This window comes from Dinoroseobacter sp. S375 (genome assembly GCF_049800775.1).
Taxonomy (GTDB): domain Bacteria; phylum Pseudomonadota; class Alphaproteobacteria; order Rhodobacterales; family Rhodobacteraceae; genus Dinoroseobacter.
Map to the genome: position 1 here is coordinate 221,489 of NZ_JBNAFR010000005.1, position 53,945 is coordinate 275,433.

General features: G+C 63.5%; 43 protein-coding genes and 1 tRNA gene (1 of these 44 cut by a window edge). 20 read left to right on the forward strand and 24 right to left on the reverse strand.

The genetic code is table 11. The features are described from left to right. On the reverse strand, nucleotides 1-1,259 hold the 5' portion of the coding sequence (locus tag ACP150_RS13515; protein ID WP_424967182.1) for an NAD(P)-dependent oxidoreductase. It extends 181 nt beyond the left edge of the window; only the first 1,259 of its 1,440 coding nucleotides appear in the window; its start codon is at nucleotides 1,257-1,259; its stop codon lies off the left edge, out of view. 219 nt (nucleotides 1,260-1,478) lie between these two features. On the opposite strand from ACP150_RS13515, the gene ACP150_RS13520 reads away from it, so the two are divergent. The 4 genes from ACP150_RS13520 (at nucleotide 1,479) to xrtE (ending at nucleotide 9,965) form a co-directional block, all read left to right on the forward strand. Further along, nucleotides 1,479-2,282: an undecaprenyl-diphosphate phosphatase gene (locus ACP150_RS13520; protein ID WP_424967183.1), complete on the forward strand. Its 804-nt coding sequence runs from the start codon at nucleotides 1,479-1,481 to the stop codon at nucleotides 2,280-2,282. Nucleotides 2,283-2,685: 403 nt separating this feature from the next. After that, nucleotides 2,686-7,896: an SdrD B-like domain-containing protein gene (locus ACP150_RS13525; RefSeq protein WP_424967184.1), complete on the forward strand. Its 5,211-nt coding sequence runs from the start codon at nucleotides 2,686-2,688 to the stop codon at nucleotides 7,894-7,896. 142 nt (nucleotides 7,897-8,038) lie between these two features. Beyond that, on the forward strand, nucleotides 8,039-8,233 hold the full coding sequence (locus tag ACP150_RS13530) for a hypothetical protein (RefSeq protein WP_424967185.1): 195 nt from the start codon (nucleotides 8,039-8,041) through the stop codon (nucleotides 8,231-8,233). A gap of 103 nt (nucleotides 8,234-8,336) precedes the next feature. Next, nucleotides 8,337-9,965 (forward strand): exosortase E/protease, VPEID-CTERM system, encoded by a 1,629-nt coding sequence (gene xrtE, locus ACP150_RS13535; protein WP_424967186.1) that lies wholly within the window; start codon nucleotides 8,337-8,339, stop codon nucleotides 9,963-9,965. Nucleotides 9,966-10,037: 72 nt separating this feature from the next. On the opposite strand, the gene ACP150_RS13540 is transcribed toward xrtE, so the two are convergent. After that, on the reverse strand, nucleotides 10,038-11,021 hold the full coding sequence (locus ACP150_RS13540; RefSeq protein WP_424967187.1) for a complex I NDUFA9 subunit family protein: 984 nt from the start codon (nucleotides 11,019-11,021) through the stop codon (nucleotides 10,038-10,040). Nucleotides 11,022-11,192: 171 nt separating this feature from the next. On the opposite strand from ACP150_RS13540, the gene ACP150_RS13545 reads away from it, so the two are divergent. The 9 genes from ACP150_RS13545 to ACP150_RS13585 all read left to right on the forward strand — a co-directional run bounded on the left by ACP150_RS13545 (nucleotide 11,193) and on the right by ACP150_RS13585 (nucleotide 17,311). Further along, nucleotides 11,193-11,279, forward strand: a tRNA-Leu gene (locus ACP150_RS13545). Nucleotides 11,280-11,352: 73 nt separating this feature from the next. Beyond that, entirely contained in the window at nucleotides 11,353-11,964 is a 612-nt protein-coding gene (locus ACP150_RS13550; RefSeq protein WP_424967188.1) for a ribonuclease D, read from the forward strand. Between the two features lie 11 nt (nucleotides 11,965-11,975). Further along, nucleotides 11,976-12,938 carry a KpsF/GutQ family sugar-phosphate isomerase gene (locus ACP150_RS13555; protein WP_424967189.1) on the forward strand — a complete coding sequence of 321 codons (963 nt, stop codon included), beginning with the start codon at nucleotides 11,976-11,978 and terminating at the stop codon, nucleotides 12,936-12,938. Between the two features lie 3 nt (nucleotides 12,939-12,941). After that, a complete protein-coding gene (locus tag ACP150_RS13560) occupies nucleotides 12,942-13,544 on the forward strand; it encodes a hypothetical protein (protein ID WP_424967190.1) in 603 nt (200 codons plus the stop codon). A gap of 52 nt (nucleotides 13,545-13,596) precedes the next feature. Next, nucleotides 13,597-14,067, forward strand: coding sequence for an LptA/OstA family protein (locus ACP150_RS13565; protein WP_424967191.1), 471 nt, complete (start codon nucleotides 13,597-13,599; stop codon nucleotides 14,065-14,067). Then, on the forward strand, nucleotides 14,064-14,822 hold the full coding sequence (lptB, locus tag ACP150_RS13570; RefSeq protein WP_424967192.1) for an LPS export ABC transporter ATP-binding protein: 759 nt from the start codon (nucleotides 14,064-14,066) through the stop codon (nucleotides 14,820-14,822). Before ACP150_RS13565 ends, lptB begins: the two co-directional genes overlap by 4 nt. Before the next feature lie 7 nt (nucleotides 14,823-14,829). Beyond that, the gene (locus tag ACP150_RS13575) at nucleotides 14,830-16,146 is read left to right on the forward strand and encodes an RNA polymerase factor sigma-54 (RefSeq protein ID WP_424967193.1); all 1,317 of its coding nucleotides are present in this window, start codon (nucleotides 14,830-14,832) and stop codon (nucleotides 16,144-16,146) included. A gap of 86 nt (nucleotides 16,147-16,232) precedes the next feature. Beyond that, on the forward strand, nucleotides 16,233-16,808 hold the full coding sequence (hpf, locus tag ACP150_RS13580; protein ID WP_424967194.1) for a ribosome hibernation-promoting factor, HPF/YfiA family: 576 nt from the start codon (nucleotides 16,233-16,235) through the stop codon (nucleotides 16,806-16,808). A gap of 38 nt (nucleotides 16,809-16,846) precedes the next feature. Further along, the gene (locus tag ACP150_RS13585) at nucleotides 16,847-17,311 is read left to right on the forward strand and encodes a PTS sugar transporter subunit IIA (protein ID WP_424967228.1); all 465 of its coding nucleotides are present in this window, start codon (nucleotides 16,847-16,849) and stop codon (nucleotides 17,309-17,311) included. A 9-nt stretch (nucleotides 17,312-17,320) separates the two neighbouring features. Here the strand turns inward: ACP150_RS13585 and ACP150_RS13590 are convergent, their stop codons facing one another. The 8 genes from ACP150_RS13590 to cysQ form a co-directional block, all read right to left on the reverse strand. Beyond that, nucleotides 17,321-18,748 carry a sulfotransferase domain-containing protein gene (locus ACP150_RS13590; RefSeq protein WP_424967195.1) on the reverse strand — a complete coding sequence of 476 codons (1,428 nt, stop codon included), beginning with the start codon at nucleotides 18,746-18,748 and terminating at the stop codon, nucleotides 17,321-17,323. 4 nt (nucleotides 18,749-18,752) lie between these two features. Further along, nucleotides 18,753-20,462 (reverse strand): beta-1,6-N-acetylglucosaminyltransferase, encoded by a 1,710-nt coding sequence (locus ACP150_RS13595; RefSeq protein WP_424967196.1) that lies wholly within the window; start codon nucleotides 20,460-20,462, stop codon nucleotides 18,753-18,755. After that, nucleotides 20,459-21,475, reverse strand: a complete 1,017-nt coding sequence (locus tag ACP150_RS13600; RefSeq protein ID WP_424967197.1) for a glycosyltransferase family 2 protein — start codon at nucleotides 21,473-21,475, stop codon at nucleotides 20,459-20,461. The genes ACP150_RS13595 and ACP150_RS13600 overlap by 4 nt, the downstream gene beginning before the upstream one ends. A gap of 79 nt (nucleotides 21,476-21,554) precedes the next feature. Continuing rightward, nucleotides 21,555-22,742, reverse strand: coding sequence for a glycosyltransferase family 4 protein (locus ACP150_RS13605; RefSeq protein WP_424967198.1), 1,188 nt, complete (start codon nucleotides 22,740-22,742; stop codon nucleotides 21,555-21,557). A gap of 69 nt (nucleotides 22,743-22,811) precedes the next feature. Continuing rightward, nucleotides 22,812-23,705, reverse strand: coding sequence for a UTP--glucose-1-phosphate uridylyltransferase GalU (gene galU, locus ACP150_RS13610; protein ID WP_424967199.1), 894 nt, complete (start codon nucleotides 23,703-23,705; stop codon nucleotides 22,812-22,814). 116 nt (nucleotides 23,706-23,821) lie between these two features. Next, nucleotides 23,822-25,102: a glycosyltransferase family 2 protein gene (locus ACP150_RS13615; RefSeq protein WP_424967200.1), complete on the reverse strand. Its 1,281-nt coding sequence runs from the start codon at nucleotides 25,100-25,102 to the stop codon at nucleotides 23,822-23,824. Next, a complete protein-coding gene (locus ACP150_RS13620; protein WP_424967201.1) occupies nucleotides 25,099-25,899 on the reverse strand; it encodes a 3-deoxy-manno-octulosonate cytidylyltransferase in 801 nt (266 codons plus the stop codon). The genes ACP150_RS13615 and ACP150_RS13620 overlap by 4 nt, the downstream gene beginning before the upstream one ends. Next, nucleotides 25,899-26,696 carry a 3'(2'),5'-bisphosphate nucleotidase CysQ gene (gene cysQ / locus ACP150_RS13625; RefSeq protein WP_424967202.1) on the reverse strand — a complete coding sequence of 266 codons (798 nt, stop codon included), beginning with the start codon at nucleotides 26,694-26,696 and terminating at the stop codon, nucleotides 25,899-25,901. Before cysQ ends, ACP150_RS13620 begins: the two co-directional genes overlap by 1 nt. Before the next feature lie 142 nt (nucleotides 26,697-26,838). Here cysQ and ACP150_RS13630 point away from each other — a divergent pair, with 142 nt between their 5' ends. Then, nucleotides 26,839-27,663, forward strand: a complete 825-nt coding sequence (locus ACP150_RS13630) for an ABC transporter permease (RefSeq protein WP_424967203.1) — start codon at nucleotides 26,839-26,841, stop codon at nucleotides 27,661-27,663. Nucleotides 27,664-27,673: 10 nt separating this feature from the next. Here the strand turns inward: ACP150_RS13630 and ACP150_RS13635 are convergent, their stop codons facing one another. Next, nucleotides 27,674-28,309, reverse strand: coding sequence for an alpha-ketoglutarate-dependent dioxygenase AlkB family protein (locus ACP150_RS13635; RefSeq protein WP_424967204.1), 636 nt, complete (start codon nucleotides 28,307-28,309; stop codon nucleotides 27,674-27,676). A 166-nt stretch (nucleotides 28,310-28,475) separates the two neighbouring features. On the opposite strand from ACP150_RS13635, the gene dnaK reads away from it, so the two are divergent. The 3 genes from dnaK (at nucleotide 28,476) to radC (ending at nucleotide 32,424) form a co-directional block, all read left to right on the forward strand. Further along, nucleotides 28,476-30,395 carry a molecular chaperone DnaK gene (gene dnaK, locus ACP150_RS13640; protein ID WP_424967205.1) on the forward strand — a complete coding sequence of 640 codons (1,920 nt, stop codon included), beginning with the start codon at nucleotides 28,476-28,478 and terminating at the stop codon, nucleotides 30,393-30,395. A 75-nt stretch (nucleotides 30,396-30,470) separates the two neighbouring features. Next, on the forward strand, nucleotides 30,471-31,628 hold the full coding sequence (gene dnaJ / locus ACP150_RS13645; RefSeq protein ID WP_424967206.1) for a molecular chaperone DnaJ: 1,158 nt from the start codon (nucleotides 30,471-30,473) through the stop codon (nucleotides 31,626-31,628). Nucleotides 31,629-31,662: 34 nt separating this feature from the next. Further along, complete coding sequence (gene radC, locus ACP150_RS13650) at nucleotides 31,663-32,424, forward strand: RadC family protein (protein ID WP_424967207.1); 762 nt, start codon at nucleotides 31,663-31,665, stop codon at nucleotides 32,422-32,424. Here the strand turns inward: radC and ACP150_RS13655 are convergent. Continuing rightward, a complete protein-coding gene (locus ACP150_RS13655) occupies nucleotides 32,396-33,928 on the reverse strand; it encodes a hypothetical protein (protein ID WP_424967208.1) in 1,533 nt (510 codons plus the stop codon). The two genes, radC and ACP150_RS13655, sit on opposite strands and share 29 nt — an antisense overlap. After that, nucleotides 33,907-36,624, reverse strand: a complete 2,718-nt coding sequence (gene secA, locus ACP150_RS13660) for a preprotein translocase subunit SecA (RefSeq protein ID WP_424967209.1) — start codon at nucleotides 36,622-36,624, stop codon at nucleotides 33,907-33,909. The genes ACP150_RS13655 and secA overlap by 22 nt, the downstream gene beginning before the upstream one ends. A gap of 227 nt (nucleotides 36,625-36,851) precedes the next feature. On the opposite strand from secA, the gene ACP150_RS13665 reads away from it, so the two are divergent. The 3 genes from ACP150_RS13665 (at nucleotide 36,852) to ACP150_RS13675 (ending at nucleotide 39,420) form a co-directional block, all read left to right on the forward strand. Beyond that, complete coding sequence (locus tag ACP150_RS13665) at nucleotides 36,852-37,694, forward strand: peptidylprolyl isomerase (RefSeq protein ID WP_424967210.1); 843 nt, start codon at nucleotides 36,852-36,854, stop codon at nucleotides 37,692-37,694. 122 nt (nucleotides 37,695-37,816) lie between these two features. Further along, nucleotides 37,817-39,025, forward strand: a complete 1,209-nt coding sequence (argJ, locus tag ACP150_RS13670) for a bifunctional glutamate N-acetyltransferase/amino-acid acetyltransferase ArgJ (RefSeq protein WP_424967229.1) — start codon at nucleotides 37,817-37,819, stop codon at nucleotides 39,023-39,025. After that, nucleotides 39,022-39,420, forward strand: a complete 399-nt coding sequence (locus ACP150_RS13675) for a (deoxy)nucleoside triphosphate pyrophosphohydrolase (RefSeq protein ID WP_424967211.1) — start codon at nucleotides 39,022-39,024, stop codon at nucleotides 39,418-39,420. Before argJ ends, ACP150_RS13675 begins: the two co-directional genes overlap by 4 nt. Before the next feature lie 367 nt (nucleotides 39,421-39,787). On the opposite strand, the gene infB is transcribed toward ACP150_RS13675, so the two are convergent. From infB to acs, 11 genes are all read right to left on the reverse strand, one after another. Next, entirely contained in the window at nucleotides 39,788-42,277 is a 2,490-nt protein-coding gene (gene infB, locus ACP150_RS13680; protein WP_424967212.1) for a translation initiation factor IF-2, read from the reverse strand. Continuing rightward, nucleotides 42,274-42,912 carry an RNA-binding protein gene (locus ACP150_RS13685; protein WP_424967213.1) on the reverse strand — a complete coding sequence of 213 codons (639 nt, stop codon included), beginning with the start codon at nucleotides 42,910-42,912 and terminating at the stop codon, nucleotides 42,274-42,276. The genes infB and ACP150_RS13685 overlap by 4 nt, the downstream gene beginning before the upstream one ends. Before the next feature lie 20 nt (nucleotides 42,913-42,932). Then, nucleotides 42,933-44,570: a transcription termination factor NusA gene (gene nusA, locus ACP150_RS13690; protein ID WP_424967214.1), complete on the reverse strand. Its 1,638-nt coding sequence runs from the start codon at nucleotides 44,568-44,570 to the stop codon at nucleotides 42,933-42,935. Nucleotides 44,571-44,584: 14 nt separating this feature from the next. Further along, nucleotides 44,585-45,175: a ribosome maturation factor RimP gene (gene rimP, locus ACP150_RS13695; RefSeq protein WP_424967215.1), complete on the reverse strand. Its 591-nt coding sequence runs from the start codon at nucleotides 45,173-45,175 to the stop codon at nucleotides 44,585-44,587. Nucleotides 45,176-45,338: 163 nt separating this feature from the next. Beyond that, on the reverse strand, nucleotides 45,339-46,766 hold the full coding sequence (locus ACP150_RS13700) for an exonuclease domain-containing protein (protein ID WP_424967216.1): 1,428 nt from the start codon (nucleotides 46,764-46,766) through the stop codon (nucleotides 45,339-45,341). A 50-nt stretch (nucleotides 46,767-46,816) separates the two neighbouring features. Then, complete coding sequence (locus tag ACP150_RS13705) at nucleotides 46,817-47,332, reverse strand: hypothetical protein (protein WP_424967217.1); 516 nt, start codon at nucleotides 47,330-47,332, stop codon at nucleotides 46,817-46,819. 12 nt (nucleotides 47,333-47,344) lie between these two features. Continuing rightward, entirely contained in the window at nucleotides 47,345-49,165 is a 1,821-nt protein-coding gene (locus ACP150_RS13710; RefSeq protein ID WP_424967218.1) for a putative nucleotidyltransferase substrate binding domain-containing protein, read from the reverse strand. 117 nt (nucleotides 49,166-49,282) lie between these two features. Then, entirely contained in the window at nucleotides 49,283-51,052 is a 1,770-nt protein-coding gene (locus tag ACP150_RS13715; protein WP_424967219.1) for a sodium:solute symporter family protein, read from the reverse strand. A gap of 18 nt (nucleotides 51,053-51,070) precedes the next feature. Then, the gene (locus ACP150_RS13720; protein ID WP_424967220.1) at nucleotides 51,071-51,328 is read right to left on the reverse strand and encodes a DUF4212 domain-containing protein; all 258 of its coding nucleotides are present in this window, start codon (nucleotides 51,326-51,328) and stop codon (nucleotides 51,071-51,073) included. 56 nt (nucleotides 51,329-51,384) lie between these two features. Beyond that, on the reverse strand, nucleotides 51,385-52,074 hold the full coding sequence (locus ACP150_RS13725; RefSeq protein WP_424967221.1) for an adenylate kinase: 690 nt from the start codon (nucleotides 52,072-52,074) through the stop codon (nucleotides 51,385-51,387). A 5-nt stretch (nucleotides 52,075-52,079) separates the two neighbouring features. Further along, the coding region (gene acs, locus ACP150_RS13730; RefSeq protein WP_424966580.1) for an acetate--CoA ligase at nucleotides 52,080-53,945 on the reverse strand (1,866 nt) is incomplete at its 5' end.

Consider the following 53,945-nt stretch of genomic DNA (forward strand, 5'->3'; position numbering starts at 1 on the left):
CGGGTCACTTCCAGCTCGGGCTCGCCCCAGAGCGTGGGCAGATCCTCAGGCTCGAAGCCCAGCGCCTTGATTACGATATCCGCGTCCTCGACGTAATCCGCACCCTCGATCAGCTCGGGGGCCTGACGGCCCGTCGCATCGGGGGCGCCCAGACGCATCTTCTGGACCATGACGCCCGAGACATCCGTGTCTCCGGTATAGCCCTTGGGGGCGGTCAGCCAGACGAACTCGACGCCTTCTTCCTCGGCATTCTGCACTTCGCGCTGGGATCCCGGCATGTTCGCCCGGTCCCGACGGTAAAGGCATTTGACGCTGGTCGCGCCCTGACGGGTCGCCGTGCGCACGCAATCCATGGCCGTATCGCCACCGCCGATCACGACGACGCGCTTGCCCTCGGCATTCAGCTCGCCACTGTCGAATTCCGGCACATCGTCGCCAAAGCTCTTGCGGTTCGAAGCGGTCAGATAGTCGATCGCCCGCACGATGCCGTTCGCACCTGCGCCCGGCCCGCCCAGATCGCGGGACTTGTAGACGCCCGTGGCGATGAGCACCGCGTCATGCTTCTCGCGGATCTTCGCAAAGGAGATGTCGGTGCCCACGTCGCAGTTCAGCTCAAAGGTGACGCCGCCCTGCTCGAGCTGGTCGTTGCGGCGCGTGACCACGTCTTTTTCCAGCTTGAAGCCCGGGATCCCGTAGACCAGCAGCCCGCCCGCGCGGTCATAGCGGTCATAGACGGTGACCTGAATGCCCTGACGGCGCAGCACGTCCGCCGCAGCGAGGCCACCGGGGCCCGCCCCGATGATACCGACGCTCTCCGGGCGTTCCTGTGCGGGGGAGATGGGCTTGACCCAGCCCTGCTCCCACGCGGTGTCGGTGATGTATTTCTCGACCGAACCGATGGTGACCGTGCCGTGGCCCGATTGCTCGATGACGCAATTGCCCTCGCAAAGCCGGTCCTGCGGGCAGATACGGCCGCAGATCTCGGGGAAGGTGTTGGTCGCCTGGCTGACCTCATAGGCCTCCTGCAGGCGGCCCTCGGCGGTCAGCTTGAGCCAGTCGGGGATGTTGTTGTGCAGCGGGCAGTGGCTCTGACAATAGGGCACACCGCATTGCGAGCAGCGGGACGCTTGCTCCGCGGCCTTCTCGGTCGCATACTCGCGATAGATCTCGTCAAAGTCCTGCTTGCGCAGATCGGGCGGCCGTTTCTCCGGCATGTCCTTTTCGATCTTGACGAATTTGAGCATCGGCTGATGGGCCATAAGGTCCTCCTGGCTAACGCGCGCTGTATAAACGCGGTGCGCGGGAAATAAAAGTCACCTTTGCTGACCTTAAATTAAAAAAATGCACTGCCCTTGCGGTCTGCGGCGATAAATCCGTCAAATTTAGGTCAGCATGTAATGCCTACCCTGCGTCAATGGGTGGTTTTTCTTTTACAGTTACGCTGGATAAATTGCCCTCGAATCAATGAAGCGTACGTAGTGCCCCTGTTCCATCTCCTCCTTGTCGCCATCATCCAGGGCCTGACCGAGTTTCTGCCGGTCTCCTCCTCGGGTCATCTCATCCTTCTCCCCGCGCTCAGCGGGATGGAGGATCAGGGCCAAACCATTGATGTGGCTGTTCATGTCGGCACGCTGTTCGCGGTGGTTCTGTATTTCTGGGCCGATGTGAAAGTCGCGGCAGGGGGGCTGACCCGACTGGCGCGGGGCAAGGTGGATACGCCCGGCGCATTCCTCGCCCTGTGTCTCGTGATCGCTACCGGCCCGGTGATCCTGGTCGGGCTGATCTTCAGCGTGACCGGTTTGAACGATATGATGAGGAGCATGGCGGTGATCGGCTGGACCATGCTCATTTTCGGGATCGTCCTCTATTGGGCCGACCAGAAGGGCCCGAGCACGCGGGAGGCCGGCGGCTGGACCCTGAAACATGCGCTGATCATGGGCCTCTGGCAGGCGGTGGCGCTGATCCCCGGCACCTCGCGCTCGGGGATCACGATCACCGGCGCGCGCTTTCTCGGATACAAGCGGGAGGACGCCGCGAAGCTGTCGATGCTCATGTCGATCCCCACCATCATCGCCTCGGGCAGCCTTCTCGGGCTCGAGGTCGCGGCGGATGCAAACTGGCAGCTTCTAGTCGACGGGGCCATCGCCGCGCTCTTTGCCTTTATCGCGGCCCTCGCTGCGCTGGTTCTGATGATGCGATTGCTCAAGTCGGTGAGCTTCACGCCCTATGTCATTTACCGCATCGTGCTCGGCGTGATTCTGCTCATGCTCGCGTATAGTTAATTTAAAATGCCTAAAATTTGCGCAGACACTACTGGCGATTTAGTCAACAAAAATTCACATAACACCCTATTGTTTCAATCTGTAACAATTAAAAACCGATATTTTCTTATGTTTTCAAAGCGGTTTCGTTAACGTTTTTTTAACACGCTTGAAACATCGGCAAATCTCCGCGTAACGTCTCATCACGTTTTTAGTAGTGAGGTAATGGTTCCGTCGATAGGTCGCGGGAAAATAGACCGAGACGGCTTGGTTCAAAAAGTCATTGATTTAGGAAACCTGCGACAGCGCTGGTGAGCGCGTGTGTGTGTCGTTGCGGGAAAGTTCTGTGCACTTTTTATGGCCCCATTCCCTTCGAACTTCATGTCGGCACGTTGTCGACAAGGTCTGATGAGGGAACAGCAGAATGACCACCAGGACATATGAGTTTACCGCCTTCAGCGAGGACGATCTGGTCCAGCAAGGCACGATCGGCGGTGGCTTGGGCAAAGGCGAGACATTCGTCATGCCCGCCGCGGCAACCACGGTCATCTCGACGAAGGATGACGACAACGTCCTGTCCGGCGACTATGGCAAGGACAAGGACGACAACGCGAAGGACAGCTCCGGTCAGATCGCGGTCATCAACGGCGTCGAGATCTCCGGCGAGCAGGTCTATATCGAGAAATACTTCGTGGTGAAGGGCTCGGACGGCAAGACGTATTATCTGGCCGAGATCGAGGTCGAGGATTACCACGCACCCGGTCAGGGCGACGACTTCTTCACCTTCATCGGCGACGTTCCCCCGGCGGGCACGACCCTGAAGACGGTCGACTCCTGTGGCGTCAAGGACGGCATCAAGTACGAAGATCTCGGCGCAGGCCCGCTGGACGGCGACGGGTCGGATGCCGAGTGCATCACCATCGAAGCCGAGGACATGAACGACCATGGCTTCCGCACGGTCCATGGCGACAAGGCCTCCGGCGGCCAGCTGGTCAAGATCGAAGGCAATGACGGCAAGCTGACCACCGATTTCGACGGCCCCTCGGCGGTCTATGACCTGACCCTCTATGCTCAGGACGAGACAGACGGCGTGTCCAAGCTGCGGGTGTTCGTGGATGGCGAGCATGTCGGTACGATCATGCTGGACCAGCAGACCAATGGCGGCGGCAGCGACCATAGCGGCTTCACCGGCTTCACCCTTGAAGGTCTGGAGATCCACGAAGGCGCCGAGATCGAGATTCAGGCGTGGAAAGACTGCGGCGAGTGGGTCCGGATCGACAAGCTCGAGCTGAAGAAGGTCGATGACCTGCCCGAGAACGAAGCTCCGAGCTTCGACAACCTGCCCGATGATGGCGTCATCTGTGTCGACGAGAACGAGACCTTCGTCGCCGATATCGACGCCTCCGACGCGGATGGCGACAGCCTGACCTACGAAATCGTGGGTGGCCGCGATGGCGACATGTTCACCATCGACCCGAACACCGGCGAGCTGTCCTTCAAGGCGGCCAAGGACTACGAGAACCCGACATCCGGCGGTGGCAACAACACCTATGACGTGACCGTCAAGGTCAGCGACGGCAAAGGCGGCGAAGAGGTCAAGCCGCTCTGGATCAAGGTCAAGGACGTGGACGAGCCCGAGCCCGTCTGCATCGTGGTCGAAGCCGAGGACATGCACCTGTGCGGCTACTCGGTCGAGCATAACGGCGACGCCTCCGGTGGCGCGAACATCAAGGCCACCGGCCATTACGGCATTGCTGAAACCGTGTTCAACGGCCCGGCCGGCACCTATGACCTGAGCGTCTTCTCCATGGATGAGAATGACGGCAACGGCGCCATCGACGTCTATGTGAACGGTCAGTATGTCGACACGATCTGGCTCGACCAGGGCAATGACGGCGGCGGCGGTGCCAATTCCGGCTCCACCTTCTCCGAAGACGTGTTCCAGGACCTGCAGCTCGACACAGGCGACGTGATCAGCCTCGTGGGCTACACCGATTGCGCCGAGTTTGCGCGGATCGACAAGATCGTCCTGTGCGAAGACGGCAAGACCTGCCCGCCGGACTACATGAAGCTCGACTTCGCGGGCCTGCAGAAGGGCACCACCGTGTCGAACCAGTTCGACGGTGTGACCATCACGGCGCAGAAATCCGGCGACGGTGCGAACTCCGCCAATGACGCGATGATCTTCGACAGCAACAGCCCCACGGGCGGCGACAACGATCTCGGCTATAATGGTCTGGGCAACATCCTGATCATCTCCGAGGACAACGACGCCTCCGACCCCGACGACAATGCGGGTGGCGGCACGATCACCTTCGATTTCGACGCCCCGTCGGACCTGCAGAACATCCGTCTGCTGGACATCGAAGAGCAGGGCGGCACGATCAAGCTGTTCGACGAGGACGGCAACCTGATCAAGACCGTGGCCATCCCGGCAGCGGGCAACAACTCCAACCAGCTGGTCGACCTGAGCGCGGCGGATGTCGCGAGCATGGAAATCAACCTCGTCGGGTCCGGCGCTGTGGATGACCTCTGCTGGAAGCCGGGCGATCCGCCCGTGGAGCTGGGCTCCCTCGCCGGTCGTTATTTCTGCGACGAGAACGACAATGATATCGACGATGGCGAACCCGGGATCGCAGGCGCCACGGTCGAGCTTCTGGACGCCGCGGGCAATGTGATCGACACCACGACCACGGATGCCAATGGCGACTACATCTTCGAGGATCTCGGGCCGGGCACCTACTCCGTGCGCTTTGCCCCGGATGCCGATGGCAAGACCTTTGTCGCGCAGGATCAAGGTGGCGACGACACCGTGGACAGCGATGTCGATCCGAACACCGGCGAAACCGGTCCGATCATGCTGGCCTCCGGAGAGAACAAGACCGACGTGGATGCCGGGGTCGAGGATCCGGGGACCGCAGCCCTGAAAGGCCGCTACTTCTGCGACGAGAACGACAATGATGTGGACGATGCCGAGCCCGGCATTGGCGGCGTCACTGTCACCCTTCTCACCGCAGCGGGCGTCTTCGTGGCCGACACGGTGACGGCGGCGGACGGCACCTACGAATTCACCGGCCTCGACGCGGGTGACTACAAGGTGCGGTTCGACGCGGATCCGACCGGCAAGACCTTCGTGGCGCAGGATCAAGGTGGCGACGACACCGTGGACAGCGATGTCGACCCGAACACCGGCGAAACCGGCGTGATCTCGGTCGAGATCGGCGAAACGGTCGAGGATATCGACGCTGGCGTCGAGGATCCGGGAACAGCATCGGTCGGCGACACCGTGTGGTTCGATGCCAATGGCAACGGCGTGCTGGATGGTAGCGAATCCGGGGTTTCCGGTGTGAGCGTGACCCTCACGGGCGCAGGCGCTGACGGCGTGTTTGGCACGGCGGATGACACCACCGCCAACGACGTCACCGACGGCAACGGCAACTACCTGTTCGATGGTCTGGATGCAGGCTCCTACAAGGTGACCTTCGATGCCTCCACCACCGGCGGGCTGGTCTTCACCACCGAAGGCGCTGCTGCGGATGATGCCGTCAATAATGACAGCGATGCGGATCAGGCCACTGGCATGACCGGCGAATTCGATCTGAGCATCGGCGAAGCCGAGCGTGACATCGATGCGGGTCTCGTTGATCCGGGCACAGCCTCGCTGGGCGGTCGTTACTTCTGCGACGAGAATGACAACGATGTCGACGACTCCGAACCGGCTGTCGCAAATGTCGAGGTCTTCCTGCTGGATGCCAGCGGCAACGTGGTCGACAGCCAGCTCACCGACAGCGACGGCAACTACCTGTTCACCGGCCTCGAGGCAGGCACCTACTCGGTGCGCTTCGATGCAGAGCCCACCGGCAAGACCTTCGTCGCGCCGAACCAGGGCAATGACGACACCGTGGACAGCGATGTGAACCCGAACACCGGTGAAACCGGCCCGATCCAGGTCGAAATCGGCGACGCCATCCGCGACGTGGATGCCGGGGTCGAGGATCCGGGCACCGCAGCCCTGAAAGGCCGCTACTTCTGCGACGAGAACGACAATGATGTGGACGATGCCGAGCCCGGCATTGGCGGCGTCACCGTCACCCTTCTGACCGCAGCGGGCGTCTTCGTGGCCGACACGGTCACGGCGGCGGACGGCACCTACGAATTCACCGGCCTCGACGCGGGCGACTACAAGGTGCGGTTCGACGCGGATCCGACCGGCAAGACCTTCGTGGACCAGGATCAAGGTGGCGACGACACCGTTGACAGCGATGTCGACCCGAGCACCGGCGAAACCGGCGTGATCTCGGTCGAGATCGGCGAAACGGTCGAGGATATCGACGCAGGCGTCGAAGATCCGGGAACGGCATCGCTGGGTGACAAGGTCTTCCTCGACCTGAATGGCAATGGCGTTCAGGACATGGGCGAACAGGGCGTGGCCGATGTCTCGGTTATGCTTCTGGACGAGAATGGCACCCCGATCGCCACCACCTCCACCGACAGCAATGGCAACTACCTCTTCGGCGGACTGGATGCGGGCACCTACTCGGTCAAGTTCGGGGAGCCGGACGGGTTCGACTTCACCGTTCAGGATCAAGGTGGCAACGACGCGGCCGATAGCGACGCAGATCCGAGCAACGGTCAAACGGCGCAAGTCACTCTGGACATCGGGGAGGAGAACCTCACCGTCGATGCGGGCCTCATTGTCGAGAATGCAGACCCGACCCCGCAGGACGACGCGGGCATGATCTGTGCCAATGAGTTGCTGACGCTGGCTGTGCTGGACAATGACAGCGATCCGGATGGCGACACCCTGAGCGTGACCGCGGTCAACGGGACATCGATCTCGGAAGGCGAGACGATCAATGTCGACGGTGTGTTCATCACCCTGAACGGTGGCGAGCTGACCTTTGACGGCGAAGCGGCCTTCATCGATCTCGATATCGGCGAGAAAGCGGATGTCCAGTACACCTATACCGTCTCTGACGGGATGGGCGGCTTCTCGGATGCCTTCATCGACGTGGCCTATTGTGGCACCGCCGAAGACCTGCAGGGGATCGCTGACAGCCTGCCGGCTCAGGTGAACTACCAGATCATCGACGAAGCGGCAGCGGGTACCACCGATGGCTTCACGATCAAGGTCACCGGTTCCGGCGATGTCCGTCTCGACGACATCGTGTTCGAAGCGGCCTATTGTGCCAGCGCCTTTGATCCGGCTGATGGCGGAACGGACTTCACCAACGCGCCGATCCTGACCGGGGATCTCTATGTCGCCGAGGCGAGCCTCCTGCCCGACAGCGTGCTGGCTGGCCAGACGGGGATCAACGGCCAGAGCGCCGAGGATAACCTCGACCTGATCAACTGGATCCTGAACCAGGACTTCCAGGGCCAGGGCTACACCGATTTCGAGGTGCAGGGTGCCATCTGGAGCCTGACCGACAGCATCGATTTCATCCGCCCGGATCTGGGTGAGCTTGAAGATGTGCGTGAAATCGTGGCACTCGCCGAGGCGAATGGTGAAGGTTTCGTGGCCGGTGAGGGCGATGTGGTCGGATTGATGATCGATCCGAACCCTGCATCATCGACGAACAGCCAGCCGTTCATCATAGGCATCGATTTCAATGACATCGACTGCCTGTGCTGATAAGGTATTAACGAAAGGTTTACGGCGGGACCCTGTCCCGCCGTTGCTGTGGCCGTCACCGGCTTTGAAGACGCGATGCGCCGCGCGTTACTTTGTAAGATGGATTTCGCGCATGAAACCATCATCCTTAGGAGTTACGAATATGCTTCGTACCGCACTCACCACCGCAGGGGTTTTCGCCCTGACCGCGGGCGCTGCCATGGCGACGACCGATTGCTCGTTCGTCGGCAACTGCCCGACCGTTCCGGAAATCAGCGCCCTCGAAGGCACCGCAGCGCTCGCAGCTGTCCTCGCCGTCGTTGCTCTGGTTTGGGAGCGTCGCCGCCGCGCGGCCTGAGACTAAGTCTCACGCAAAAATCATTGTCGGCCCCGTGACGTCTGCCACGGGGCCGATCTATTTGTGCCCCTGTTTAGTCCCCATTTTCTGAGAAACCGCGCACATGACCGATGTAACTGCCCCCACCGCTCCTCCGAGTTCTGCCCGTCGCCTGGCCTGGGCTTTGGCCGCCGGGTTGCTTGGCGTCGAGCTGCTGCTGATCTCGGTCCTCTACCAGCATAATTTCGACTTCACCTGCCGGGATCTGGCTCCGGACGGGTTCTGTGCCTTTGCCGGACGGATCGTGCCGCGCGCCTTGGGTGTGCTGGCCGCCTTCGGGGTGTTCGTCCTCGCCTATTCCGAGCTGATCAAGCGCACGCTGGCCATACCGGGCCCCCGACCGCTCGGGCTCGGACTGAGCCTTGCCGGGCTGGCCCTTGCGCTGGCCCCCTGGCTCTTTCTCAGCGATGCGAGCGGCCCGGGCCTTGTGGCGCTTGGCGGGGCCGGCTGGCTCGGCGGTGCGGCACTGGCCGCGACGGGAGCCGCCCTGATCCTCGCCCCATGGCACGCCTGGCGCGCGCTGTTTGCAGAAAAGGGAGGCGTGTTGGTCGCGCTGGTCATGGCTGGCATGGCACTGCCGGAAATTTCCGACCGTGTGCAACCGCTCTGGCACGCGGATTGGGTAACGGACGTCACGTTCAACGCCGTGCTCTGGGTGCTCGACCTCGTGGGCTACACCGTGGATGGCAACCCGGAGACCAAGATCATCGGGATCTTCGGCACCGGCGATGTGGAGAACTTCCTTGTCGCCGTAGGCAAGGAGTGTTCCGGCGTCGAGGGGTTCGCCCTGATCACCGTGTTCCTGATCGTTTACATGATTCTGTTTCGGCGCGAGTTGGCAATCCCCCAGGCGTTTCTGCTCTTCCCTATCGGAATCCTGCTGAGCTGGACATTCAACGTCTTGCGGATCTCTGCGTTGCTGAGCCTTGGGTTTGAGGTTTCGCCCGAACTGGCCATTGGCGGCTTTCACAGCCATGCGGGCTGGCTGGCCTTCACCACCCTGTCGGTCGGGCTGATCCTCGTGGCGCGGAACGTTGCCTTCTTCAACAAGGCCGAGGTGCTGGCCGCGCCGCGCGCGCCCCTGCCGCCCTTCTTTCAGGACCCGGTGGTGGCCAAGGTGCTGCCCTTCGCGATCTTCATGCTCTCGGCGTTGCTGGCCTCGACCTTCAGCGAGACGCCCAGCCTGCTCTACCCGTTCCGCGCGCTCGCCATGGCGCTGGCGCTGGCGCTGTTCTGGCAGGTCCTGCGCGCGCTGCCCTGGCGGCTCGACCCGCTATCCCTCGCAAGCGGGGTGGCCATCGGCATCGCCTGGATCGCGACCTCCGCGGCTGCCGAAGGTCCGCCGCCCTTTGGTGCCCTGACCGGCGGCATGCTGGCCCTGTGGATCCTCACGCGGGTGATCGGCACGGCGGTTCTTGTCCCGATCATCGAGGAGCTGCTCTTCCGCGATTACCTGCTGCAGCGTCTGGCCCCCTCGGGCAAGGGCGTGCGGATGGTTGTGGCCATCGTGATCAGCGCCGGGCTCTTTGCCCTGCTCCATGACCGCTGGCTGGCCGCCGGGCTCGCCGGGCTTGTCTTCGGCGCGCTGGTCTACCGGTCCGGAAACATCACCGACGCCATCGTCAGCCATGCGGGCGCCAATGCCACCATCGCCGCCTGGGCCCTGGCCATGGGTGCGTGGCACATCATCTGATCAAGACCGGCACCCGAACATGACAAAGGCCCGGAGCGTTCCGGGCCTTTTGTGTTCAGGACAGAGGTCGGTTCAGGTCCGCAGGTTGCGACCCGACCGCTTGAGCTCTTCATACTGGCCCGAGGGACGGAAGCGCCACAGGTAGTCAGGCAGCACGGCCTCCAGCGCGACGGGGTCGATGCCCAACTCGTCAAAGCCCTTGGCGTCCGCGGCGACCACATTGTCATTGGCCAGATTGCGCACCTGATCGCGTGTGATCATGCCGTTATGGATCAGGCCAAGGGTCAGCTTCTGCAAAAGGTCGAAGCCCATACCCATCACGGTCGCAATCGGGAAAGGCACATTGAGAACGAGGCGGCGGCGATTGATCACCTTCAGCATCTGCCCCATCAAGTCGCGGAAGCTGCTGACATCGGGGCCGCCCAGCTCATAGATCCCCGGTGCGGCTGCGCCGGTCACCGCCTTGACAGCGGCCTTGGCCACATCATCCACATAGACCGGCTGGAACTTCGTCTCGGCCCCGACCACGGGCAGGATCGGCCCCAAACGCGACATCGAGGCGAAGCGGTTGAAGAACTCGTCCTCGGGCCCGAACACGATGGAGGGGCGCAGGATCACGGCACTGGGGATCGCCGCAAGCACGGCCTGCTCCCCCTCGCCCTTGGTGCGGGCATAATCGCTCTTGGCCGCGGGATCGGCACCGATGGCGGAGATTTGCACGAAATTGGTGATGCCTTCGGCGGCGGCCATCTTGGCCACCCGGGCCGCACCATGGCTCTGCACCAGGCCAAAGGTGTTCTTGCCGCTCTCCGACAGGATGCCCACGCAATTGATCGCCGCATCCGCGCCCTGCAACACCGCCTGAACCGAGGCGTCGTCACGAATGTTGCACAGCACCGGCTCGACCTGACCGACCGCGCCATAGGGGCGCACGAAGATCGCCTCATTCGGACGGCGCACAGCCACGCGCACGCGCCAGCCCTCCTGCGCCATGCGCCGAGCGATGTACCGGCCGACAAAGCCGGATCCCCCAAAGATGGTCACGAGTTTGGACATCTGGTGCTCCTTGATCCCGAGTCCCCAAAGGGTTTAGCGGTGCGGAAAATGGCCGACAAGGCGCAGGTCGTCGCGGCCTTGTCACCGACCTAGCAGAAAAACTTCGGAAAGGCGATTGCGGGCCGTTGACACCCCCTCAAAGCCTCTGTAACTCACCGCCTCACGACACCTGCCCAGGTGGCGGAATTGGTAGACGCGCTAGCTTCAGGTGCTAGTGTCCGTATGGACGTGGAGGTTCGAGTCCTCTCCTGGGCACCATTCCCCTTCCGTGCCGCATTGACAGGGTCATGTCGCCTTTGGCGACGAGACACCGATCACAGAAGGGGGTCAGATGACCAATCACCTGCACATGAATGATTTGCCTGATGGGCTGGATCTGGGGCCGGTTGTGGCCATTGATACCGAGACCATGGGCCTTGTGCCACAGCGCGACCGGCTCTGCGTCGTGCAGCTGTCCTCCGGGGACGGAAACGCGCATGTGGTCAAGATCGGCCAGGGGCAGACCGAGGCCCCGAATCTCTGCCGGATGCTGGCGGACCCGGCGGTGACCAAACTCTTTCATTTCGCGCGATTCGATGTGGCGGCACTGGAAAAGACCTTTGGGGTGACTACCACGCCGATCTATTGCACCAAGATCGCTTCCAAGCTTGTACGCACCTATACGGATCGCCACGGGCTCAAGGCGCTGCTGCATGAGTTGCTGGCGGTGGATGTCTCCAAGGCGCAGCAGAGCTCTGATTGGGGCGCGCCCACCCTGACCGAGGCGCAGGTGGAATACGCGGCCTCGGACGTGCTCTATCTTCACCGCCTCAAGGAGGCGCTGGACGGCATGCTCGCCCGCGAGGGCCGCACCGAGCTGGCACAGGCCTGTTTTGACTTCCTGCCGACTCGGGCACAGCTCGATCTGGGCGGCTGGTCCGAGATGGACATCTTCCACCACTGAAAGGCCGCGCAATGGCACAGACGTCGTTCCAGGAGATCGCACGACGCGTCATCGGCATCGAGGCCGATGGCCTCGCGCAGCTGGCCGCCGGGCTCGATGACAGCTTTGACCGCGCGGTCGAGACGATTCTCGAGGCCCGGGGACGGGTGATCGTATCGGGCATGGGCAAATCCGGGCATATCGCGCGCAAGATGGCCGCGACCTTTGCCTCCACCGGGACCCCGGCGCATTTTGTCCACCCGGCTGAGGCGAGCCATGGCGATCTGGGCATGATGGCGGCGGGCGATGTGGTTCTGGTGCTGTCGAATTCCGGCGAGACGCCCGAGCTTGCGGATCTGGTCGCCTATACACGGCGCTTCCGGATCCCGCTGATCGGGGTGGCCAGCAAGCCCGAGAGCACGCTTTTGCGCCAGTCCGACGTGGCGCTGGTCCTGCCCAAGGCACCCGAGGCCTGCGGTACGGGCATCGTGCCCACAACATCGACCACCATGACGCTGGCCCTCGGGGATGCCTTGGCCGTGGCCCTGATGGAGCACCGCCAGTTCAGCCCCGAGAATTTCCGTGACTTCCATCCGGGCGGCAAGCTGGGCGCGCGGCTCTCGAAGGTTGCCGATCTGATGCATCGCCATGACGAGCTCCCGCTGATCGCCGAAACCGCAGAGATGGGCGATGCCCTGCTGGAGATCAGCCAGAAAGGTTTTGGCGTTGTCGGCGTGACCCGCGCGGGCGCGCTGGCCGGGGTGATCACCGATGGCGACCTGCGGCGGCATATGTCCGGCCTGCTGGAGCTGCGGGCGGGCGATGTCATGACAAGCGACCCGCTGACCATCGCACCGGAGGCGCTGGCCGAAGAGGCCGTGGCGATCATGAACGATCGCAAGATCACCTGCCTCTTTGTGGTGCCTGCCGAGGGACCGCGGGTGCCCGCCGGGTTCCTGCATATCCACGACTGCCTGCGCGCCGGGATTGGCTGAGCCATGCCCCGGGCCGACAACCGCTATTCGCAGTTCGTCTCGGCGGCCAAGATCATCCTGCCGCTGGCCGGGCTGGGCCTGATGTCGAGCCTGTTCCTGATCTCGGGCGCGGGCGACACCCAGCAGGAGATCCCGTTCTCCGAGGTCGAGCTCGAAGAGATCGTCGAAGGGCAGCGGATCTTTCAGCCGCGCTATCAGACCGTGCTGGACGATGGCTCCGAGCTTGAACTTGTCGCCGAAAGTGCCCGCCCCCTGCTGACCAACCCCAACCAGTTCATGGCCAACGAAATCTCGGGCCGGGTCTTCGCCCTGGACGGCTTGCAGGTCGATATCCGCGCCGCGCGCGGCGTCGTCGACAATGCCACCGACACCGTGCGCGTCGAAGGCGGGCTGCGCCTGTCCCGCACGGATGGCTTTGTCCTCAGCGCCGAAGGGGCCGAGGCCCGTCTGGATGGGCAAACCGCCCAAAGCCGGGGCGATGTGATCGTTCTGGGGCCGGGGATCACCCTGAATGCCGGATCCGCCGAATATCGGCGCGACCCCGAGAGCGGCGCGGCGCAGCTGCTGTTCACACAAGGTGTGAAACTGGTATACACACCCCAGTGACGTTGGAGGTTCCATGGGTTTGGTCTTGGTAAGAAATGCACTGGCAGGGGCGATGATCGCCGCGACAGCGCTGTGGAACATGGCCGCCGCCCAGGGGACGGAAATCTCGCTCGGGGACGCGCGGGTCGACCGATCTGCCCCTGTCGAGATCGACGCGGATGCGCTGGCCGTGAACCGGCAAGATGGCAGCGCCGTGTTTTCCGGCAATGTGCGTGTCACCCAGGGCGCGCTCAAGCTTGAAGCCGACGAAGTTCAGGTCAGCTATGATGAGGCCGCCGCCGAAGGCCAGAGCGCGATCCGCGAAGTGCGCGCCGAGGGGAATGTCCTGATGGTGTCGGGACCCGATGCCGCCGAGAGCCAGCGCGCGATCTACACCCCCGGTGCCAACGAGATCCGGCTGAGCGGCGATGTCCTGCTGAGCCAAGGCCAGATCGTGATCGCCGGCGATGCCCTGGTGGTCGATCTGACCACCGGCATCGGCCAGATGGAGGGGCGGGTCCGCACCGTTCTGCAACCGCAATGAGCCCCGCCGCGTTCGAAGTGACCGAGGGCTCGGTCGGGTTGAACATCCGCAACCTGCGCAAGAGCTACAAACGCCGCCCGGTGATCCGCGATGTCAGCCTTGAGGTCACCCGCGGCGAGGTCGTGGCCCTGCTGGGTCCGAACGGCTCGGGCAAGACCACCTGTTTCTACGCCATCGCAGGGCTGCTGACGCCCGAGGCCGGGATCGTCTCGATCGACGGGCGGGATGCCACGATGCTGCCCATGTACCGCCGGGCCAAGCTCGGGATCGGCTACCTGCCGCAGGAAATGTCGATCTTTCGCGGCATGAGCGTGGAGGACAATATCCGCGCGATCCTTGAGGTGAACACACGCGACCGAACCAAGCGGATGGAACGGCTCGAGGAACTTCTGTCGGAATTCAATATCGAGCATCTGCGCCGCACCTCGGCACTGGCCCTCTCGGGCGGGGAACGGCGGCGGGTTGAAATCGCGCGCTGCCTTGCGGCGGATCCGAAATACTTGTTGCTCGATGAGCCCTTTGCCGGGGTCGATCCGATTGCCGTGGGCGATATCCGCGCGCTGGTCGCGCAGCTTAAGACCCGTGGGATCGGCGTCCTGATCACCGACCACAATGTCCGCGAAACGCTGGAGATCGTGGACCGGGCCTATATCCTTCATGACGGCGTCGTCCTGATGAGCGGGACCCGTGAAGAGGTGATCCGCGACGAGAATGTGCGGCGCGTCTATCTCGGCAACACCTTCACGGTCACCTGAGCCCCCGATGCCTGCGCAGCGCGATGGCCTGACCCTCCGCCAGCAGCAGCGGCTCACGCTCACCCCTGAAATGCGCACGACCCTGTCGGTGCTGCGCATGTCCGGCACCGCGCTTCAGGAGCATCTGGAGGCGCAGGCGGCCGAAAACCCGATCCTGACCCTGCGCCGCCCGAGATCCGAGGCCAGCGGGGTCGCGCCGAGCGGGCCATCGGCCTATGATCTGGCGCTCGACACCACGGGGGCAGAGCGGTCGCTGGGCGAGCGGCTGCGCGCGCAACTGAGCCTGATGGCGCTGGAGCCACAGGTTCAGGACATCGCCTTTGTGCTGACATGGTCCCTCAGCGATACCGGTTATCTCGATATCGACCTCGCGGATCTGGCGCAGGAAGTGCAGCTGCCCGCGGACCGGATCGAGACCGCCCTTGCGGCGCTGCAGGCCTGCGAGCCCGCGGGGGTGGGCGCACGATCATTGGCGGAGTGCCTGTCACTGCAACTGATCGAACTGGGCTTCGAAGCGGATCTGGCCCAAGCGGCAACGCGGGTTCTCGACAGGCTCGCCGCTGGTGAGATCGCCAAGGCCGCCCGCGCCACGGGTCTGGACGCGGCCGCGCTGGCCGAAATTGCCGAGGCTCTGCCCAAACTGACCCCCTATCCCGGGCAGGCCGCCCTGCCCGCCCCCCGGGTGAGCCTGCCGGATGTCGAGCTGCGCTTCCCGGACGGCGCATCGCCCGAGATCACCGTGCTGCGTGGCAACGCCCGAACCCTGGAGCTCGACGAAGAGCTTCTGAGCGTTGCGCGGCTCGAATCAGATACGGCACTGGCCAGTTACGGCACCGAAGCCGAGGCACTCCGCCGGGCGTTGAGCTATCGGACGACGACTCTCACACGGATTGTGGCCTTTCTCGGGGATTATCAGATCGGATTCTTTCGCGAGGGCGGGGCCGCCATGAAGCCCCTGACGCGCACCCAACTGGCCCAGGAGCTCAAGCTGCACCCCACAACGGTGGGGCGTGCTGTCGCAGACAAGACCCTCGCGCATCCCGGCGGGGTTGTGCCGCTTTCGGCGTTCTTTTCAGCGACTTTGGGCGCGGACTCACAAGATGCAGTGAGCGCTTATGGCGCGCAGGCCAGGATTGCGGCCCTCGTGGCCGGGGAAACCGAAGACGCGATCCTGACGGACACGGAAATTGCCCATAAGTTGAAAAACGAAGGCGTTGACATCGCACGTCGAACTGTCGCCAAATACAGGGGATGCTTGAACATCCCGTCATCCTACGATCGCAAGCGCCTCAGGGCAGCGGCACGGATGCGCGGCCGGGTGTGACCACCCGGATGATCCCACTTCATGTAAGCCCATGGTTTCTCACCTGAATACAGGTGCCATTCGGCTTGCGCATTCAGGGAGGTACCATGCGCTACCAAATCACCGGCAAACAGATCGATATCGGCGAAGCCTTGCAGAGCCATGTGAAGGCCGAGCTTTCGGAGGCCGTCAGCAAATATGCTGAGCGCCCGACCGACGCGAATGTCGTGTTCTCAAAGGACGCCTATAACCACGTTTGCGAAGCGACGGTTCATCTGTCCACAGGGCTGACAGCCCAGGCCAAGGCCTCTGCCGGTGATATCTATGCGGCCTTTGACAAATGCAGCGAGAAGATGGAGAAGCAGCTTCGGCGATACAAGCGCCGGTTGAAGAACCATCACCGCGAGCGGACGGAACCCGTTGCACTTTCCGGCGCTGCTTCATATATCCTCGACGCAGCCGAAGTGTCCGAGGAACATGAGCCCGAGACGCTTCAGCCGATCATCGTTGCCGAAATGGAAACGACGATCCCATCTGTCTCCGTCGGGGAGGCGGTGATGCAGATGGAGCTTGCGGAGGCGCCTGTCCTGGTGTTTCGCAACGAGGGACACGGAGGGATCAACGTCGTGTATCGCCGCGAGGACGGCAATATCGGCTGGATTGATACCAAGTTGGATAGTTAAACCGACCAGGTCTCCTGGCGGGAATGAAAGCGTTTGATATGGATCTGTCAGATTTGCTGGTCCCCGATGCCGTGAAGGTATTCGGGAATATGAGCAGCAAAAAACGCCTTATGCAGGACCTGAGCGACATCGTTTGCTCGGCCTATGGCGTGTGCCCGGTCAATGCTGTCGACGCGCTTCAGGAACGTGAGGCTCTGGGACCCACGGGTGTAGGGCATGGTGTTGCCCTGCCCCATGCGCGGCTCAAGGATATCGACCGGGTGGTCGGTGTCTTTGTCCGTCTGGAAAAGCCCATGGCGTTTGATTCCGTCGATCGGCAGCCGGTCGACCTGATCTTTGGTCTCTTCGCACCCGAAGACAGCGGCGTTGCCCATCTCAAGGCGTTGGCACTGGTGTCGCGCACCCTGCGTGACCCGGGCGTCTGCGCCAAGCTGCGCGCCAATAGCGACAGCGGGACCCTCTACACGGTCCTGACCGAAGTTGAGAGCACCCGCGCGGCCTGAGCCGCGCGGTTATCCCCGATAATCCTGAAATCCGAAGGTCGCGAAATCGCGGGCATAGGCGGTGCGTGCGAGCTTCTCGAGCTCCGGCCCGTGGATCGCGTCCAGCCCGCTGGTGTCAAACCGCGGCACTTGATCTGGTGCCGGGCGGCCAAGCTCGGCAGCCAGCGCACGCAGATCCTCGGCAAGCCCCGGCCCGTCCCGCAGGATGCGGTCCGGCAGAGCCACCTGCGCCATGCCCTGCAGGACCGTCGTTTGCGCCATCCATGAGGGATCGATCCGCAGGCTGGTCTGCGCTGCGAGATTGGGCTTGAGAAACCGCAGGAACCCGCGAAACGCCTTTTGCAAAGCCTGGTGCGGCAGATCCTCCGCCGGATAGCGCGGCGGCAGAGGCACCTTGTAGGCTGCGATCAACCCGTAGCGTAGCTCGGCAAAAGATTGCAGGTCACTCGGCAGGATCCGGGTGACAAAGGCCGTATAGGCCCGGGCCAGCGGATGCCGCAGCAAGGTGAAGGTGCGGCTGTCGGGATGGGCCGCGCGCCAGTCGCGCAGATCCTTCTGGCGCATGCCAGTGATCAGATCCGCAGGCGCGCACCCGTCCAGCGCCGCCATCCAATCGAGCACCGGATCGGGCTGCGGCCCCTCCATCGGCAGATAGAGCAACCCGGTCCCCGGGCAGGCCACGTAGCTGCGCACAGCCGGGCCGCGATCCACGGGCTGCGGCGGGACATGGTCGAGCCCGAAGGGATCCAGCGCCGCCACGGCCTCCCGCAGTTCTTCCATATTGGTGACCTTGGTCTCCAACGGTTCGGGGTTCTGACGTTTCAGCGTCCGCTCGGGCCGGGGCAACCTGTGCCGCGAGCCGAGATAGGCCAGCGCCCCATTGATCACGTCGAGATCCTGCAGATCCTCGTAGCGCAGGGTCAAAGCCGTCTGCCCCGCCCGCGCCAGCCCCTGACGGATATCGGTCAGAAACGCGGTATAGGGCCCCATGAAGGCGGCAAACGCCTCGGGGTCAAAGGGGATCGCATCGGTCTCGACCTGGCCCTTGGCATCGGTGAGCACCCATTGGTTCGACGCCAGCGCCCGCTGATAGGAGACAAAGCTGTCCAGCGGATTGCGCGTCAGCACGATCTTTGCCGCTCGGGGATCGGCCAGCGCCTGCGCCCGCATGCGCGGGTCGTGGTCATGAAAGAGACGGAACCCGGCAAGGCCGGTGGCCTCCGCGCGCACCCGGGCCACAAGCGCGTTCGGATCCGCCTCGCGATCGGCAAGGGACAGGCCCAGATACTCCTCCTGGCCCTCATGGGCGATGAAATACGGATTGAAGAGCTCTCCGAAGCTGCGCACATCCGGGGCGGCGTTCAGGTTCCGCTCCAGGTAGTTGGAGCCGGTGCGCATGCCCGCGAAGATCACGAAATAGTCGAAGCGCTGGGTCATCGGATCAGGTCACGAGATAGGGGCGCGCGGGCGTGGCAGGCGCGGTCAGATCGCTGGTATCGAGCGGGAAGTCCCCGGTGAGATAGGGTTTCATCCCGGCATTCTTGAGCGCCTGCAGGAACGCACCGAACCCGGTCAGATCCACCAGCTCGGGCGCATGGACCATTCGCCGCCGGGTAAAGGGCGTCATCTGGTCGAGCACATCCTGCAACTGCACCATGGGATCAGCGACAAACTCCGCCAAAGAGGTCACCCGCACCGTGGCCGGAAGGCTCTTGTTGCGCAGCTGGCCGAGGAAGTGATCTTCGACCTTCTGCATCCAGGCGGCCTCACGCCGGGCCTGCTCAAAGGGCAGGTCGTCGCGAAAGAGCTTCAGCGCCCATGCGCCGGTGACGACCGAGATATGGGCGTTCGGATCCCACATCATATACGCGTTCAGGTCCTGCCGGTCATAGGGCGCGATCTGAAAACACTGGGGCTCGCCCCGGCTGTTCCAGATCAGGTTGGTCAGAAAGCTCTGCGGGTTGTAATCGCGCAAGGACACGCTGTCCGACAGGCCGCCGTTGAAGCCTGTCGCGCCCTCCGCATAGGGAATCTCGCGCCAGTCGAAGAGATGCCCATGCACCCGCGCGCCGGTGCGTTTGGACAGCCAGGGCGCGAAATCGGCGATCACCTCGTCAAACCCCTGGAACACGAAATAGGGCGCGGCCGTCTTGCCCGCCTGCCAGGTGTCGCTGGGAAAGCGGCTCTGCATGAAGAGCCCGGCACGCCCCTCGCGGTTCCGGTCCATTGCCTCGTCAAAGACCTGCTCGATCCGGTGCGGATTGCTCGGGCCACGCTCGGGCGCGCCCTGCGCGGGGTCGAGCAACTGGGCATAGAGCCGATCCGCCCGGGGCCAGACCTTGCGCAGCAAAAAGCAGTCCGACTGCCCCACCAGATCCAAGTGATCGTCGTAGAAGACAAAGGGTTTCCCCTGCGTGTCGAATTTCGACAGCATCAGCGACCGGCTCTCGATCCGGGCGGAAACGCGCCGGACCAGGGTCTGGAAGTAGGATTCGTCGGGGATCCAGACGCGCTTGAAATAGCGGTCGAACTCCTTGCGGCGCGGATCACCGAGGATCGCCTCGAGGCTGCGGCGCGTCAGGCACCACCATTGCGAGCCGAGATGCGGCTCGATCCCGTCGGGGATCCGCCGCTTGACGCCCAGCTTGCGCTGCAGATCCACATAGCGGTCAAAGAGTTTGCGCTGGCTGCGCCAGGAGAACGGAAAGCGCAGGGTAAACCGTTCATTCTGCAACCCGCCGATGGTCCAGGGCACGTCCGAAACCGTGACGGATTCGATGAAATCCGTGTCGGGATTCGCCCCGAGAAACGCGATGAGCCGGTCCAGCGGGCGCAAGGGCAGGCAATCGCCGCTGATCAGCGCCACATGGGTGACCTCGGGATGGCTCCCGAGCAGGATCTCAGCCGCGCTTTCCGTGGCCTGCACCATGGACCAGCGGCCCCAGCCGCAATCATGCTGCCGGATAAGCTGCACCCGCGTCAGATCCGCAAGATCCGCCCGCAGACCGGCATAGGCCTTGGCGCTGGTCTTGCGATCCACATGGATCACCACCGGACATTTGAAATGGTCGAGATACCGCGCAAGCTCGGCCACGCGCCCGAGCTCGGTATGGGCGAGCATGACGAACCCCGGAGACACCGCGCCGGTCATGCCCAGCTCCCCTTGGACAGAAGGCCGAGGATCTCCAGCTGGCGCCAGGACACATAGCGCTCGGACATCTCGGTCCAGAGCGACGGTGGACCCGAGGCCTCCAGCGTCTCGGCATAGGCCTTGTACTCGCGCCCCCGGGCATAATGCTCCTGCCGGACGATCTCCTCCTCGGATTTCTCGATGAAGGTATCGAGGAACTTGGTATGCAGCAGGCAGCCCGAGATCCGTTCGCCCCCGCCGGTCTCATAGACATTGTTCAGCCCGCGCGGCAGGACCATGTGGGTGCTGTCCACATAGGCGTAGCTGCGGTCCCATTTGATCAGCGGGGTCTTGTTCAGCGCGGGCGCTGCCTCGGGCCGGTCTGCAAAGAACGCCCGGGCCCGTGGTCCGCCCTGAATCCAGAGGTTCCCGAGCTCGGGATTGCGGGTGATCGTGTAATTGCCGCTGTCGAACCAGCAGGCCAGCTCCATCGGGTTCTGGCCTTCCGCATAGACCGCCCTGTCGAGCGGCCCCTTGGGGTAGAGGTCGAGCAACATCGCCGGAAACGCCCGCAGGCCCGAAGCATCCATCCAGTCCGTCAGCGCCGCAAGGGGGCGTGTCTCGCAGAACGGGTAGATCAGGAACTCGTCCACATCGACGGTCAGGCACCAATGGCCATGCCCGAACTTCATCTGCAGCCAGGTCAGCCAATCCACGCCGAACCGGGCCCGGCGATAGCTGTGCGGTGTGGTCCAGAGTGAGACATCCTTCTGCGCCGCGAGATAGGCGGCCGAGCCATCCTCGGACCCGTTGTCGACAATCAGGAAATGATCGACCCCCTGCTTGCGATAGTAGTCGAGGAAAAAGGGCAAACGGATGCGCTCATTCCGCAGGGTGACAAAGGCGAGGATATCCTGACGCGCGATTTGACCCGTTCGATCCGAGGCCGGCGTCAACTGGCGCCGTCGGCGAAAACTGCGCCATAACAAACGCTTGCGCCTGAGGCGCAGGCGGTATCGCTCGACCCATTTCATTGGACAAATCCCCCGCCCCGGAACATTGGGGCAGACAGCAGCACAGGCGCGGGGACGGCCCCCGGCCAAGGGTCGGCAGCTAGCCGAACACCTGCGCGAAATGTCTCTCCCATGTGAACCGCTCCGTCAGATCGGGACGTTCCCTATGCTCCGGTTTTGCACCGGCTTGCTTAATTATTGATAACCAAGCGTAACTATCGTCGGGGGAGAGGTAAACGGGCAAGGTTCCGAGCGTTTCGCGAAAGACCGGCAGGTCGCTGCAGATCACCGGAACGCCCCGCGCCGCCGCCTCCAGCGCGGGAAAGCCGAAGCCCTCGGCGCGGGTGGGAAAGAGCAGCGCCTGAGCCCCGGACATAAGGCCGGCGACATGGTGATCCGAAGCACCGTTGATCTCGACAATCTTGCGCCCGTAGAGCGGGTTGGCCTCCAGTGCGGCGAAGGCTTCGGGCGGCAACCATCCCCGCGCCCCGCACAGGACAAGGGTCGGGACCGCCGGTCCAAGCTCTGCCGCCGCAAGGCGCCAGGTGTCCAGCAGCAGCTCGAGGTTTTTGCGGGGCTCAAGCGTGCCCAGCGCGAGGAAATAGGGTGCAGAGAGGCCCCGCGTCGCTGCTGCATCGGTTTCGGGCGTTGCAAGATCCAACCCGAAGGGCGCGACGCACCAGTCCGGCCGCGTGCCGTCCGTCCCGAGATGGGCCATGGCCTGAGTCTTCACCTGCTCCGTCGCAGTGATGATCCGGTCGACATCCCGCCGCAGATGATCAAACCGCGCTGCGAAGCGGCGACGCGAAGCGGGGGTCACCATCTCGGGCAGATCGAGCGGGATCGTGTCATGGAGCACCACGTCGATCCGGCTGCCCGGCAGGCGTCGCAGCGCGGAAATTACCCGGTCCGTCAGGTTCGTTTCGCCGACATTGAGGTAATGCGCCCCCTCGGGCAGAGCCCGGCGCAGCATCCGGGCAAGGCCCCAATGTACCGATCGCCCCACGGCCAGCTTGCGCAAACTGCTCTCGACCCGCGCGCGCGGGGTGGCCCGGTGCCGCGCCAGACGGGAGAGGAGATCCGGGGCATCCCAGGGTTTGGTCGAATCCTCAACCCCCTGACGCAAACGGGCAAGACCGTCTTGGCCCAACAGAAGATAGCCCGCATGGGTCCGCACGAGCCCGAACGCCTCGGGCGTCCGATCAAGCGCGTGGCGCAGATAGGCCGCCTCGACCCGGTCGACACCGGAAAGCCGTCCAGTGCCCACGCGGGACACCAGTCGTGTCACATCCAGAAGGTGTGGAAGAAGCTCCGGACGCCCGCTCAAGATCGGCGCGGTTCCGAAACGGCCGCCCGCTTACTGGGCGGCTTTGCGAGAGAAGGCCAGTTCCTGCAGGAAGTCCGACAGCTCATCGGCCAGATCCGGACGGGCCAGCGCGAAGGACACCGTGGCCTGCAGGAAGCCCGCCTTGGACCCACAATCGAACCGCTGCCCGGCAAAGCGGAAGCCATAGACATTATCATGGGCGGTGATCTCATGGGCGATGGCATCGGTAAGCTGGATCTCGCCCCCGGCTCCGACCTGACCCTTGTCGAGATTGTCGAGCACATCCGGGCTGAGAATGTAGCGTCCGATCACAGCAAGGTTCGACGGGGCCTCTTCGGCCTTGGGCTTTTCGACCATGCCTTTGACGTGGACGATGGACCCCATATCCTCTTTGACATCGACGATGCCATAGGCGGAGGCTTTGCTCATGGGCACTTCCATGGTCGCAACCATGTTGCCGCCGGTTTCCTGATAGGCTTCGACCATCTGCGCGAGGCAGGGCTTTTCGGCGGCGATCACATCATCGGGCAGGATGACGGCAAAGGGCTCATTGCCCAGAAGACGCCGGGCGCACCAGACCGCGTGGCCAAGGCCCAAGGCACGGGTCTGACGCACATAGGCAATCGCGCCGCTGTCCATATTGGTGCCGCGCAGGGTCTCGAGCAGTTCGGTCTTGCCCTTGTCCTCGAGCGTCTGCTCCAGCTGGGGGGCGGCATCGAAATAGTCCTCAAGCGCGCTCTTGCCGCGCGAGGTCACAAAGATGAATTCCTCGATCCCGGCGGCGCGCGCCTCGTCGATGGCGTATTGCACCAACGGACGATCCACGAGGGTCATGATCTCTTTCGGAACCGACTTTGTCGCTGGAAGAAAACGAGTCCCCATGCCGGCGACGGGGAAAACGGCGGTTTTAACACTTCGAGACATTATCGGACCCTACATAAATCATTGTCTTCAGCATAGCAGAGTTTCTACGGCTCGGGAGAGAAACAACAGGCTTTCGTCACCAATCTCGGTGGATCTGTTGTCGCACTGCAGCATTTCTAATCCGTGTCCAACTCTGTGCCATCGTCCTTGGACGTTGGTGCGTCCTTTATACGTATTCCCATGTAGTCTTTGTAAACTCCGTCGGAAATGCGGCGAGAACTTGCTGATTGCCAGATAGAATCGGGCAACTCATGGATCCACACCCCCGGCGCGCGGAAAACGACACGGGCTGGGGCGCGCCGGTTGGCCGAGGTAACCAGCGTGACGACACGCCCTTTCTCCGCTTGTTTTGCTGCACGTGCGAAGGCGCCCGGCATCTCAAATCGCGGGGAGGTGGTCCAGAGCGGGTTTAGGTTTGGATCGGTTTTGCGACGCGCCTTGAACAGCCGGGTGGCGGGTTTGTGCTCAGGCGCCGCGTTCAGATCCTGCATCTTTTTTGGGCCTGCCTGACCTTCTGCAAGCGCCAGCCCTTCGGCCGCGCCCCGGTCGAAGCTGCGCAGCAGGCGCCAGACCTCGTCGGGATAGAATCGCCCGGACACCATGCGCTTCAAAAGTCGGGTCTGCTGGACCTTGCGATGGGTCCGCACAGCTGCCGCAGACCCAAGAGACGCATGGGTCTGGGCAAAGATCGCAGCCGAGCGGCCAATCTCGAACAGATCTCGCGGCGTGCGGTCCTCCTGACGGTAGGGGCCCGCGGCCAGCGCATGGATCACTTGCGCCTGCGGGGCATAGGCAACCTGGCCGTCCCCCTGCACCAAGCGCCAGACCAGATCGCTCTCGTCGAGGAAGTAACGCAGGCGCGGGTCGAACCCGCCCATGCGCCGCACCGCCTGCCGCAGCACGGCGAAATTCGTGCCCATCGCCCCGGGCACCCGACCGGATCGGGGCGCGATGATGGCGATCTCCTCGGGCCAGGGCGTCATCGGATGGGAGGTTCCCTCCGCCGTGAGCCATTCGCCCTGCCACTGGAACCGGACGCCATCCGGACCGCGCACATACCCCGCCGCGAGCACCACACCCGGCACGCGCAACGCCTTCAGCAACTGTTCCAGCCAGCAAGGCTCAGCCACTGCGTCATCGTCGAGAAAGGCCACATAAGGCGCGCGCGCCAGAGCGATCCCCGCATTGCGCGCCGCCGAGACATTGGCTTCGGCAAAGGGCACATAGGTGACCGCAGGCGCACCCGGTCCATCGGCGACCGCCCGACGCGCGGCCGTGTCGCCAACGACGATGACCTCGAAGGCAGGACAGGTCTGAAAGGACAGCGCCTGCAGACATCGGGCGAGCTGCGGACCCCGCCCCCGGCTGACGATAACAACGCTGGCTTCGGGGATCACTCTTGCCCCATCTGGGCCAGCATCGCCTCGATGCGCGGCACATCCTCGGGGTTGTTGAGCTCCCAGAACGCCCGGCCCCGACCCTCGACCTCTACGCAGAGCACCGTATGACCATTCTCGAGGAAGCGGAGCTGTTCCAGCCCCTCGAGGGTCTCGAGCGGACCGACCGGCCAGGTGCCATAGGCGGTCAGCGCATCGGGCCGATAGGCATAGAGCCCCACATGGTGGAAGACCGGGGTCGGATCGTCGGCCGGGTAGTCCGTCGTGGTATAGGGCACCACCTCTTTGGAGAAGTAGAGCCCATGATTGTTGCGATCAAAGACTGCGGTCGTGCCACCCACGCGTCCCGCGCGGCGATCCTCGAGAAATCCCGACAGGGCCGCGCCGTCGCAGCGCAGAACGGGCGTCGCCAGCGAGGCATCCGGTGCCGCGCGCAGCCCTTCGACCAGATCCGCCACGAACCACGCCGGGGTCAGGGGCGCATCGCCTTGCAGGTTGACCACGATCTCGGGGCTGATGTTCATGCGGGCGATGGCCTCGGCACAGCGCTCGGTCCCGTTGCGGCATTGATCGGAGGTCATCACGACCTCGGCGCCGAACGCCTCGGCATGTTCCTGAATACGGGTGTCGTCGGTCGCGATCACGACCCGGTCCACCCCCTCGGCCGCTTGGGCGGCATCCCAGCTGCGCCGGATCAGCGAGCGCGACACGCCGGTGGCCCCGCGCAGCTCGACCAGCGGCTTGCCCGGGTAGCGGACCGACGGGTAGCGCGCGGGGATGACGACCAGAACCGACATCAGGCGCTCTTGAGGTCGACACCCGGGGCATAGGCGATGAAGAACGGGTTGGCGTACCCCTCCTTGCCATAGCTCAGCGGCGTGTGATCATCGAAGCGGACGACCTGCCCGCCCGCGCCGAGCAGCACCGCGTGACCGGCGGCGGTGTCCCATTCCATGGTGCGCCCCAGACGGGGATAGAGATCCGCCTCCCCGGTCGCCACGAGGCAGAATTTCAGCGAAGAGCCCGCCGAGGTCATGTCCCGCACGCCATATTTGCCGATATAGTCGTCGGTCGCCTGATCCCGGTGGGATTTCGACGCCACGACCATCAGCGCGGCATTGTCCGGCGTGCTGACCGAGAGCGGCTTGGTCTCGCCCGGCTGGTCCTTGTCAAAGGGCCCGGTCTCTTCAACCGTCCGGCCATCGGCCAGGGTGTAAAAGAGCCGTCCCTTGGCCGGGGCATAAACCACCCCGCGCACGGGCGTGCCATTCTCGACATAGGCGATATTGACCGTGAAATCCCCACGGCGATGGACGAATTCCTTCGTGCCATCCAGCGGATCAACGATGAAGAAGGACCCGGCCGTCTGGCTGTGGGACGCCGCCTGTTCTTCGGTCACGGTCAGGATGTCGGGAAAGGCCGCCTTGAGCCCCGCCGAGATCAGCGCGTCCGCCGCCTCATCGGCCGCGGTGACCGGGCTGTCATCGGACTTGGCGCGCACATCGAAGTCATCGGAGCCATAGATCTCCATGATGGCATCGCCCGCCTCCAGCGACAGCTTGCGTAGAACGGGAATAACTGTGTCGAAATCCATGATACTCTCCTGTGGCTCACCCGGGTGCATGCGCGCGGTTGCCCATTGATCTGAATTTTCTATGCTTCCCGGTTAAATGATCCGCAACCATTGTGTTGTTCTGTCGGACAAGGTGTCACTCCAAAGAAACGGTCGTCCTGTCGTGTTTCGCGTCGAAGAAAGATCCTCCAGCCCCTTTGCGACCGCGTTCCGAACGCTGTCGCTGATTTATCATGCGACCGTGCGCTCGGTGCGCAAGACCCATGGCAACGCGCTGGTGAGCCTGTTCATCAACCTGTTCCAGACGATTGTCTTTGTCGTCGCCTTCTACGTGATCTTTCAGTTGATGGGCGTGCGGGGCGCGGGGCTACGCGGGGATTTCATGATGTATGTCCTGAGCGGGGTGTTCCTGTTCATGACCTTTACCAAGACCATGGGGGCGGTGTTCAGCTCCGAAGGTCCGGCCTCGCCCATGATGAAGCATCCGACGATGAACACCATGGTGGCGATCGGCGCGGCGGCACTGAGCAGTCTCTATATCCAGTCGATGTCGGTGCTGGTGATCCTGACCGGGTATCAGCTCGTGACCCATAACGTGGCCATCCACGATCCCGGCGGCGCGGCCAAGGTCATGCTGCTGGCCTGGACCGGTGGGGCCGCGCTCGGCATGGTATTTTTGGCCGCCAAGCCCTGGGCCCCGAACGGGACCAAGATGATCCAGACGATTTTCAGCCGGGTGAACATGTTTGCCAGCGGCAAGATGTTCGTGGCCAACACGCTGCCGGCCTTCATGCTGCCGCTCTTTGCCTGGAACCCGCTCTTTCACCTGATCGATCAGATGCGCGGCTACGTGTTTCTGAACTACACGCCCCGGCACACCAATCTGGAATACCCGTTCTGGATCATGGTCGGCTGCATGATGATCGGGTTGATGGGGGAGTTTTATACCCGCCGTCGTGCCTCGATCAGTTGGAGCGCCGCGCGCTAACGCCGCGCGGTCAGGTCACGACGCGCAAGGTGATGTTGATCCGCCCGCCATCCGGCAGGAGCGTCGAACTGCCCGCCTTGATCCGATCGACCCCGTGATGGATGAGCCGCGCGGCGCCCCCCATCACCGCCACATCCCCCGAAGAGAGCCAGAGCGATTCCGTCGTCCCGCCCCTCGTCACGGAGCCGACCCGGAACCGCCCGGAATCCCCGAGCGAGATCGACACCACCGGCTCCGAAGGGTCGGCCTCGTCCTTGTCCTGATGCATCCCCATCTTCGCATCCGCGTCGTAGAAGTTGATCAGACAGCATTCCGGGGTCCGGGCACTGCCGGACACTGCCTCCCAGACCGACAGGATGCTGGGGGGAATCGCGGGCCAGGGCGTTCCGTTCAGATGGGTCGGCGCATAGCGATAGCCCTGCCGGTCCGACACCCAGCCGAACTGCCCCGCGGCGGTCATCCGCACGGACATCCGCCGCCCCGAGGGCGTGACCATCCGCTGGAACGGCACGACCCGCGCCACCGCCCGCAGGTCGGCCACCATCGCCTCCTGCGCGACCCGGTCGAGAAAGCCGGAATGGATCGCGACCCCCCGCAACCACAGGTCCGGGGCCGGGATCCGGACATCTTGCCGCGATTTGTCCATTTCAAACCCTCCAGATACCGCCGGGACGCTTGCAGGGGTCCAACCCCCTCCTTATATACGCCGAGACGTTGATCGCGGGCCCCGTGATCTTTCTTGGGATCTGAGATGAGAGGCCGCGTACGGATCTTGTCTCTCAACAATCGCCACGACGAAAGGGACTATAGCAATGGGCAAAGTCATTGGTATCGACCTCGGCACCACGAACTCCTGTGTTGCCATCATGGACGGCTCGCAACCGCGGGTCATCGAAAACTCTGAAGGCGCGCGCACCACGCCCTCGATTGTCGGCTATACCGACGATGAGCGGCTCGTGGGTCAGCCCGCCAAACGCCAGGCCGTCACGAACCCGGAAAACACCGTCTTTGGTGTCAAGCGCCTGATCGGCCGCCGGTTCGACGACGAGGATCTGGAAAAAGACAAGAAGAACCTGCCCTATGCGGTCGTGAATGGCGGCAATGGCGATGCCTGGGTGGGCGTTCAGGGGGACACGTTCTCTCCGGCGCAGGTCTCTGCGCTCATCCTGCAGAAGATGAAGGAAACCGCCGAGAGCTATCTTGGCGAGGACGTGACCCAGGCGGTCATCACCGTTCCGGCCTATTTCAACGACGCCCAGCGTCAGGCCACCAAGGATGCGGGCAAGATCGCCGGTCTCGAGGTGCTGCGGATCATCAACGAGCCGACCGCGGCTGCGTTGGCCTATGGCCTCGACAAGTCCGAAACCCAGACGATCGCGGTCTATGACCTCGGCGGCGGGACATTCGACATCACGATCCTCGAGATCGACGATGGTCTGTTCGAAGTGAAATCCACCAATGGCGACACGTTCCTCGGCGGTGAAGACTTCGACATGCGCATCGTCAACTACCTGGCGGACGAGTTCCGCAAGGAGCATGGCGTCGACCTGACCAAGGACAAGATGGCCCTGCAGCGTCTTAAGGAAGCTGCGGAAAAAGCCAAGATCGAGCTCAGCTCGTCGACCCAGACCGAGATCAACCAGCCGTTCATCTCGATGGATCCGAATGGCGGCCAGCCGCTGCACATGGTCATGAAGCTGACCCGCGCCAAGCTGGAAAGCCTCGTGGGCGACCTGATCAAGGCCTCGCTGAAGCCGTGCAAGGACGCGCTTAAAGACGCCGGTCTCAGCACCTCCGAGATTGACGAGGTCGTTCTGGTCGGCGGGATGACCCGCATGCCGCGCGTGATCGAGGAAGTGTCCAAGTTCTTCGGCAAGGAACCCCACAAGGGTGTGAACCCTGACGAGGTTGTGGCCATGGGCGCCGCGATCCAGGCCGGTGTTCTGCAGGGCGACGTGAAGGATGTGGTGCTGCTCGACGTGACCCCGCTGTCGCTGGGCATCGAGACGCTGGGCGGCGTGTTCACCCGCCTGATCGACCGCAACACGACCATCCCGACGAAGAAATCCCAGGTCTTCTCGACCGCCGAGGACAACCAGAACGCCGTGACCATCCGGGTTTTCCAGGGGGAACGCGAGATGGCGGCCGACAACAAGATGCTCGGCCAGTTCAACCTCGAGGATATTCCGCCCGCGCCGCGTGGCCTGCCGCAGATCGAAGTGACCTTCGATATCGACGCGAACGGCATCGTCTCCGTGTCCGCCAAGGACAAGGGCACCGGCAAGGAGCAGAAGATCACGATCCAGGCCTCCGGTGGTCTGTCGGACGAAGAGATCGATCAGATGGTGCGCGACGCCGAGGCGAATGCCGACGCCGACAAGCAGCGCAAGGAACTGGTTGAGACCAAGAACCAGGCCGAAAGCCTCGTGCACTCGACGGAGAAATCCCTCGAGGAGCATGGCGACAAGGTCGATCCCTCGACCGTCGAGGCGATTGAGCTGGCCGTGTCCGCGCTCAAGGAAACCATCGAGACCGACGATGCCGGCAAGATCAAGGCAGGCGTCCAGAACGTGACCGATGCCGCCATGAAACTGGGCGAGGCGATCTACAAGTCGCAGCAGGAAGCTTCGGGTGAAGACGCCCCCGATGCCGGTGAAGACGAGCCGCGCAGCGTGGATGACGACATCGTGGACGCGGATTTCGAAGATCTGGACGACCGGAAACAGGGCTGACGCCTCCAATGCACGACATGACGCCGATCCGCCCCGCGCGGGTCGGCGTCCGCGTTCAAGTGAAGGGACCCGGTCATGGCCAAACGCGACTATTATGATGTCCTCGGCGTGTCCAAGGGGGCATCTCCCGACGAAATCAAGAAAGGCTTTCGCAAGAAGGCCAAGGAACTGCATCCGGACCGCAACTCGGACAACCCGAATGCCGAGGCCGAGTTCAAAGAGGCCAACGAAGCCTATGACATCCTGAAGGACCCGGACCGGAAGGCGGCCTATGACCGCTATGGTCACGCGGCCTTTGAAAATGGCACGGGCGGTCCGCGCGGACCCCAGGGTTTTGGCGGCGGGCAAGGTCAGGGCGATTTCGCCTCGGCCTTCTCGGATGTGTTCGAGGACCTTTTCGGCGACTTCATGGGCGGCCAGCGCGGTGGCGGCGGACGTCAGCGTGCCGCGCGCGGCTCCGACCTGCGCTACAATCTGCGGATCGACCTCGATCAGGCCTATCGCGGCCTGCAAAAGACCATCTCCGTCCCGGGAAGCGTCCCCTGTACTGCCTGCGAGGGCACCGGGGCCGAGGGCGGGGCCGAACCTGTGGTCTGCCCGACCTGTTCCGGCATGGGAAAGGTGCGCGCGCAGCAGGGTTTCTTCACCATCGAGAAGACCTGCCCCACCTGTTCCGGCGTCGGTCAGATCATCAAGAACCCCTGCCCGGTCTGCCGCGGCGCGGGACGCGAGGAAAAGACCCGGTCGCTCAGCGTGAACATCCCCGCGGGTGTCGAGACGGGCACGCGGATCCGTCTGGCCGGCGAAGGCGATGCGGGCATGCGCGGCGGCCCTTCGGGCGACCTCTATATCTTCATCGAAGTGCAGGAACACGCGATTTTCCAGCGCGACGGGCTGGATCTCTTCTGCCGCGTCCCGGTCAGCATGCCCTCGGCGGCCCTTGGCGGCGATGTCGAGGTGCCGACCATCGATGGTGGGCGCAGCCGGGTGAAGATCCCTTCGGGCTCGCAATCCGGGCGGCAGATGCGCCTGCGCGGCAAGGGCATGCCGGCCCTGCGCGGGGCCGGGACAGGTGACATGTTCATCGAGCTCGCCGTCGAGACGCCCGTGAACCTGACCTCGCGTCAGCGCGAGTTGCTCAAGGAATTCGAGGCGGAATCGCAGGATAACCAGCCCGAAACCTCCAAATTCTTCAAAACCGTGAAGAATTTCTGGGACGGGATGAAGAGTTAACTCTTCGGAAACCATCGCGGGGCAGGCTAGCGCTATGCCCCGCACCCGCGCCTTTCACGAAGCTCCGATGCCCCTCTTTGCCGAGGCGGCGACGCCGGCCCGCCCCGCCAAACCGGCGCAGCAACCTTCCTATATCAAGGATCACCGCAAGCGGCTGCGGCAGCGGTTCCTCGAAGGCGGCGCCGATGCCGTGCCCGATTACGAGCTGCTGGAACTTGTTCTGTTCCGCGCGATCCCCCGGCAGGATGTCAAACCCCTGGCCCGGCGGCTGATCGAGACCTTCGGCGATTTCACCCATGTTCTGGCCGCCCCCCTGCCCCGGCTCCTAGCCGTAGATGGCGTGGGAGAGGCTGTCGCGCTGGAACTCAAGATCGTGGAGGCCGCAGCCCATCGCCTCGCCCGGGGCAAGGTGCTCGACCGGCCGGTGGTGTCCAGCTGGGACGCGCTGCTCGAATACTGCCAGACCGCCATGGCCCATCTCGACCGGGAGCATTTTCGGGTGCTCTATCTCGACAACAAGAACGTGCTGATCGCCGATGAACCCCAGGCGCAGGGCACGGTAGATCACGTGCCGGTCTATCCGCGCGAGATCGCCAAACGGGCGCTGGAGCTGAACGCCTCTGCGCTGATCCTCGTGCATAATCATCCCTCGGGGGATCCGACGCCCTCGGAGCAGGACATCACCATGACCTATGCGATCCGCGATGCGGCGGAGGTTCTGGGCCTGCGGTTGCACGATCACCTGGTGATCGGCAAATCACGCGAAGTCAGTTTTCGATCCGAAGGCTATCTGTAACCGGTCGTTGCCAGATATCGATCCGGCGGGTCATCTCGGCAGACCACTCTTCCCCTGCACAGGCAATCGGCAGGCTGGGCCCGACCGCGACGATCTCGGTCTTGAGGGGCGGGCGATCCGCCCGCGCGGCGGTCAGATCGATGAGCACCTGCTGCGCATCCGCCTGCGCCTGGGCCGCCGTCTCGGCATAGGCGACCAGAACCAACTGTGCGTCGGTTTCGAGCGCTGCCAGGGCATTGAACGCGGCAGCACTCAGGGCGCGAAGGTCCCGAGCGGTTGCGGAGGGCCGGAGGGACAGGCCCAGTTGCGTGGCCCCGTTCAGACCGCGCGCCAGATCCTGCAACACCCGCAACTCCGCCTCATCCGCCGCCGCCATGGCCGCAAAAACCTGTTCCGGCAGGGAAGTCTCGACGGGACGGGCCGAGGGCAGCACATAGCCGGCGCGGCGCAACACGGGCTGCGCCTCGGCAGTGTTCAGGAAGGTCACGAACGCCTCGAGATCCGAGGGCGCGCGACGGTCCGGCGTGTAGAGCGCAAGCGGAAAGATCCAAGGATACCGCCCCAGTGCAACGCCGGTCGCCGTGGCCGCATGGGCCAATCCACAAGCCCCGGCAACCGGCAGAGCTTGCGCCGGGCCCCGCCGCGACAAGGGTAGCAACCCAAGTCCTGAGGGTTGATCGCGCAGCACCGCCGCCAGATCCGCGCCCTGCGCGTGGTAGGTCACCGGCGCACCCGGGGACGCAGCACCGTCATCGAGCTTCGCAAGATCCTCCCCATGGGCGCGGGCATGCAATCGCAACGGCGCCGCCGGATGGCCAAGCGCGGCCCAGTCGGGATCGCGGCTGAACCAGAGCGTGCGAAAGGCCTTCGGTGTCACCGCCCGCGGCGCACGACGTGGCGAGGTTGCCGCGATCAACGCGTCGAAGGCCAGCACGCCTTCCTGCGCTGGCGCGGTCAGATCCCCGATCCCCGCATCCCGCGCAATCGCGCGCTCGTCCTCGGACACGAGCCGATCGCTGAGCACGAGATCCGCCTCGCCCACGGCGAGATCGGCAAAGCCTTCGGCCGGGACCGCGAGGCGCACACGGACGGTGAACCACTGCGCGGCATCGGGGCCGCCGAGCTGAACCTCGAAATGGTTGGAATCCACCGCCACGCGGGAGACGGCAAGATCTCGCCCCCGCGCATAGGCCTGCAACAGCGCAGGAAGCAGTACCGTCCCCGGGCCATGGGCCGCGGTGACCGCAAAGCCGGTCGTCTGGTTGGGCGCGGGGCAGCCCGCCCCGTCGCAGATCACCTGATCCGCGGCCAGAGTGAGACGGCCATGCTGCGCGTCGATCTGGTAAAAGCGGCCATCGAAGGCGTGCAAAGCCCCGGTCACGGCGAAGCCGTCAGAGCGCGATGTCAGGGTGACGGGCTCGGCCCGCACCCCGCCGCAGATCGCGAGCGCGGCGAGCCCGAAGCCGACCGCGCGCCCTATCTTCAGGTGTAGCGCCCGTGGCAATGCTTGAACTTCTTCCCGGATCCGCAGGGACAAGGGTCGTTCCGGCCCGGGTTGCCCCAGGTGCTCGGATCGTCCTCGACAAAGCCTTCGGCGACGGCACCGGCCGCCTCGGCCGGCTGCAGGACCGGCTTCGCCTGTGCCTGCGCCTGGGCGGCAGCGGCGGCCGCGGCCTGCTGGGCCGCGATCTGCTGCATCATCGCCTGCTGCTCTTCCTCGGTCAGGGGGCGGATCTTCCCGAGCTTGTCGGTGATCTCTACCCGCAGACTGTCGAGCATGCTTTCGAAAAGCTGGAAGCCCTCGGTCTTGTATTCGTTCAGCGGATCACGCTGCGCATAGCCCCGGAACCCGACGACCGAGCGCAGATGCTCGAGTGTCAAAAGATGCTCCCGCCACTTCTGGTCGATGGTCTGCAGCAGAACCTGCTTCTCGATGCGCCGCATGTTGTCGACGCCGAACTGCGCGGTCTTGGCGGCCATGAACTCATCCGAGGCCCGCGCCAGCCGTTCGCGGATCTCTTCATCATCGACGCCTTCTTCTTCGGCCCAGCGAATGACATCGGTATCGACCCCGACCTTTTCCAGAACGGCAGCATAGAGCCCATGGGCATCCCACTGATCTGCATAGGTTTTCGGCGGAATGAACTCATCGACGAGATCATCGATCACCTGATGGCGCATGTCCCGGGTGATCTCGGCGACGTCCTCGGTTTCCATGATTTCCATGCGCTGCGAGAAGATCGTCTTGCGCTGGTCATTCATCACGTCGTCGAATTTCAGCAACTGCTTGCGGATGTCGAAGTTCCGGCCCTCGACCTTCGCCTGCGCCTTTTCGAGCGACTTGTTCACCCAAGGGTGGACGATGGCCTCGCCATCTTTCATGCCTAGCGAGCTCAGCACCTTGTCGAGACGCTCGGACCCGAAGATCCGCATGAGATCATCCTCGAGCGACAGGAAGAAGGACGACCGCCCGGGATCCCCCTGACGCCCGGAGCGGCCACGCAACTGGTTGTCGATCCGGCGGCTTTCATGGCGTTCGGTGGCCAGAACGAAGAGGCCGCCCGCATCGAGCACCTTCTGCTTTTCGTCCTGCACCTCAGCCTCGATCCGGGTGCGGATCTCGTCCGGGTTGGCATCCGGCGTCTCGGCCAAGGCCTGCAGTACGCGCATCTCGACATTGCCGCCGAGCTGAATATCGGTTCCGCGGCCGGCCATGTTCGTCGCGATGGTCACAGCATTCAGCTTGCCCGCATCGGCGACGATCTGGGCTTCCTGCTCATGCTGGCGCGCGTTCAGAACGTTATGGGGCACGCCCTCTTTTTTCAGCAGCTGCGCGAGGAACTCGGATTTCTCGATCGAGGTCGTGCCCACAAGGATCGGCTGACCCTTCTCATGGGCCTTCTTGATCGTCTCGACGATGGCATCGAACTTCTCTTTGACCGTGCGGTAGATCTGGTCGTGCTCATCCTCGCGCTGGATTGGACGGTTGGTCGGCACTTCGACCACGCCCAGCCCATAGATCTCGGCAAATTCCTCGGCCTCGGTCGAGGCCGTGCCGGTCATGCCGCCCAGCTTGTTGTAGAGCCGGAAGTAGTTCTGGAAGGTCACCGAGGCGAGGGTGACATTCTCGGGCTTGATCTCGACGCCTTCCTTGGCCTCCAGCGCCTGATGCAGCCCTTCGGACATGCGACGACCCGGGGTCATCCGCCCGGTGAACTCGTCGATCAGCACGACCTCGCCATTGCGGACGATATAGTGCTGATCCTTGTGGAAGATCTTGTGCGCCTTCAGGCCCTGGTTGACGTGGTGCACGACGGTGGTCGATTCCGGATCATAGAGCGATTGCTCCTCCGGCAGGATCCCGGCCTCGTGCAGCTTGGCCTCGAGGAACTCGTTGCCCTCATCGGTGAAGGTCACACCGCGGGTCTTTTCGTCCAGCGTGAAATGCTCGTCGGTGAGCTCGGGAATGACCTTGTCCACGGCCGTGTAGAGGTCGGACTTGTCCTGGCTCGGCCCCGAGATGATCAGCGGCGTCCGCGCCTCATCGATCAGGATCGAATCCACCTCGTCGACAATCGCGTAATTGTGACCGCGCTGGGACATCTGGCTCAGCTCGGATTTCATGTTGTCGCGCAGATAGTCGAAGCCCAGCTCGTTGTTGGTCGCATAGGTGACATCGGCGGCATAGGCCTTGGCCTTCTCATCCTCGGCCTGGAACGGCACGACCACGCCACAGGTCAGCCCGAGCTGCGCATAGACCTTGCCCATCCATTCCGCGTCGCGGCGGGCGAGGTAGTCGTTGACGGTCACGATATGCACGCCCTTACCCGTCAGCGCGTTCAGATAGGCCGGCAGGGTCGCCACGAGGGTCTTGCCCTCGCCAGTCTTCATCTCGGAAATATTACCCTGATGGAGGAAGATCCCGCCCATGAGCTGCGTGTCGAACGCCCGCAGACCCAGCGCACGGCGCGCGCCTTCGCGTGCATTGGCAAAAGCCTCCGGCAGCAGCGCGTCGAGGGATTCGCCGTTGGCGATCCGCTCCTTGAACTCGGCGGTCTTGGCGATCAGCCCCGCGTCGTCGAGGGCTTTGAACTCGTCCTCGAGCGCGTTGATCTTGGCCACGAGCGGGCGGACGGATTTGACCTTGCGATCATTGGGGGTCCCGAAGACCTTTTTGGTGATGGTTCCAAGACCCAGCATTGTCGATATCGTACTCCGGTTGCGGCCCTATCGACCGTTCGTGATCCTTGCCCGAAGCTCCGCGCTTGCCCACGCCTCGGGTGCGGCTTACAAACGGCATCTGAGACGGTGCGGCCACACGGCCCCCGGGGACATACCGCACTTAAGGGGCGGGCCCGAAACTGTCAATGTGGCCTTGTAGACAAGGCGAAAACGCCGCTAACGCGCGTGCAACAGGAGACACCTTCGTGAACATAATCAGCACCCCCCTCGCCCGGCTTGCGCTTGGGATGACACTGCTCTTTCCGATCTCGGCGCAGGCCCAGGATGCGAGCACCGTTCTGGCCACCGTTGGCGGCGAAGAGATCACGCTTGGACACTTGATTGCGGTGGCCGACAGCCTCCCCGCGCAGTTCCAGCAGATGGACGATGATCAGCTGTTTTCGGGTCTTCTTGAGCAATTGGTGCGTCAGGCCGCCATCGCGCAATCCCTCGGGGACACCCTGCCCACTGGGCTCGAACTGTCGCTGGAAAGCCAGCGTTGGGCCCTGATGGCGAACACGGTGATTTCCGGCGCGATCGAAGCCGCCGTCACCGAAGACGCAGTGCAGTCGGCCTATGATGCTCAGTTTGCGAGTGTCGAGCCGGAGCAGGAATTCAACGCATCTCACATTCTCGTGGCAACCGAAGAAGAAGCGCTCGACCTGATCGCCGAGCTCGACGGCGGCGCGGATTTCGCCGAGCTCGCGCAAGCCCGGTCGACCGGGCCGTCCGGCCCGAATGGCGGCTCACTGGGATGGTTCGGCAAGGGCATGATGGTCGCGCCTTTCGAGGCTGCTGTCCTCGCGCTGGAGCCTGGAGGCATCTCGCCCCCGGTGCAGACCCAATTCGGCTGGCACGTGGTACGGCTCAATGACACACGGGATTCCGCAGCGCCCGACCTCGCAGAAGTGCGTGGCACAATCGAAGAGCGGCTGTCCGAGGCCGCCGCCAGTGAGGTCGTGGAGTCCCTGGTGGGCGCTGTCGAGGTCACACGGTCCGAAACCGAGATTGACCCGGCGTTGATCCGCGACACCAGTCTTCTGGACTAAGCCTCATGCGCCGGAACAGGTCCCGCCGCGCGCGCTGGCAAGAAAACGCGCGGCTGCGCAAGGCTCTGCGCGCGCCGAATGCGCCCGCCGGGCCGGTGGTCTCGCCCCTTGCGCCGCCCGAAATGCCCGCGCTGCCCGAGATAGCCGGGCTGCGCCTCGCGACCTGCGCGGCGGGGATCAAGTATCGCGACCGCGATGACGTGATGCTCGCCGAGCTTGCTCCGGGCACGGTCATCGCCGGTGTATTCACCCGCTCGGCAACCCGCTCAGCGCCGGTGCTTGATTGCGAGGCGAAACTGGCGGCAGGGTCAAATCTCGACTCGGGTGCGGCGATCCTCGTGAATGCCGGCAATGCCAATGCCTTCACCGGCAGCGCCGGATCCGGCACGGTCGAAGCGGTGACCGAGGCCTTGTCTGCCTGCCTCTCGGTGCCAGTGTCACGGATTTTCACAGCTTCGACCGGCGTGATTGGCGAGCCGCTGCCCCATGCCAAGATCATCGACCGGCTGGCAGAGTTGAAGGACGGCCTGCACGCGGACGGCCTGCGCGACGGGGCCCATGCGATCATGACGACCGACACCTATGCCAAGGCCGCGACGGCCACGGCGCAGATCGGCGGCACCAAGGTGACGGTCGCAGGGATCGCCAAGGGCTCGGGCATGATCGCGCCCGATATGGCGACGATGCTCGTCTATGTTTTTACCGATGCGGCGATCACGCAACCCGCGCTGCAAACCCTTGTCGCGCGGCTCAATGCGCGGAGTTTCAACGCGATCACGGTGGATGGTGATACATCGACCTCGGACAGCCTGATCTGCGCGGCCACCGGTGCGGCAGATCACGTAACAATCACCGATCCAGATAGCCCCGAGGGCGCAGCCTTTGCCGACGCATTGGGTGCCGTCTTCCACGATCTGGCTCAGCAGGTGGTGCGGGATGGCGAAGGCGCCACGAAGCTGATCGAGGTGGAGGTGACCGGCGCGGCGAGCGATGAGGATGCCTGGGCCGTGGCGCGCAGCATTGCGAACTCTCCGCTCGTGAAGACCGCGGCGGCGGGCGAGGACCCGAACTGGGGACGCATCGTTATGGCCGTGGGCAAGTCGGGCGCGCAGGCGGATCGCGATCGGCTCACCATCCGGTTTGGCGATATCCTTGTGGCCGAGGCCGGTTGGGTCGCGGCGAGCTATACCGAGGAAGACGGGGCCGCCTATATGCGTCGCGAAGAGATCACGATCCACACGGATCTCGGTCTCGGCTCTGGTGCGGCGACCATGTGGACCTGCGACTTCACGAAACGCTATATCGAGATCAACGCGGACTATCGCTCATGAAAATCATATTGGTCTCCGCGGTTGCGCTCGTAGACACAGATGGGCGGGTTCTGCTGGCCCAACGCCCCGAAGGAAAGTCCATGGCGGGCCTCTGGGAATTCCCCGGGGGCAAGGTGGAACCGGGCGAAACGCCCGAAAACTGCCTGATTCGGGAGTTGCGCGAAGAGCTCGGCATCGAAACCTGGGACAGTTGTCTCGCGCCGCTCACATTCGCGTCGCATACCTATGCAGATTTCCACCTTCTGATGCCACTTTTCGTGTGCCGCAAATGGGACGGAATTCCGAAACCTGTTGAGAATCAGGTCCTTAAATGGGTCGAGCCGTCCAAGCTGCGCGATTATCCGATGCCTCCGGCGGACATTCCACTCATCCCGATTTTACGCGATTGGCTGTGACTTCATAAACAATTCGCCCAATTTGTGACCTGCCGCCGAAATTTTAGTAACGTTTTTGTGGCAGTTTTTAGATGAATCAAACCGTTATGAATGCTATATGTGTCTGGCACTACACTGGAGACACACATGCTTCGTACCATCACTCTCGGGAGCTGCGTTTCCATCCAGGGTCTTTTCGTGAAGACGCTGGATAACGGTCGGATTGTTGTGCGTGTGGGAACGCGCACATTTGAAGGTTTGCCGATCGGACACGCAGCCTAACGGTTACGCGATTCAGAACGGAAAAAGGGTGGCCCGAACAGCCACCCTTTTTTTATTGCCATATCGGCTGTGCGAGCAGGCCCCCGAAAGCCGGGGGCCCAAGGGGTCAGTCGAGGCTGCGCTCGACCTCTTCCCGCTCGAAGATCTCGATGACATCGCCGGGGCGAATATCGTCGTAATTCTCGAAGGCCATGCCGCATTCCTGACCGGACTGCACTTCCTTGACCTCGTCCTTGAAGCGCTTGAGCGTCTTGAGCGTGCCCTCGTGGATGACCACGTTGTCCCGCAGCAGACGCACACCGGCAGAGCGGCGCGCCACACCATCGGTGATGAGACAGCCCGCAACCTTGCCAACGCCGGAGACCTTGAAGACCTCCTTGATCTCGGAATAGCCGATGAACTTCTCGCGGATCTCCGCAGACAGAAGCCCGCTTGCCGCCGCTTTCACGTCATCCACAAGGTCGTAGATCACCGAGTAGTAGCGGATCTCGACGCCCTTCTGCTGGGCCGCATTCCGCGCAGGAGCGTTGGCCCGGACGTTGAAGCCGAAGACCGGCGCGCCGGAGGCTTCGGCCAGACCGATATCGGATTCCGTGATCGCGCCCACACCGGAGTGGAGCACGCGCACGCGCACCTCGTCATTGCCGATTTTCTCCATCGCCTGAACGATGGCCTCGGCCGAACCCTGCACATCCGCCTTCATGACGATGGGCATCTCGGTGACATTCTCGTCCGACTTGGCCTTGGCCATCAGCTGTTCGAGCGTCGTGGCGGCCCCGGCTGCGGCGCGCTTCTCTTTCGCGGCGTTCTCGCGGTATTCCGCGATCTCACGTGCCTGCGCCTCGGTTGCCACAACGTTCAGAACGTCGCCCGCTTCGGGCGTGCCATTGAGGCCCAGAACCTCGACCGGAACCGACGGACCAGCCTCGTTCACGCGATCGCCCTTGTCGTTGATCAGCGCGCGGACCTTGCCCCACTGTTCACCCACAACGAAGATATCGCCGCGCTTGAGCGTGCCCTTCTGCACCAGGACCGTGGCCACCGGACCCCGGCCCACGTCGAGCTGGGCTTCGATCACCGCACCCTCGGCCGCTCGATCCGGGTTCGCTTTCAGTTCAAGGATCTCGGCCTGCAGCGCGATGGATTCGAGCAGCTGGTCGAGACCGGTGCCGTTAATCGCGGAGACCTCGACATCCTGCACATCGCCCGAAAGCTTCTCGACGATCACCTCATGCTGCAACAGATCGGTCCGGACCTTGTCCGGGTTGGCTTCGGGACGGTCGATCTTGTTGATCGCGACGATCATCGGAACCTGCGCCGCCTTGGCGTGGTTGATGGCCTCGATGGTCTGCGGCATGACCGCGTCATCGGCGGCCACCACGAGGATGACGATATCCGTCACCTGCGCGCCGCGGGCCCGCATCGAGGTAAAGGCCGCGTGGCCAGGCGTGTCGAGGAAGCTCAGCTTCGTACCGTCATCGGTCTGCACCTGATAGGCGCCGATATGCTGGGTGATCCCGCCAGCTTCGCCGGAGACGACCTTGGCATTCCGGATCGCGTCGAGCAGCGAGGTTTTCCCGTGGTCGACATGGCCCATGACGGTGATGACCGGCGGACGCGGTTTGAGGTCGTCGTCGTCATCCTCGACCGTTGCGATCACGTCTTCCACGTCAGCGTCGGAAACCCGGACCACCTTGTGGCCGAATTCCTCGATGATGAGTTCTGCGGTATCGGCGTCGATGCTCTGGTTCTGCGTGACCATCATGCCCATTTTCATGAGCTCCTTGACCACGTCAGCAACACGTTCGGCCATCCGGTTGGCAAGCTCCTGGACCACGATGGTCTCGGGCAGCTGCACGTCGCGGACAACCTTCTCGCGCTCCTGGCTGCCGCCCATGGCCTTGCGGCGCTCGCGCTCTTGCTTACGCTTCATGGCCGCGAGAGATTTCTGACGCCCGCCATCGCCCGAGAGCGCCTGGTTCAGGGTCAGCTTGCCGGACCGGCGACGGTCATCGCCCTTGCCCTTCTGTTCCTTGCGGGGCTGCGCGCGATCATTGCGATCCTTGCGCGCACCCGACGAGGGCTTGGCCCCACCGCGTCCAGCTTCGGCCGCCTGGGCCGCCGCGGGATCGACAGGCGCCGGATCATTGGGTTTCGCCCGTGCGGCGGGTTTGGCCGCAGCAGCCGCTTCGGCTTTCTTGCGGGCCTCTTCCTCTTCGGCACGCTGACGGGCGCGCTCGGCACGCTCCTGCTCTTCGCGTTCCTTGGCTTCGATCTCGGCCCGACGGCGCGCGCGTTCTTCCTCGCGCGCCTTCTCCTCGGCTGCGCGGCGCTCGGCCTCTTCGGACTCGTTGGCCTTCGCTGCACGCAGCGCACGCAGGCGACGCTCCATCTCCGCATCGGTGGCGCCACCCGGCTTCTTGGGATCGCCGCGACCGCCAGCTCCCTGAGCACCCGGCTTCGGCACCAGAACGCGCTTGCGCTTGGTTTCGACCACAACGTTCTTGGTCCGGCCATGGCTGAAGCTCTGCTTCACCTGTCCGGTGCGGGACCCGCTGCGGAGGCCGAGTGTTTTCTTGCCGTCTGTATCGCTCATACGTCTGTCGTATCCTTTCCGGCGGCGGACCCGCCGTCATCGTTTTCGCGGACGCCTGCAAGCCGCGTGGCTTCCTCTACAACACGCATTGTGAGTCCGCCAGCCGTTAAGGCGCCATGTATCACACTATCGCGGCCAAATGCCAAACCCAATTCCCGGGCGGACAGCCAGCCAATATAGCTTGCCGGGCCATCTGGGGGCCGCAGCTTCGATTTGCCCCGTTCAGAGCCGTCGGCAGCCTGCAAAAGCACGACCACCATGCCGGTATCCAGAGAGCCGCGGACCTTTTCGAATCCACAGATCGCCTGCCCGGCTTTGCGTGCGAGTGCCAGAAGAGACACCACGCGCGCCTGAAGTTGATCTTCGACCTGCGCCACCAGATCGTCCGGCGTCTTCACCGGCGCCTTGGCGGCGCGCGGGAAGAGATTCTTGGTCACGGCGCGGCTGAGGGCCGCGCGTTCAGCTTTGACCCACATCCCCCGACCGGGCAGCTTGCCCGCCAGATCCGGAACCACCGTGCCATCGGGGCCGGTCACGAACCGGATCAGCTTTGCCGTTGGCAGGATATCACCTGTGGCGATGCATTTGCGCGCCGTTTCCGCCGCGCGGTCCTTTTGTCGCCCACCCCGGGTCATGTCAGCGCCCGTGCCTGCGCTCAGGCCTGGGTCTCCTCCTCCGCGGAGCCTTCGATATCGCCCTCCCCGGACGCCTCTTCCTCAGCCTCCGGCTCGAGATCGGCCGGATCGACCCAGCCCAGCTGAACGCGGGCTGTCATCACCAGAAGCTGGGCTTCTTCGAGGGACACATCGAAGGGCTCAAGGACACCATCATCCTTGACGCGCTCGCCATCGATGGTGGTCCAGCCGCCAGCCAGTTCCCAATCCGCGCAGGTCGCGAAGTCCTCGAGGGTTTTCACACCGTCCTTGGCCAAGGCTTCCAGCATTTGGGGTGTAAGGCCCTCGAAGTCAACCAGGCTGTCCTCGACGCCCAGCTCGCGGGCCCGCGCCAGGGCCTGCTTGGCCTGCTCCTCGATGAACTCGCGGGCGCGGGTCTGCAGCTCTTCGGCGGTGTCCTCGTCGAACCCGTCGATGACCAGCAGCTCGTCCTGATCCACATAGGCGACTTCCTCGAGCGAGGTGAAGCCTTCGGACACCAGAAGCTGTGCCAGCACCTCATCCACGTCGAGCGCCTCCACGAACATGTTGGTGCGCTCGGCGAACTCGGCCTGACGACGCTCGGATTCCTGCGCCTCGGTCATGATGTCGATGTCGAGCCCGGTCAGCTGCGAGGCCAGACGCACGTTCTGACCCCGGCGGCCGATGGCAAGGCTGAGCTGCTCGTCCGGCACCACGACCTCGATCCGCTCCGCATCCTCGTCCAGAACCACCTTGGAGACCTCGGCGGGCTGCAATGCGTTCACGAGGAAGGTCGGCTGATCCTCATTCCACGGAATGATGTCGATCTTCTCGCCCTGCAGCTCGTTGACCACCGCCTGCACGCGGGAGCCCCGCATACCGACACAGGCCCCGACCGGGTCGATCGAGTTGTCATAGGAGATCACGGCGATCTTGGCGCGCGAGCCCGGGTCGCGGGCCACGGCCTTGATGTCGATGATGCCGTCATAGATCTCGGGCACTTCCATCTTGAAAAGCTCGGCCATGAATTCCGGCGCGGTGCGGCTCAGGAAGATCTGCGGGCCACGCACTTCGCGGCGCACATCCTTGATGAAGCAGCGGATCCGGTCGTTCGGGCGATAGCTCTCGCGGCCGATCTTCTCGTTCCGGCGCAGCACGCCTTCACCCCGGCCGATATCCACGATCACATTGCCGTACTCTTCGCGCTTGACGACACCGTTGATGATGGTGCCGGCGCGGTCCTGGAATTCCTCGAACTGGCGATCCCGCTCGGCTTCGCGGACCTTCTGCAGGATGACCTGCTTGGCCGACTGGGCGGCGATCCGGCCCATTTCCACCGGGGGGACCTGATCGACGATGGTATCGCCGACCTTGGGATCGTCGAGATAAGGCTTGGCCTGCTCCACGGTCAGCTCGGCCTGATAATTCTCAAGCTCTTCATCCTCGACCACGGTGCGCACGCGGGTGAAGGTCGCCACGCCGGTCTTGCGGTCGATGGACACACGGATGTCCATCTCCGAGCCGTAGCGCGACTTCGCCGCCCGGGCGAGGCTCTCTTCCATGGCCTCGATCACCAGAACGGGATCGATCATCTTTTCGCGGGCCACCGCTTCGGCGGTCTGCAAAAGCTCCAACTGGTTGGCGGAGGTGATTGCCATTCGTCTCTCTCCCCTTACGCGGTGTTCGCGGGTGGTTCATCATCGCCGTCGATGATGGTCTGGATTTCGTCAAACTGGGTTTCGTCCACCTGGCCCGCATCCTTGCGGCCTTTGAGGACATCCCGGATCAAATCGTCAGTCAGCACAAGTTTCGCATCGCTGAGCCAGTCGAATTGCAGGCCAATCGTGCCTTCCTCGATCTCGATCAGCACTTCGCCGTCCTCGGTTCCGACGATATTGCCCTTGAACCGGCGGCGGCCATCGATCAGCTCGGTGGTCTCGATCTTGGCCTCATAGCCCTGCCACGCATCGAAATCCTTGAGCCGCGTCAGCGGGCGGTCGATGCCCGGCGAGCTCACTTCGAGCGTGTAGTTGTCCTCGATCGGATCCTCGACATCGAGGGTCGCCGAGACCGCGGTCGAGATCGCCGCGCAATCATCGACCTCGATCCCGCCCTCGGGCTTCTCGGCCATGATCTGCAGGGTGCGGGTCTTGCCGCTCATGACCCGCAGGCGCACAAGCTCATAGCCCATATCCTCGATCACCGGGGCCACAATGGCCGCGATGCGCTGATCGAGCGTGGTTTTGGCAATCAGATCGGTCACGGGATCGGTCGGCCTTTCTCGGCAGGTCTGGTCGTTGGAAACAAAAAAACGGGCCCTGCGGCCCGTCGGATCAGATCGGTGGAGGCTTCGGTTTGGACCCGCAGCCGCCGCTGTTGAAGGCGATATACGCGCGAATCCCCCTCGGGACAAGCCCCCGAGGCGCTCAGGCGTTGAGATCTTCGAGCAAGCGCCCGTGTTTCTTGGTCTCGGCCAGCAAATCACCGAAGGTTTCGATCCCTTTGGCCTGCAGCATCGGCAGGATCTTTAGGAACACTTCCGTGGTGGCCAGCGCATCGCCGAGGGCCGTGTGCCGGGCCTCTTCGGGGATGGTGACGTGAAGCCGCTCGGCAATCGCATCCAGTGAATGCTGGGCCGTTTGCCCATAGATCACCGCCGAGAGCAGCACCGTATCGAGCACCGGATGATCGAACCGCGCGCCCATCTCGCCCTGCTTGCGATAGAAGAACGCCATATCGAAAGGCGCGTTATGCGCAATCAGAACGGCCCCGTCGCAGAAATCGTGAAACGCTTTGCCCGCCGTCAGGAAATCCGGCGCATCCGCGACCATGGCATCGGTGATCCCATGGATATTCGTCGCCGAGAGCGGGATCGGGCGGTTCGGATTGACCAGCGTGTCAAAGACCTCGGTCTTGACCATCTTGCCATTGACCACCCGGCAGGCCGCGATCTGACACACCTCGTCGCCGCGATCCGGCAAGAGGCCCGTCGTCTCGGTGTCGAAAATCACGTATTTCAGGTCGTCGAGCCGATGCTCCATCACATCCCGCGACGGGCGCGCATGGAGCAGGTCGAAATCAAACGCGGTCTCGCGCGGGATCGAGATCGGCCATTGGCAGGGCGCATCCGTGCGCGGCGCATCCCGCAGGGTGAGGATATAGCCCGGCTCGATCTCGCTATCGGGCAAGGGCTCGACCAGACGCATGCCGACGCCAAGACGCAGCCGCCCTTCATTCAGTTCAAGCCGCATATCCGCGCAGCTTTCGCGCGGCTGCGCGATGAGCTGGGCATAGGCCGCCTCGACCGGCGCGGCGTCGAGCACAGTTGCCAGCGACCGGTCCAGCCCGATCCCGCCCAACGGCTCCAGCAGGGTCCGGGCCCGGCCATTATAGAAGACCACCTGATGATGGGCATTGCAGAGCACCACGCCCGTGGGCAGATCGCAGAGCAGCGCCTCCAGATGGCTCTTTTCCGCCGCGAGCAGGGTCGTCTCGCGCATCACCGCCTGTGCCAGCCCGTTCTTCATATCCGACAGATTGGCCGTCACGGCCGCCGCCGCCGGCGCGAGATCGCCGAGATACTTGGCCGTGCCCTGATCGAGGTCGCGTTCCACATCCGCATGGGCTCGGGCGCGCATATCCGTGGCAAGGTTTTCCAGCGCCTTGGCGACATTCTCGTCAAAAAGCAGCCAGACCCAGGTAACCAGCGACAGGATCACGAACCCCGCCACTGCACCGCTGGTGATAAAGGCCGACAGCGCGTCGGCACTGCCGAGCTGGCGGTATCCCAGCACGAGCGCCCCCGCCACGGCCAGAACGGCCCCCCCAGCGACAAAGGCAAAAAACAAAAACACGCGCAGTCGTAAACTCAATGTCTCCAACATCGCACTCCCCCTTCAGATCGTTACGTGCACACAGCCTCCAGCAAGGGATCATCCGCCTCCACGGTGATCCAGTCTGCGTCCACCAAAGCTCCCACTTCATCAAACTCGATACCGTCCGCGAGGTCCGCGCGCCTTGACCCAACGCAATCCACGGCCACGGGCACCTCGCTGCCAAATTGCCACCGCTCCATGGAGACGAGCGGGACGATCACCTGATCGGGCTGGGTGTCGTTGCGCATGGCCCGCGCAAGATCCACCGCCAGAAACCGGCTCACAAAGGGCTTCACGTAGCTCCAAGGCTGATAGAAGGTCTGCTGCTCATGCACGACGAGGATCTCGACGCCCTCGGGCAGCTGGCTGACCGTCCGGTCGTACCAGGAATACTCGCTCCAGACGGTGAAGCCGATCATGGCGAGCCCGGCCGCAATCGGCAGCATCGCCCGGGGCAACCGCCCGCCGGAGATCCGGTTCAGCAAAAGGACGACACCGGCGACGCCGAAGCCGATGACGAATGTGGCAATGAGTTCGAGAAACATACGGCGCTTTCTTTAGGTGACCGCACCCCGGCCGGAGCCGACGGCGGATTGCATGGTTCGGATCACCACGAAGGCGTCCCGCAAGTGGCTGCGCTCGAAATCCGAGAGGCTGGTCGGGGACATGTAGTTGTCCGGCTTCTCGCCCGCGCGCACCTGCCGAGCTTGCTGCTGTAGCCGGGATTCCGCAATAAGGTCGTAAGCATCCAGCAGATCCGCCGCCCCGGAGGTGGAGATCACCCCGTTCTCTTTGGCGGCTTCGAGCCGGGCGCGGGTGTTGACCGCCGTCAGCCGGGCCTGCAGGGCGTAGACCCGCCCCAGATCCACCACAGGCACAACGCCGTTATGCTTCAGATCGAGCTGGTTCTTGTGCTCGCCCGACTTGATCGTCGCAAAGCCCCGGAACATGCCCAGCGGCGGCGTATGCTTGAGCGAGTTGGCGATCATATGGGTGACGAAGATGCTGTTGGCCGAGGCCGCCTTGAGCGTCGCTTCCTGCAGATCCTCGAACAGGCTCTGCTCCCCGCCAATCCCGCGCAGGTCGAACATGACCGAGGCAAGCATCTGCGCCTCATTGTCGGGCTTTGCGATCCATTTCTGGAAATAGGACTTCCAGACCCGCAGCGGCTGACGCCAGCGATCCGCCGTCGCCATCATGTCGCCGGGGCAATAGACATATCCCGCCTCGTTCAAACCGTCGCAGACGAAGGTTGCGAGCGCCTTGAAATAGGCGTCCATGCCGGGGGTCATGGCGTCATCGATGATCAGGCAATTGTCCTGATCCGACACGCCGGTCTGTTCCTGCCGGCCCTGACTGCCACAGGCGAGCCAGAGATAGGGCACGGGCGGGGGGCCGAGGCTCTCTTCGGCCAGTGTCAGAAGGCGCCGTGTCGCGGCATCGGCGATGTCGGTGATCAGCCGGGTGACAACCTCGTGCGGGTTGCCCGCCCCGACCAGCTGCGCGAGCAACTCGGGCAGCCGCTTGGTGACCAGCGCGATTTCGGACGGGGTCTTGGCATAGACAATGTCATGAACCAGCTGCGCCGAGGACAGCGCCTGGAATCGGATCAAATCGGTCTGGGTGACAATGCCCACAAGCGCGCCCTTGTCGGTGATCGGCAGGTGGCCGATCCTGCGCTCGAGCATGGTATGCAGCACGTCCGATCCCAGCGCATCGGGCGACAGGGTGATCGGGTCGCGCGCCATCAGTTCCGAGACCGGGCGCTCGGTGGCGATGCCATCGGCCACGACCCGGGTCATGTCCCGCACGGTGAGAATGCCGGCCAGTCGCCCGCCCTCCATCACCGCCAGAGACGAGACGCGCTTGGCATGCATCAGATGGGCGGCCCGCTTGATCGTGGCATCGGCGGTGATCCCAAGGACCTGCCGCGTCATCAGCTCGGAAATCCGGGCCGTGGCCAGATCGGTCTTGCGGATGTCGGAACCGCGGGAGCGGTCAAAGAATTTCGCGATGGCCGGATGGGCCTCGATGAGCTCGTGATACACCTCGACCGGCACCACCAGCAGCTCGGCATCGCTGGCGCCGGTGGCGGTGGTCACGGCTAGGCCGTCACGCGCCAAACCGCGCTCGCCGAAACTGTTGCGGACCCCGAGATGGGAGATCTGCGCACCGGTCTCGTCGGCGATCGCGACCTCGCCGGCGGCGATCACATAGACCCCGCGCAAAGTCTCGCCGAGGGCATAGATCGTCTCCCCGGCGGCAATCTCGACCCGCTCGACGCGGCCTGCAAGGGCGGCCAGCTCGGCTTCGGTCAGACTGTCATAGGGATGTACATGGGCGAGGAACGCCTGGATCTTCGTCAGGTCTTGCAACATGTTGCACGCTCATCAGCTGGAACCGAGGAAGAATGCGCCCCGACCTGAAACAGGCCGGGACGCAAGGATTTGGGGTGGGATGGGACCGGGTGGGCCGGTCCCATCCAGAGGAGGAGCTTAGTGGTCAGCAGCCGCTGCGCCTGCACCCTTGGGGATGCGCACGCTTTCGACCAGTTCGACGATCTCATCCGGCACCGGATCCGTCGCTCTGGACACGAAGTAGGCCGTCGCGAAGTTCAGGGCCGCACCAACCGCGCCGAACGAGGTCGACTTGATGGTCAGCAGAAGCGGATCGCTGTCATCGAAGCTGTTGGTGCCCGGGATGAAGAACCAGCCCTTGTGCAGGAAGATGTAGATCAGGGTTGTCACCAGACCCATCAACATACCGGCAACCGCACCCTTGTTGTTGATGGTCTTCGAGAAGATACCCATCATCAGCGCAGGGAAGAGCGATGCTGCCGCCAGACCGAAGGCCAGAGCCACGGTTTGCGCCGCAAAGCCCGGCGGGTTCAGACCCAGATAGGTGGCCACACCGATGGCAACCGCCATGGAGAGACGCGCCGTCAGCAGCTCGCTCTTCTCGGACATGTTCGGTGTCAGCTGACCCTTGAAGAGGTCATGCGACACAGCCGAGGAGATCGCGAGCAACAGACCCGCCGCCGTGGACAGAGCCGCAGCCAGACCACCCGCAGCGACCACCGCGATGACCCAGCCCGGAAGCTGTGCGATCTCGGGGTTGGCCAGCACGAGGATGTCGCGGTTCACGGTCAGCTCGGAGCCCTGCCAGCCATTTGCGGCTGCGGTTTCTGCGAAGGCTGCGGACTTGTCGTTGTACCACTGGATCTGACCGTCGCCATTCTTGTCTTCGAACTTCAGGAGGCCGGTGACTTCCCAGTTCTTCATCCAATCGGGGCGTGCTTCATACTCGAGCGGCTGCGCTTGCGTGCCGTTCGGGTAGACCGTGTCGATCAGGTTGATCCGCGCCATGGCGCCAACCGCCGGAGCCGTGAGATACAGCAGGGCGATGAAGATCAGCGTCCAGCCAGCGGACCAACGGGCGTCAGCCACGCGGGGCACCGTAAAGAAGCGCATGATCACGTGGGGCAGACCCGCGGTACCGATCATCAGCGAGATCGTGAAGAGCAGCATGTTCAGCGTATCGGCATGGTGGCCCGTGTAGGACGCAAAGCCGAGCTCCTGAACCACCTGGTCAAGCTGCTGCAGGAGCGGCTGGCCAGAGGACACATGCGTGCCGAACAGACCCAGACCCGGGATCGGGTTGCCGGTCAGCTGCAGCGAGATGAAGATCGCCGGGATCGTGTAGGCGGTGATCAGAACGCAGTACTGCGCCACCTGGGTGTAGGTCACACCCTTCATGCCGCCGAGAACCGCATAGCAGAACACAACGCCCGCGCCGATGAAGAGGCCGGTCGCATTGTCCACTTCGAGGAAGCGGGAGAAGGCCACGCCCACGCCGGTCATCTGACCGATCACGTAGGTGACGGAGGCGACGATCAGGCAGATCACGGCCACCATGCGCGCGGTCGGCGAATAGAAGCGGTCGCCGATGAATTCCGGCACGGTGAACTTGCCGAACTTCCGCAGATACGGAGCCAGCAGCAGCGCCAGAAGCACGTAACCACCGGTCCAACCCATCAGGAAGGAGGAGTTGTCATAGCCGGTGAAGGCGATGAGGCCCGCCATCGAGATGAACGAGGCCGCAGACATCCAGTCTGCCGCTGTCGCCATACCGTTGGTGACCGGGTGAACACCGCGACCCGCGGCGTAAAACTCAGATGTGGAACCCGCACGGGCCCAGATCGCGATGCCGATGTAAAGCGCAAAGGTCGCGCCAACCACCAGCAGGTTCAAGGTAAACTGATCCATTGTTCCGTGTCCCTCGGATTACTCTTCGACGCCGTATTCTTTGTCGAGGCTGTTCATGCGCCAGGCGTAGAAGAAGATCAGTGCCAGGAATACGAGGATCGATCCCTGCTGGGCGAACCAAAAGCCCAGGTCTGTTCCCCCCACCGCGATGCCCGAAAGCAACGGACGCAGTAGAATGCCAAATCCGAACGACACAAGCGCCCAGACTACGAGGCAGATTTTCACAAGGCGAATATTGGCCGCCCAGTAGCCACTATTGTCAGAATTGTCCGACACGACTCTCTCCCTTTCCAAAATCAGGAAGACGCCCCTGCGCGAGGCGCTCCCATGGGTTATCCCAAAACACGCTTAACGATAGTCTCAAGCGAGGATGCAACCTCATCGATCGCCGCCATGGCATTGATCTCGGTCAAACTGCGCTTTTTGTCGTAGTAGGTGATCAGGGGTGCCGTCTGGGCGTGATAGGCCTTGAGCCGCTCGCGCACCGTCTCAGCGTTGTCGTCGGCACGACGCTTCATGTCCGTGCCGCCGCATTTGTCGCAAGTGCCTGATTTCACAGGCGCCTTGAACGTATCGTGATAGCCTTCGCCGCAGCTTCCGCAGGTGAAGCGACCGGAAATCCGCTCGACCATCGCCTCGTCATCCACCGCGAGCGAAATTGCCGCATCAATACCTTGGTCGGTATCCGCCAGCAGCGTGTCCAGCGCTTCGGCCTGAGCCGTGGTGCGCGGGAAGCCGTCAAGAATGACCCCGGCCTTCACATCGTCATCGGCCAGTCGATCCTTCAGGATCGCCAGAACGATCTCGTCAGAGACCAGCCCACCGGATTCCATCACGGCCTTGGCTTCCTTGCCCGCCTCGGTCCCCGCCGCCACAGCCGCGCGGAGCAGATCTCCGGTGCTGAGCTGGACCAGGCCGAACTTCTCTTCGAGCATCCGGGCCTGGGTGCCCTTGCCGGCCCCCGGAGGGCCGAGGAGGATCACATTGACGGTTTTCGCGGTTGTCAGAGTTGCGCCATCCATGTCGATCACCCCTTATTCATTCTGTTTTCGATGAGGTCGTCGACGACGGAGGGGTCTGCGAGGGTTGATGTGTCTCCGAGGGCGCCGAAGTCGTCTTCGGCGATTTTGCGCAGGATGCGGCGCATGATCTTGCCGGAGCGGGTTTTCGGCAGGCCCGGGGCCCATTGGATCAGATCCGGCGCGGCGATCGGGCCGATCTCGGTGCGGACCCAGGTGCGCAGCTCCTTGCGGAGCTCCTCGGAGGGCTCTTCGCCATTCATCAGGGTCACGTAGCAATAGATGCCCTGGCCCTTGATCTCGTGCGGGTAGCCGACCACGGCGGCCTCGGCGACCTTGGCATGGGCCACCAGCGCGCTTTCGACCTCGGCGGTGCCCATCCGGTGGCCCGAGACGTTGATCACGTCATCGACCCGGCCGGTGATCCAGTAATAGCCATCCGCGTCCCGGCGGCAGCCATCGCCCGAGAAGTAGTAGCCCTTGTAGTCCGAGAAGTAGGTCTTCACGAAGCGCTCATGGTCGCCGTAAACCGTGCGCATCTGGCCCGGCCAGCTGTCCTTGAGGCAGAGCACGCCCTCGCATTCGGTCGCGGTGATCTCTTCGCCCGTGGTGGGCTCGAGCACGACGGGCTGGACGCCGAAGAAGGGCGTGGTGGCCGAGCCGGGCTTCAGGGCCGTGGCCCCGGGCAGCGGCGTCAACAGGTGACCACCGGTCTCGGTCTGCCACCAGGTGTCGACGATCGGGCATTTGCCCTTGCCCACATGGTCATTGTACCAGTTCCAGGCCTCGGGGTTGATCGGCTCGCCCACGGTGCCCAGCACCTTGAGCGTGCTCAGATCGCATTTCTCGACAAACTCCGGCCCCTTCGCCATCAGCGCGCGGATCGCGGTGGGGGCGGTGTAGAACTGGGTGACCTTGTGCTTGTCGCAGACCTCCCAGAAGCGGGACGCGTCCGGATAGGTGGGCACGCCCTCGAACATCACCGTGGTGCCGCCATTGGCGAGCGGGCCGTAGACGATGTAGCTGTGGCCGGTGACCCAGCCCACATCGGCCGTGCACCAGTAGATATCGCCCTCATGCACGTCGAAGACGTATTTCTGCGTCATCGCCGCATAGAGAAGATACCCGCCCGAGCTGTGCACCACGCCCTTGGGCTGACCGGTGGAGCCGGAGGTATAGAGGATGAACAGCGGATGCTCGGCCTCGACCTCGACGGGCATGTGGTGGTCCGAGGCCTCCAGCGCCATCTCGTTATAGTCGAAATCGCGCCCGTCGACCCAGGTGGTCTGACCGCCGGTGCGCTTGACCACCAGCATCTTGACGCTGTCCTTGGTGTGCAGCAGGGCCGCATCCGCATTGGATTTGAGCGGGGTCTGACGGCCGCCACGGGGGGCGTAATCGGCCGTGATGACAACCTTGGCATCCGCACCGTTCACACGGGCGGCCAGGGCGTCGGGGGAGAAGCCCGCAAAGACGATCGAATGGATCGCGCCGATCCGCGCGCAGGCGAGCATCGCATAGGCCGCCTCGGGGATCATCGGGAGATAGAGGATGACCCGGTCGCCCTTGCGCACGCCCATCTCTTCAAGAACATTGGCCATCTTGCAGACCGAAGCGTGCAAGGCCTTGTAGGTGATGTGCTGGGCCGGCTCGGCGGGATCATCGGGCTCGAAGATGATCGCGGTCTGATCCCCGCGCGTGGCCAGATGCCGGTCGATGCAATTGGCCGCCACGTTCAGCGTGCCATCCTCGAACCATTTCACATGCACATCATCATGCGCAAAGGACGTGTCCTTCACCTTCGTATAGGGCTTGATCCAGTCCAAAGACCGACCATGCTCCCCCCAAAACCCCTCAGGATCAGAAACCGACGC

Excerpts from the sequence above, each read along its gene's own strand:
- hpf (WP_424967194.1), top strand. The coding sequence starts at position 16,233 with ATGCGCTACCAAATCACCGGCAAACAGATCGATATCGGCGAAGCCTTG.
- ACP150_RS13565 (WP_424967191.1), top strand. The coding sequence starts at position 13,597 with ATGATCGCCGCGACAGCGCTGTGGAACATGGCCGCCGCCCAGGGGACG.
- ACP150_RS13530 (WP_424967185.1), top strand. The coding sequence starts at position 8,039 with ATGCTTCGTACCGCACTCACCACCGCAGGGGTTTTCGCCCTGACCGCG.
- dnaJ (WP_424967206.1), top strand. The coding sequence starts at position 30,471 with ATGGCCAAACGCGACTATTATGATGTCCTCGGCGTGTCCAAGGGGGCA.
- nusA (WP_424967214.1), bottom strand. The coding sequence starts at position 44,570 with ATGGCAATCACCTCCGCCAACCAGTTGGAGCTTTTGCAGACCGCCGAA.
- lptB (WP_424967192.1), top strand. The coding sequence starts at position 14,064 with ATGAGCCCCGCCGCGTTCGAAGTGACCGAGGGCTCGGTCGGGTTGAAC.
- ACP150_RS13710 (WP_424967218.1), bottom strand. The coding sequence starts at position 49,165 with ATGTTGCAAGACCTGACGAAGATCCAGGCGTTCCTCGCCCATGTACAT.
- ACP150_RS13675 (WP_424967211.1), top strand. The coding sequence starts at position 39,022 with ATGAAAATCATATTGGTCTCCGCGGTTGCGCTCGTAGACACAGATGGG.
- ACP150_RS13555 (WP_424967189.1), top strand. The coding sequence starts at position 11,976 with ATGGCACAGACGTCGTTCCAGGAGATCGCACGACGCGTCATCGGCATC.
- ACP150_RS13620 (WP_424967201.1), bottom strand. The coding sequence starts at position 25,899 with ATGTCGGTTCTGGTCGTCATCCCCGCGCGCTACCCGTCGGTCCGCTAC.
- dnaK (WP_424967205.1), top strand. The coding sequence starts at position 28,476 with ATGGGCAAAGTCATTGGTATCGACCTCGGCACCACGAACTCCTGTGTT.
- radC (WP_424967207.1), top strand. The coding sequence starts at position 31,663 with ATGCCCCGCACCCGCGCCTTTCACGAAGCTCCGATGCCCCTCTTTGCC.
- cysQ (WP_424967202.1), bottom strand. The coding sequence starts at position 26,696 with ATGGATTTCGACACAGTTATTCCCGTTCTACGCAAGCTGTCGCTGGAG.
- infB (WP_424967212.1), bottom strand. The coding sequence starts at position 42,277 with ATGAGCGATACAGACGGCAAGAAAACACTCGGCCTCCGCAGCGGGTCC.
- ACP150_RS13525 (WP_424967184.1), top strand. The coding sequence starts at position 2,686 with ATGACCACCAGGACATATGAGTTTACCGCCTTCAGCGAGGACGATCTG.
- argJ (WP_424967229.1), top strand. The coding sequence starts at position 37,817 with ATGCCCGCGCTGCCCGAGATAGCCGGGCTGCGCCTCGCGACCTGCGCG.
- ACP150_RS13560 (WP_424967190.1), top strand. The coding sequence starts at position 12,942 with ATGCCCCGGGCCGACAACCGCTATTCGCAGTTCGTCTCGGCGGCCAAG.
- ACP150_RS13585 (WP_424967228.1), top strand. The coding sequence starts at position 16,847 with ATGGATCTGTCAGATTTGCTGGTCCCCGATGCCGTGAAGGTATTCGGG.
- ACP150_RS13595 (WP_424967196.1), bottom strand. The coding sequence starts at position 20,462 with ATGACCGGCGCGGTGTCTCCGGGGTTCGTCATGCTCGCCCATACCGAG.
- ACP150_RS13725 (WP_424967221.1), bottom strand. The coding sequence starts at position 52,074 with ATGGATGGCGCAACTCTGACAACCGCGAAAACCGTCAATGTGATCCTC.
- ACP150_RS13715 (WP_424967219.1), bottom strand. The coding sequence starts at position 51,052 with ATGGATCAGTTTACCTTGAACCTGCTGGTGGTTGGCGCGACCTTTGCG.
- ACP150_RS13685 (WP_424967213.1), bottom strand. The coding sequence starts at position 42,912 with ATGACCCGGGGTGGGCGACAAAAGGACCGCGCGGCGGAAACGGCGCGC.
- ACP150_RS13705 (WP_424967217.1), bottom strand. The coding sequence starts at position 47,332 with ATGTTTCTCGAACTCATTGCCACATTCGTCATCGGCTTCGGCGTCGCC.
- ACP150_RS13590 (WP_424967195.1), bottom strand. The coding sequence starts at position 18,748 with ATGACCCAGCGCTTCGACTATTTCGTGATCTTCGCGGGCATGCGCACC.
- ACP150_RS13600 (WP_424967197.1), bottom strand. The coding sequence starts at position 21,475 with ATGAAATGGGTCGAGCGATACCGCCTGCGCCTCAGGCGCAAGCGTTTG.
- ACP150_RS13635 (WP_424967204.1), bottom strand. The coding sequence starts at position 28,309 with ATGGACAAATCGCGGCAAGATGTCCGGATCCCGGCCCCGGACCTGTGG.
- ACP150_RS13540 (WP_424967187.1), bottom strand. The coding sequence starts at position 11,021 with ATGTCCAAACTCGTGACCATCTTTGGGGGATCCGGCTTTGTCGGCCGG.
- galU (WP_424967199.1), bottom strand. The coding sequence starts at position 23,705 with ATGTCTCGAAGTGTTAAAACCGCCGTTTTCCCCGTCGCCGGCATGGGG.
- ACP150_RS13575 (WP_424967193.1), top strand. The coding sequence starts at position 14,830 with ATGCCTGCGCAGCGCGATGGCCTGACCCTCCGCCAGCAGCAGCGGCTC.
- ACP150_RS13550 (WP_424967188.1), top strand. The coding sequence starts at position 11,353 with ATGACCAATCACCTGCACATGAATGATTTGCCTGATGGGCTGGATCTG.
- xrtE (WP_424967186.1), top strand. The coding sequence starts at position 8,337 with ATGACCGATGTAACTGCCCCCACCGCTCCTCCGAGTTCTGCCCGTCGC.
- secA (WP_424967209.1), bottom strand. The coding sequence starts at position 36,624 with ATGCTGGGTCTTGGAACCATCACCAAAAAGGTCTTCGGGACCCCCAAT.